This is a genomic window from Flavobacterium rhizosphaerae (genome assembly GCF_046000445.1).
In the GTDB taxonomy this organism is placed as follows: Bacteria; Bacteroidota; Bacteroidia; order Flavobacteriales; family Flavobacteriaceae; genus Flavobacterium; species Flavobacterium rhizosphaerae.
In genome coordinates this window covers 57,672-114,953 of sequence record NZ_JBELPZ010000010.1, presented here as the reverse complement: position 1 = coordinate 114,953, position 57,282 = coordinate 57,672, and the positions used below count along the sequence as shown (strand labels likewise).

56 protein-coding genes (1 of these 56 cut by a window edge) are annotated in these 57,282 nt (G+C 35.7%); 50 read left to right on the top strand and 6 right to left on the bottom strand.

Annotated elements, in window-relative coordinates:
- Nucleotides 1-269: 269 nt before the first annotated feature.
- The 5 genes from ABS766_RS11185 (at nt 270) to ABS766_RS11165 (ending at nt 4,814) form a co-directional block, all read left to right on the top strand.
- Complete coding sequence (locus ABS766_RS11185) at nt 270-1,553, top strand: citrate synthase (RefSeq protein ID WP_408085243.1); 1,284 nt, start codon at nt 270-272, stop codon at nt 1,551-1,553.
- Between the two features lie 103 nt (nt 1,554-1,656).
- A complete protein-coding gene (locus ABS766_RS11180; protein ID WP_408085242.1) occupies nt 1,657-2,571 on the top strand; it encodes a dimethylarginine dimethylaminohydrolase family protein in 915 nt (304 codons plus the stop codon).
- Nucleotides 2,572-2,583: 12 nt separating this feature from the next.
- Nucleotides 2,584-3,522: a citrulline utilization hydrolase CtlX gene (ctlX, locus tag ABS766_RS11175; RefSeq protein ID WP_408085241.1), complete on the top strand. Its 939-nt coding sequence runs from the start codon at nt 2,584-2,586 to the stop codon at nt 3,520-3,522.
- 2 nt (nt 3,523-3,524) lie between these two features.
- Complete coding sequence (locus tag ABS766_RS11170; RefSeq protein ID WP_408085240.1) at nt 3,525-3,938, top strand: RrF2 family transcriptional regulator; 414 nt, start codon at nt 3,525-3,527, stop codon at nt 3,936-3,938.
- Between the two features lie 159 nt (nt 3,939-4,097).
- On the top strand, nt 4,098-4,814 hold the full coding sequence (locus tag ABS766_RS11165; protein ID WP_408085239.1) for a phosphoadenylyl-sulfate reductase: 717 nt from the start codon (nt 4,098-4,100) through the stop codon (nt 4,812-4,814).
- 73 nt (nt 4,815-4,887) lie between these two features.
- Here ABS766_RS11165 and ABS766_RS11160 read toward each other — a convergent pair whose 3' ends face one another.
- On the bottom strand, nt 4,888-5,529 hold the full coding sequence (locus ABS766_RS11160) for a MarC family NAAT transporter (protein WP_408085238.1): 642 nt from the start codon (nt 5,527-5,529) through the stop codon (nt 4,888-4,890).
- Between the two features lie 94 nt (nt 5,530-5,623).
- Nucleotides 5,624-6,382, bottom strand: a complete 759-nt coding sequence (locus ABS766_RS11155; protein WP_408085237.1) for a phosphatase PAP2 family protein — start codon at nt 6,380-6,382, stop codon at nt 5,624-5,626.
- Between the two features lie 123 nt (nt 6,383-6,505).
- On the opposite strand from ABS766_RS11155, the gene ABS766_RS11150 reads away from it, so the two are divergent.
- The 3 genes from ABS766_RS11150 (at nt 6,506) to ABS766_RS11140 (ending at nt 8,552) form a co-directional block, all read left to right on the top strand.
- On the top strand, nt 6,506-6,979 hold the full coding sequence (locus ABS766_RS11150) for a gliding motility lipoprotein GldH family protein (RefSeq protein WP_408085236.1): 474 nt from the start codon (nt 6,506-6,508) through the stop codon (nt 6,977-6,979).
- A gap of 32 nt (nt 6,980-7,011) precedes the next feature.
- Complete coding sequence (locus ABS766_RS11145; protein WP_408085235.1) at nt 7,012-8,112, top strand: carboxypeptidase-like regulatory domain-containing protein; 1,101 nt, start codon at nt 7,012-7,014, stop codon at nt 8,110-8,112.
- Nucleotides 8,113-8,186: 74 nt separating this feature from the next.
- Nucleotides 8,187-8,552 carry a CoA-binding protein gene (locus ABS766_RS11140; RefSeq protein WP_408085234.1) on the top strand — a complete coding sequence of 122 codons (366 nt, stop codon included), beginning with the start codon at nt 8,187-8,189 and terminating at the stop codon, nt 8,550-8,552.
- On the opposite strand, the gene ABS766_RS11135 is transcribed toward ABS766_RS11140, so the two are convergent.
- Nucleotides 8,549-10,051, bottom strand: a complete 1,503-nt coding sequence (locus tag ABS766_RS11135; protein ID WP_408085233.1) for a sodium:solute symporter — start codon at nt 10,049-10,051, stop codon at nt 8,549-8,551. The genes ABS766_RS11140 and ABS766_RS11135 overlap by 4 nt on opposite strands.
- 110 nt (nt 10,052-10,161) lie before the next feature.
- Between ABS766_RS11135 and recR the strand changes: the two genes are divergently transcribed.
- The 39 genes from recR to ABS766_RS10940 all read left to right on the top strand — a co-directional run bounded on the left by recR (nt 10,162) and on the right by ABS766_RS10940 (nt 51,058).
- Entirely contained in the window at nt 10,162-10,782 is a 621-nt protein-coding gene (gene recR, locus ABS766_RS11130) for a recombination mediator RecR (RefSeq protein ID WP_408085232.1), read from the top strand.
- A 183-nt stretch (nt 10,783-10,965) separates the two neighbouring features.
- Nucleotides 10,966-11,964, top strand: a complete 999-nt coding sequence (locus ABS766_RS11125) for an SDR family oxidoreductase (protein ID WP_408085231.1) — start codon at nt 10,966-10,968, stop codon at nt 11,962-11,964.
- Nucleotides 11,965-13,233, top strand: a complete 1,269-nt coding sequence (locus tag ABS766_RS11120; RefSeq protein WP_408085230.1) for a nucleotide sugar dehydrogenase — start codon at nt 11,965-11,967, stop codon at nt 13,231-13,233.
- Between the two features lie 45 nt (nt 13,234-13,278).
- Entirely contained in the window at nt 13,279-14,673 is a 1,395-nt protein-coding gene (locus ABS766_RS11115; protein WP_408085229.1) for a UDP-glucose 6-dehydrogenase, read from the top strand.
- Nucleotides 14,674-14,685: 12 nt separating this feature from the next.
- Nucleotides 14,686-15,744 carry a dTDP-glucose 4,6-dehydratase gene (gene rfbB, locus ABS766_RS11110; protein WP_408085228.1) on the top strand — a complete coding sequence of 353 codons (1,059 nt, stop codon included), beginning with the start codon at nt 14,686-14,688 and terminating at the stop codon, nt 15,742-15,744.
- Nucleotides 15,745-15,753: 9 nt separating this feature from the next.
- Nucleotides 15,754-16,629: a glucose-1-phosphate thymidylyltransferase RfbA gene (gene rfbA / locus ABS766_RS11105; RefSeq protein ID WP_408085227.1), complete on the top strand. Its 876-nt coding sequence runs from the start codon at nt 15,754-15,756 to the stop codon at nt 16,627-16,629.
- Nucleotides 16,630-16,653: 24 nt separating this feature from the next.
- Nucleotides 16,654-17,679, top strand: a complete 1,026-nt coding sequence (locus tag ABS766_RS11100; protein ID WP_408085226.1) for an NAD-dependent epimerase/dehydratase family protein — start codon at nt 16,654-16,656, stop codon at nt 17,677-17,679.
- 23 nt (nt 17,680-17,702) lie between these two features.
- A complete protein-coding gene (locus ABS766_RS11095; RefSeq protein ID WP_408085225.1) occupies nt 17,703-18,701 on the top strand; it encodes a mannose-1-phosphate guanylyltransferase in 999 nt (332 codons plus the stop codon).
- Nucleotides 18,702-18,721: 20 nt separating this feature from the next.
- The gene (locus ABS766_RS11090; protein ID WP_408085224.1) at nt 18,722-20,182 is read left to right on the top strand and encodes a polysaccharide biosynthesis protein; all 1,461 of its coding nucleotides are present in this window, start codon (nt 18,722-18,724) and stop codon (nt 20,180-20,182) included.
- Complete coding sequence (locus tag ABS766_RS11085; protein WP_408085223.1) at nt 20,182-21,495, top strand: hypothetical protein; 1,314 nt, start codon at nt 20,182-20,184, stop codon at nt 21,493-21,495. The genes ABS766_RS11090 and ABS766_RS11085 overlap by 1 nt, the downstream gene beginning before the upstream one ends.
- 193 nt (nt 21,496-21,688) lie before the next feature.
- A complete protein-coding gene (locus ABS766_RS11080) occupies nt 21,689-22,639 on the top strand; it encodes a GDP-L-fucose synthase family protein (RefSeq protein WP_408085222.1) in 951 nt (316 codons plus the stop codon).
- 28 nt (nt 22,640-22,667) lie between these two features.
- Nucleotides 22,668-23,777 carry a GDP-mannose 4,6-dehydratase gene (gene gmd / locus ABS766_RS11075; protein WP_408085221.1) on the top strand — a complete coding sequence of 370 codons (1,110 nt, stop codon included), beginning with the start codon at nt 22,668-22,670 and terminating at the stop codon, nt 23,775-23,777.
- Nucleotides 23,778-23,828: 51 nt separating this feature from the next.
- Nucleotides 23,829-24,635 (top strand): 3'(2'),5'-bisphosphate nucleotidase CysQ, encoded by an 807-nt coding sequence (gene cysQ, locus ABS766_RS11070; protein ID WP_408085220.1) that lies wholly within the window; start codon nt 23,829-23,831, stop codon nt 24,633-24,635.
- A gap of 8 nt (nt 24,636-24,643) precedes the next feature.
- A complete protein-coding gene (locus tag ABS766_RS11065; RefSeq protein ID WP_408085219.1) occupies nt 24,644-25,081 on the top strand; it encodes a DUF2061 domain-containing protein in 438 nt (145 codons plus the stop codon).
- 6 nt (nt 25,082-25,087) lie between these two features.
- On the top strand, nt 25,088-25,687 hold the full coding sequence (gene cysC, locus ABS766_RS11060) for an adenylyl-sulfate kinase (protein ID WP_408085218.1): 600 nt from the start codon (nt 25,088-25,090) through the stop codon (nt 25,685-25,687).
- A complete protein-coding gene (gene cysD, locus ABS766_RS11055; protein ID WP_408085217.1) occupies nt 25,680-26,585 on the top strand; it encodes a sulfate adenylyltransferase subunit CysD in 906 nt (301 codons plus the stop codon). Before cysC ends, cysD begins: the two co-directional genes overlap by 8 nt.
- 26 nt (nt 26,586-26,611) lie before the next feature.
- Nucleotides 26,612-27,868 carry a sulfate adenylyltransferase subunit CysN gene (gene cysN / locus ABS766_RS11050; protein ID WP_408085216.1) on the top strand — a complete coding sequence of 419 codons (1,257 nt, stop codon included), beginning with the start codon at nt 26,612-26,614 and terminating at the stop codon, nt 27,866-27,868.
- Nucleotides 27,869-27,913: 45 nt separating this feature from the next.
- Complete coding sequence (locus ABS766_RS11045; RefSeq protein WP_408085215.1) at nt 27,914-29,182, top strand: MATE family efflux transporter; 1,269 nt, start codon at nt 27,914-27,916, stop codon at nt 29,180-29,182.
- Between the two features lie 25 nt (nt 29,183-29,207).
- Complete coding sequence (locus tag ABS766_RS11040) at nt 29,208-29,708, top strand: acyltransferase (RefSeq protein WP_408085214.1); 501 nt, start codon at nt 29,208-29,210, stop codon at nt 29,706-29,708.
- A gap of 9 nt (nt 29,709-29,717) precedes the next feature.
- On the top strand, nt 29,718-30,536 hold the full coding sequence (locus ABS766_RS11035; protein WP_408085213.1) for a glycosyltransferase family 2 protein: 819 nt from the start codon (nt 29,718-29,720) through the stop codon (nt 30,534-30,536).
- A gap of 48 nt (nt 30,537-30,584) precedes the next feature.
- The gene (locus ABS766_RS11030; protein ID WP_408085212.1) at nt 30,585-31,232 is read left to right on the top strand and encodes a sulfotransferase family 2 domain-containing protein; all 648 of its coding nucleotides are present in this window, start codon (nt 30,585-30,587) and stop codon (nt 31,230-31,232) included.
- A 148-nt stretch (nt 31,233-31,380) separates the two neighbouring features.
- Complete coding sequence (locus ABS766_RS11025) at nt 31,381-31,857, top strand: acyltransferase (protein WP_408085211.1); 477 nt, start codon at nt 31,381-31,383, stop codon at nt 31,855-31,857.
- Nucleotides 31,857-32,993: a glycosyltransferase family protein gene (locus ABS766_RS11020; protein ID WP_408085210.1), complete on the top strand. Its 1,137-nt coding sequence runs from the start codon at nt 31,857-31,859 to the stop codon at nt 32,991-32,993. Before ABS766_RS11025 ends, ABS766_RS11020 begins: the two co-directional genes overlap by 1 nt.
- Before the next feature lies 1 nt (nt 32,994).
- The gene (locus ABS766_RS11015; RefSeq protein WP_408085209.1) at nt 32,995-34,035 is read left to right on the top strand and encodes a glycosyltransferase family 4 protein; all 1,041 of its coding nucleotides are present in this window, start codon (nt 32,995-32,997) and stop codon (nt 34,033-34,035) included.
- Nucleotides 34,036-34,051: 16 nt separating this feature from the next.
- Nucleotides 34,052-35,302, top strand: coding sequence for a glycosyltransferase family 4 protein (locus tag ABS766_RS11010; protein ID WP_408085208.1), 1,251 nt, complete (start codon nt 34,052-34,054; stop codon nt 35,300-35,302).
- 22 nt (nt 35,303-35,324) lie between these two features.
- The gene (locus tag ABS766_RS11005; RefSeq protein ID WP_408085207.1) at nt 35,325-36,605 is read left to right on the top strand and encodes a hypothetical protein; all 1,281 of its coding nucleotides are present in this window, start codon (nt 35,325-35,327) and stop codon (nt 36,603-36,605) included.
- Nucleotides 36,606-36,654: 49 nt separating this feature from the next.
- Entirely contained in the window at nt 36,655-37,758 is a 1,104-nt protein-coding gene (locus tag ABS766_RS11000) for a glycosyltransferase family 4 protein (RefSeq protein WP_408085206.1), read from the top strand.
- The gene (locus tag ABS766_RS10995; protein ID WP_408085205.1) at nt 37,755-38,924 is read left to right on the top strand and encodes a glycosyltransferase; all 1,170 of its coding nucleotides are present in this window, start codon (nt 37,755-37,757) and stop codon (nt 38,922-38,924) included. The genes ABS766_RS11000 and ABS766_RS10995 overlap by 4 nt, the downstream gene beginning before the upstream one ends.
- On the top strand, nt 38,924-39,514 hold the full coding sequence (locus ABS766_RS10990) for a WcaF family extracellular polysaccharide biosynthesis acetyltransferase (RefSeq protein WP_408085204.1): 591 nt from the start codon (nt 38,924-38,926) through the stop codon (nt 39,512-39,514). The genes ABS766_RS10995 and ABS766_RS10990 overlap by 1 nt, the downstream gene beginning before the upstream one ends.
- A 33-nt stretch (nt 39,515-39,547) precedes the next feature.
- Nucleotides 39,548-40,498, top strand: a complete 951-nt coding sequence (locus tag ABS766_RS10985) for a UDP-glucuronic acid decarboxylase family protein (RefSeq protein WP_408085203.1) — start codon at nt 39,548-39,550, stop codon at nt 40,496-40,498.
- An 11-nt stretch (nt 40,499-40,509) separates the two neighbouring features.
- Nucleotides 40,510-41,535 carry a UDP-glucose 4-epimerase GalE gene (gene galE, locus ABS766_RS10980; RefSeq protein WP_408085202.1) on the top strand — a complete coding sequence of 342 codons (1,026 nt, stop codon included), beginning with the start codon at nt 40,510-40,512 and terminating at the stop codon, nt 41,533-41,535.
- A 6-nt stretch (nt 41,536-41,541) separates the two neighbouring features.
- On the top strand, nt 41,542-41,991 hold the full coding sequence (locus tag ABS766_RS10975) for a VanZ family protein (protein WP_408085201.1): 450 nt from the start codon (nt 41,542-41,544) through the stop codon (nt 41,989-41,991).
- 2 nt (nt 41,992-41,993) lie between these two features.
- A complete protein-coding gene (locus ABS766_RS10970) occupies nt 41,994-43,232 on the top strand; it encodes a WcaI family glycosyltransferase (protein WP_408085200.1) in 1,239 nt (412 codons plus the stop codon).
- 237 nt (nt 43,233-43,469) lie between these two features.
- Nucleotides 43,470-44,825 carry an undecaprenyl-phosphate glucose phosphotransferase gene (locus ABS766_RS10965; RefSeq protein ID WP_408085199.1) on the top strand — a complete coding sequence of 452 codons (1,356 nt, stop codon included), beginning with the start codon at nt 43,470-43,472 and terminating at the stop codon, nt 44,823-44,825.
- Between the two features lie 33 nt (nt 44,826-44,858).
- Nucleotides 44,859-45,440, top strand: coding sequence for a sugar transferase (locus ABS766_RS10960; protein ID WP_408085198.1), 582 nt, complete (start codon nt 44,859-44,861; stop codon nt 45,438-45,440).
- A 6-nt stretch (nt 45,441-45,446) separates the two neighbouring features.
- Nucleotides 45,447-46,586 (top strand): DegT/DnrJ/EryC1/StrS family aminotransferase, encoded by a 1,140-nt coding sequence (locus ABS766_RS10955; protein ID WP_408085197.1) that lies wholly within the window; start codon nt 45,447-45,449, stop codon nt 46,584-46,586.
- A gap of 19 nt (nt 46,587-46,605) precedes the next feature.
- Nucleotides 46,606-47,757 (top strand): UDP-N-acetylglucosamine 4,6-dehydratase family protein, encoded by a 1,152-nt coding sequence (locus ABS766_RS10950; protein WP_408085196.1) that lies wholly within the window; start codon nt 46,606-46,608, stop codon nt 47,755-47,757.
- A 115-nt stretch (nt 47,758-47,872) separates the two neighbouring features.
- Nucleotides 47,873-48,664: a polysaccharide biosynthesis/export family protein gene (locus ABS766_RS10945; RefSeq protein WP_408085195.1), complete on the top strand. Its 792-nt coding sequence runs from the start codon at nt 47,873-47,875 to the stop codon at nt 48,662-48,664.
- A 3-nt stretch (nt 48,665-48,667) separates the two neighbouring features.
- Nucleotides 48,668-51,058: a GumC family protein gene (locus ABS766_RS10940; protein WP_408085194.1), complete on the top strand. Its 2,391-nt coding sequence runs from the start codon at nt 48,668-48,670 to the stop codon at nt 51,056-51,058.
- A gap of 12 nt (nt 51,059-51,070) precedes the next feature.
- Here ABS766_RS10940 and ABS766_RS10935 read toward each other — a convergent pair whose 3' ends face one another.
- Genes ABS766_RS10935 through ABS766_RS10925 form a run of 3 tightly spaced genes read right to left on the bottom strand, consistent with a single transcriptional unit; the run spans nt 51,071 to nt 54,110 of the window.
- Nucleotides 51,071-51,817 (bottom strand): tyrosine-protein phosphatase, encoded by a 747-nt coding sequence (locus ABS766_RS10935; RefSeq protein WP_408085193.1) that lies wholly within the window; start codon nt 51,815-51,817, stop codon nt 51,071-51,073.
- A 53-nt stretch (nt 51,818-51,870) separates the two neighbouring features.
- On the bottom strand, nt 51,871-53,025 hold the full coding sequence (locus ABS766_RS10930) for a DUF4105 domain-containing protein (RefSeq protein WP_408085192.1): 1,155 nt from the start codon (nt 53,023-53,025) through the stop codon (nt 51,871-51,873).
- A gap of 11 nt (nt 53,026-53,036) precedes the next feature.
- On the bottom strand, nt 53,037-54,110 hold the full coding sequence (locus tag ABS766_RS10925) for a putative type IX sorting system protein PorV2 (RefSeq protein WP_457809844.1): 1,074 nt from the start codon (nt 54,108-54,110) through the stop codon (nt 53,037-53,039).
- A gap of 101 nt (nt 54,111-54,211) precedes the next feature.
- On the opposite strand from ABS766_RS10925, the gene ABS766_RS10920 reads away from it, so the two are divergent.
- From ABS766_RS10920 to ABS766_RS10910, 3 genes are all read left to right on the top strand, one after another.
- Entirely contained in the window at nt 54,212-54,961 is a 750-nt protein-coding gene (locus ABS766_RS10920) for a CDP-alcohol phosphatidyltransferase family protein (protein WP_408085191.1), read from the top strand.
- 4 nt (nt 54,962-54,965) lie between these two features.
- Entirely contained in the window at nt 54,966-55,850 is an 885-nt protein-coding gene (locus ABS766_RS10915; RefSeq protein ID WP_408085190.1) for a glycoside hydrolase family 25 protein, read from the top strand.
- A gap of 69 nt (nt 55,851-55,919) precedes the next feature.
- Nucleotides 55,920-57,282, top strand: the 5' portion of a protein-coding gene (locus ABS766_RS10910; protein WP_408085189.1) for a hypothetical protein. 89 nt of this gene lie beyond the right edge of the window; only the first 1,363 of its 1,452 coding nucleotides appear in the window; it begins with the start codon at nt 55,920-55,922; its stop codon lies beyond the right edge, outside the window.

Here is a 57,282-nt window from a genome sequence, read left to right as displayed (position 1 = left end):
AATAAAGGGAACCCGCGGGCTCCCTTATTTGTTTAAAAAAAATAGGGCTGACTCACTTTTGAGACAGCCCCTTTTTATTATGCATTGTAAATAAAAGTGAAAAACTACCACTATCTTCAATTTGTGATATGGAGTTAAACAGATATTAAATATGCAGTATTTTCATAAAGTAAACCATTATAGTACATAATTTCCTTCATAAATAATTTGTAATTTATTAAATTCGCAGGGTTATATATTTCAATTCATAATACTTTACATAAAAAATCATGTCAAACACAGCTACAATAGAAATTGATGGCAAAAAATACGAGTTTCCGCTTATTGTGGGTACCGAAAATGAAACAGCCATTGAGATAGATAAATTACGCGGTGCAACAGGCGCTGTAACTTTAGATCCGGGCTTTAAAAATACAGGGGCCTGTAAAAGTGAAATTACTTTTTTGGACGGTGAAAAAGGAATTTTGCGCTACAGGGGCTATACAATAGAAGATCTTGCAGAAAAATCAAGTTTTTTAGAGGTTTCTTACCTGTTGATTTTTGGAGAACTTCCTGCTGCGGCTGTGTTAGAAAAATTTGAAAATGATATAAAAAAATACACCCTCGTAAATGAGGAAATGAAAAATATAATTGACGGTTTCCCTAAAACGGCCCATCCAATGGGAGTACTCGCATCGCTTACTAGTGCCTTAACTGCATTTAATCCGCAGCCGGTAGATGTAAATGATGAAGAAGAACTGTATGATACCGTTTGTAAAACTATGGCCAAATTTTTGGTTATAGCTACCTGGACTTACAGGAAAAAGATGGGCTATCCATTAAATTATTATGATAATACTAAAGGCCATGTAGAAAACTTTTTAAGGCTGATGTTTGAGTTACCTACCGGGCCTTACAAAATAGATCCGGTAATTGTAAATGCTTTAGATAAGTTATTTATACTGCATGCCGATCATGAGCAAAACTGTTCGGCTTCTACAGTACGCATTGTTGGTTCCTCACATGCCGGTTTGTTTGCCTCTATATCTGCAGGGGTATCAGCGCTTTGGGGTCCACTACATGGCGGTGCTAACCAGGCCGTACTGGAAATGCTTGAAGAAATTCAGGCTAACGGTGGCGATGCTGATAAATATCTTGCAAAAGCAAAAGATAAAGAAGATCCGTTCCGCCTTATGGGCTTTGGCCACAGGGTATATAAAAACTTTGACCCACGCGCTAAAATTATTAAGAAAGCGGCAGACGATGTATTAGAAGCACTTGGTGTAAATGACCCAATACTTAATATTGCAAAAAAACTGGAAGAAGCTGCCCTGAAGGATGAATATTTTAAATCCAGGAATCTATACCCAAATGTTGATTTTTATAGTGGTATTATTTACAGGGCTATGGGTATACCAACAGAAATGTTTACAGTATTGTTTGCTATTGGCCGCCTTCCGGGCTGGATAGCCCAATGGAAAGAAATGCGTCTTAATAAAGAACCAATAGGCCGTCCGCGCCAAATATATACAGGTAGCCCGTTAAGGGATTTTGTACCGGTAGATAAAAGGTAGTTTTAAGCACTTATACAAAAAGCCATTCTTATTTAAGGGTGGCTTTTTTATTTTTTGAGCAACAGGCCATCTTAATTTTTTATATTTGCCCAAAATACACGCCATGCTTCAATTACATGTAAAGAACGAAACATCAAAATTAAAAGCAGTTATACTGGGAACCGCTAAAAGTAACGGGCCGGTTCCGGCTGAGCACGAAGCGTATGACCCTAAATCACTGGAACATATAAAAGCAGGCACGTATCCGTCTGAAGAAGATATGATAGTGGAGATGGAAGCCCTGAATACAGTATTTAAAAAATATAATGTTGAGGTATTCCGCCCGGAGCTTATAGAAAATTATAACCAGATTTTTAGCAGGGATATTGGTTTTGTGATAGACGACCTTTTTATTAAAGCCAATATACTGCCTGAACGTGCCCGTGAGCAGGATGCCATACAATATATTATTAATCGTATTGATCCGGCAAAAGTGATTACACCGCCTGAAGAAGCGCATATTGAAGGGGGGGATGTTATACTTTGGGATGATCATATTTTTGTAGGTACTTATAAAGGGAGCGATTATAAAGATTATATAACTGCGCGTACCAATACCCAGGGGGTTGACTTTATTAAAAAGCTTTTTCCACACAAAACAGTAAAAGAGTTTGACCTGATGAAATCGCGTATAGAACCCCGCGATAATGCCCTGCACCTGGATTGCTGCTTTCAGCCGGTAGGTAAGGATAAAGGTGTTATTTATAAAAGCGGGTTTCGCGAAGAGGCAGATTATATGTACCTTGTAAACCTGTTTGGTAGCGAGAACCTTTTTCATATAGAAAGGGAAGAAATGTATCACATGACGTCTAACTTTTTTTCTATAGATACTAATGTTGTAGTTATTGAAAAGAATTTTATACGTTTAAAAAAATGGTTGCTCAAAAACGGCTTTACGGTAGAAGAAGTACCCTATGCCGAAATTGCCAAGCAGGAGGGCCTGCTAAGGTGTAGCACCCTGCCGCTGATACGCGACTAAATTTACCATAAAATGAAGCAGATAACCGATACAATACTAATGATTAGGCCCGTGGCATTCCGTATGAATGAGCAAACGGCCGTTAATAATTATTACCAAAAAGTGGTAGATAACCTGCTGCCCGAAACCGTAAACGCAAAAGCACAACAGGAGTTTGATGCCTTTGTGCAAAAGTTACGGGGCATTGGGGTAGATGTAATTATGGTGGATGATACAGCCACACCGGATACTCCTGATTCAGTTTTTCCTAATAACTGGGTGTCGTTTCATGAAAATGGCGATGTAGCAATATACCCTATGTTTGCAGAAAACCGCCGTGGCGAACGCCGTGAAGATGTGTTTGAAATGCTGGAAGATCATGGCTTTGTTATCGAGAATATTATAGATTATACCAGCGCCGAAGAAGAGGGCGTTTTTCTTGAAGGTACCGGAAGCCTGGTTTTAGACCGTGAAAACCATAAAGCATATTGCGCACTTTCGCCCCGTGCGGATGAAGAACTGATGATAGAGTATTGTGAAGATTTTGAACTTTCGCCTATTATATTTGAGGCTTTTCAAACCGTTGCAGGGGGGGAGCGCAAGCCGATTTATCATACTAATGTTATGATGAGCATTGGCACTACTTTTGCAATTATTTGTGCTGATTGTATAGATGATAAAAAAGAACGTAAGAGCGTATTAAACAGCCTGCGCGAAGATGGGAAAGAACTTATACTGCTAACAGAAAAACAATTGGGTAATTTTGCCGGAAATATGCTGCAGGTACAGGGAAAACAGAAAAATTACCTTGTAATGAGTGAATCTGCACATAGCTTACTAACCAAAGATCAGGTAGCCAGGATAGAGAAACACACTGAAATACTTTCAGTAAACCTTGATACTATAGAGGCTTGTGGTGGCGGTAGTGCCCGTTGTATGATGGCTGAAATATTTTTATTGAAAAAACAGTAACCATGCTTTCTAAAAAAACGAAATACGGATTAAAAGCACTTATTTATATTGCAAGGCAGGATCCCTCTGTGCCGGTGCTTATTTCTGATATTTCGGAGAAAGAACAAATTCCTAAGAAATTTTTGGAGGCCATTTTACTTGACCTTAAAAAATTTGGCATACTGGGGTCGAAAAAAGGCAAAGGCGGAGGGTACTACCTGCTTAAAGACCCTAAAACAGTTTCTGCAGCTACACTGATACGCGTTTTAGACGGACCAATTGCCATGCTACCCTGTGTAAGCCTTAATTTTTATGAGCGTTGTGACGATTGCCCCGATGAAGATACCTGTTCATTAAACCATTTTATGATACAGGTTCGCGATAATACTTTACAACTGCTTCAGGATAAAACGCTATATGATCTTATAGCTGTTTAAATCTCTCATTGCTTTGTACTCTTACTTTTGTTTATTGTTGTGATTTTTAGTTTTTTATAAGGTTATTTTTTGTAACGCTTTAAAAAAATATTAAATTAGTCTACAATATCCATAGACTAATAGTATATTTGTAATTATTACTTATTAGCGTTACAGAAAATGAAGGAGAAACTATCATACCTTAATGCAGAGCTAAAAGGGATGTCATTAGCAGAATCTATTCCGTTTGTGCTGAAAAACTTCGGCGGCAAAAAAGTTTTTTCAACTTCTTTTGGAATAGAAGATCAGGTGCTAACCCATTATTTAGCAGAATATGCCCAATTTATATCGGCCTTTACTTTAGATACAGGACGTCAGTTTCCTGAAACGTATGAGGTGTTTCAGCGCACGCAAACAAAATACCCGCAATTAAATATTGAAACTTTTTTCCCGGATCCCGAGGATATTAAAAAATATGTGTCCAACGCGGGCGTAAACGGTTTTTATAACAGCATAGAGAACCGTAAGGAGTGTTGCCGCATCCGTAAAGTAGTACCATTGCAAAAAGCTATAAAAGGCGCCTCATTATGGATTACCGGGCTACGTGCAGAGCAAAGTGATAACCGCAGCGATATGCAATTTTTAGAGTGGGATGAAGCTAACGGGCTGGTAAAATTTAACCCGCTGCTTAACTATACTCTAAAAGAAACAGAGGCAGTTGTTGAAGCCTTTAATATACCAATTAACAGTTTATACAAGCAAGGTTATTTAAGCATAGGCTGTGCGCCGTGTACCCGTGCCATCTCCAAAGGCGAATCTTTCAGGGCCGGACGTTGGTGGTGGGAAAATGGTAAAAAAGAATGTGGGCTGCACATCCATTCTGATAAAAACTATTAAGCTTTATATTATAGACCAAGAGGCTGCCTGAATTTTCAGGCAGCCTCTTGATTTTTACTATATAGTAAGTGCATTATTTTAAAAATACGGGTAGCGACTCTATTATATTGGCAATAGAACTTATAATATACTGCACCCCTATAGCTATAATTATAAAACCTATAATTCTTGAAATAGCTACAATACCCGATGCACCCAGTATGCGTGAAAGGTAATGGGCACTGCGCATTACCAGAAAAATAACTAATGCAACTAAAGCCATAGCCATAACAGCAATTATCTGTTCAGAAAATTTTTGGTAATCCTGGTACATGGCTATTAATAATGATATGCTGCCGGGGCCTGCCAGCATGGGTATGGCCAGTGGTGTGAGCGCAATATCGTTACGCTTTTGCGCGTCATTTTGTACTTCTTTATTTACACCCCTTGTACGTCCGCCGGGTTTGCGGTTAAGCAATGAAAAACCACTGTTTACAATTATAAAACCACCTGCTATCCTTAAGGCATCTATACTAATGCCGAAAAAATTAAGTACATATTGCCCTATAAAAAAAGATACAATAAGTATAATAAAAACATTAATAGCCGTCCAGAAAGAAATACGTTGCCGCTCTTTTGCACTGTCATCCTGAGTTAACCCAACAAAAACCGGTATAGCCCCCAGCGGGTTAATAACAGAGAACAAAGCAGCAAAAATGTAAATGAATAATTCCATACCTGCAAAATTATGGCGCAAAGTTAGCGGTTTTTAGCTTCGCAGTTTTTATAATTAAGCAATAAAATGAAATAGCTCCCAAATTTACTTTCAGCTAAAAAATAAAGGACGCCGATATACCTACTTGATTGCCGTTATAATAAGGCAAAACCAACCCTGAAGTTTTCTTTTCACTACCGCCAAAAATATATTTTTTCTCATACGGAAAAAGCCAGTAAGCCGCTTTGGTACTTAGTATACCAATACCCGCCCCGGCAACCACATCAGTAAGCCAGTGCCGGTTATTATACATACGGAACATGCCGGTGCCGGTGGCCACAACAAATCCGCTGATGCCATACCAGATGTTTTTATCTTTATATTCCTGAAATAAAAATTCTGCACCGCTAAAGGCGGTAGCCGTATGCCCGGAAGGAAAGGAGTTGAACGAACTGCCATCGGGACGTTCTTCATGTATTATATGTTTTAACCCTGTAACGGTAGAAGCTACAAAAATATACGAGGTAGCCATAATTATTGTGCGGTCTCCCAGGTTGTGTTTACCCCTAATACCCGCAGCATTTAGCGCATATACAGAAAGCATGGGGGTATATTGGCTAAAATCATCTATAGTAAAACGGTCATCAATATGTTCCTGTACTTCTTCACGGATTCCAAGGTTATAATCAATAAGCTGGTCTGATTTAATACCCAATACCCCAAATCCCACCAATGCGCCGGGAATTATAAGCTGCCTGTAGCTAAATTGATGGCTGGACGCATCAGCACGATATAATGAATCTTCTACAACAGGTACATACTGTGCAGAAGCTGTAGTAATAATAAATAGAGTTATAAATACTGTACGGATCATTGTCTGTTTTTTGTTTTAAACGTAATTTCTTGCAAAGAAATTGACAGCCAATAAAGGTTTTAAGGGAATCTTAAGCGTACTGGGATTTTTAGTATTTTAGCAATTATTATAATTATTTACGAGATGAAAAAAATCACAGCATTTATTTTTATAGCCGTTTTATTACTGGTTTCATGTAAGGGGAGCACAAAATACAGTGTTACTACTGAAGATTTCCCCGATAACCGCTGGAATACAGGAGAAGCGAAAGAGTTGGAATTTTCAATTGATAAAGATCAGGAAGCCGATGTATATATTTTGTTTGGATATAAATACGGCACACAGTTTACCGATGTGCCTGTAAAGCTGGAAATAACTGCGCCTGACGGAAGTATTACTTTATTAACGTCGGAATTAAAACTGACAGATGAAGCGGGCAAAAGCCTTGGTGACTGTGCGGGAGATGTTTGTGATTTAGCGGTATTGGCTAAAAAAGGCCTCAAACTTCAAAAAGGAGACTATACATTTAAAGTTATCAATAATTTCACCAAGGCAAGTTACCTGCCTAATGTGCTGTCAGTGGGTATAAAACTCGAGCATATGTTGGGTAAAGAGTAAAATCTTAACGTGAATATTATCAAATATACACCATGATTATAAGACTATGGCTGCTGTTGATTTTGTTTACCGGCTTTTTTGCCCGGGGCCAGGCTCTTTTTGGTTATGTATATGACGAGGCCGAAAACCTGCCGCTCCAGGGAGCAAATGTATATATAGACGGTACCACTATAAATACTTCAACAAACGAAAAGGGATTTTTTAAAATAAACATACCTCAGGGTTACAGATCGCCCGTAATAATAAGCTACATAGGGTTTGAAAGTATTACGTTAGATGATCCCTCACAATATGAGAAGGGGGTTAAAGTGTTATTGCGCGAAAGCACAGTTACCCTTAACGAAGTGGTTATAGATAAAAATCCTCCCTTTACGCGTAAGCAAATGCTAAAAGCCTTCAGGCGGCAGTTTTTGGGAACGTCGCGCAATGGGAATTCCTGTAAAATTGAAAATGAAGAGGTTATACTACTCCGTTATGATAGTAAAACAAATACCCTTCTCGCCAAAGCAACTGAGCCCCTGCATATAACCAACAAAAGGCTGCAATATGACATTAACTTCAATCTGGCATATTTTAATGTAGATTACCAAAGGCAAAGCCTTGAAGATGCTGATGTTATAAAAAGTTTTTATGCAGGCACTACTTTTTTTACCGATGTTTCAAAAAACGGTTCGGCAGATGATAAAAGAAAAGAAAATTATCTGGGTTCTGTGGCTCACTTAATGAAAACAATGGCATCTAATACCTGGGCTGCACAAAAATTCGGGCTGTTTTATAAAAGCTTCCCCGCCAACCCGCAACAATACCTCAAACTAAAAGATACGCTGGACCTTGTTAAGGTGGAGGTAGTTAACCTGCCTGCCCCTAAACAACCGGGAAAAATAATTATTGCAGGAGGTCCGCCGGGTATTGATGGCAATATTACTAAAAAGATGGAATCCAGGCAGCCTCAAAAGGCTTTTGATATATTATATAACGGTAAGGAGCAGTCCAACATAGTTTTTGAATCGGAAGGGCTTTACATTGATAAAAACGGATTATTCTTCCCTATAACCGGTATAAGCTTTGGAGGCTACATGGCTAAGCTTAAAGCAGGTGATTTGCTGCCCATAGATTATATTTATAAGGATTAATATTATAATAATGCTAAATGTAATAATGCTTATATATGTTTTTGTAAATTTATATTCAAATTGAATATTTAATTATGGAGACGAAGAAAACATTAGTTATGGGAGCCTCTACAGAGCCAACACGTTACTCTTATAAAGCAATAAAAATGCTGGAGCGTGCAGGCCACCCTGTAGTTGCCGTTGGTAAAAAAGAAGGTAATCTGGACGGAGTTACAATAGAAAAAGGCAAAGTTCCTTTTGATGGTATAGATACAGTAACATTATATCTTAACCCAATGAACCAGGCACAGTATTATGACTATATTATAGGGTTAAATCCAAAGCGTGTTATTTTTAACCCGGGTACCGAAAATCCGGAGTTTTATGACAGGCTTGAGCAGAATAATATTGAAAAAGAAGTAGGCTGTACTTTAGTAATGCTTTCTATAGGTCAATATTAACCGGTTACTGTAGCCGGGGCTTTTTTGCTGATTAACAGTAGTAGTATAAAAGTTATAAGCCCGTTTAACAGTATTAACTCGTTGTCAAAAACATAATCGCCAAATAAAGCTTTTGAGTTTATACTTAAAAGAAGAGTGATAAAGGGCGAGGTTATACATACAAATGGAACTAACTTGTCGTGTACCGTAAGATTTTTTAAAAGCAGGCCAAAAGCATAAAGCCCCAGTAAAGGCCCATAGGTATAAGAGGCTATGCGAAATATCATGCTTACTACCGAGGCATCATTAATAGCATTAAAAACTATTATAACCAAAAACATTAGTATAGAAAAGGATAAATGTACCGCATACCGGGTGTGTACATTATTGGCTTTGCTAAGGTTTTCGGCTTTATCCATGTCCAGAAAATCAATACAAAAAGAAGTCGTCAGTGCAGTAAGTGCTGAATCGGTTGTGGCAAAGGTGGCGGCAGTTAATCCCAACAAAAATATTACAGCAGGCACCAGTGAAAAGTGGTGAAAAGCAATTTCGGGAAAAAGCAGGTCGGTACGGGGTACCCCGTTTTCTGTAGGTATGCCAATGTTGTGGCTGTTAGCATAAATATATAATAATGCCCCAACGCCTAAAAAAAACAGGTTTATTACCACAAAAATACCGGTAAAGGTAAACATGTTCTTTTGGGCTTCACCAATGTTTTTACAGCTCAGGTTTTTCTGCATCAGGTCCTGGTCAAGCCCCACCATGGCTATGGTTACAAAAAAACCACCTATAACCTGTTTTACAAAATGGTAACGGCTGCTTACAAAATCTTCAAAGAAAAATATTTTGGAATAGTTGCTTTGCTTTACGGTTTCAAATGCTTCGGATATATTTAAATTAAGGCTGCTGCAAATAAAGTAAATGGTAAAAAATACTGATGAAACTAAAAAAAAAGTTTGCAGCGTATCGGTTACAATAATAGTTTTTAGCCCGCTTTTATACGTATAGGCAAAAATAAATGCCAAAGCCAACAGTACGGTTAACCAAAAGGGTATAGAAAACGCATCAAAAACATAGCGTTGCAGCACAATTACTACAAGATAAAGCCGGAAGGCAGAGCCTATAGTACGACTGATGAGAAATATCATGGCCGAAGTTTTATAACTGTATAACCCCAGCCTGCCTTCAATATAACTGTATATAGAAGTAAGGTTAAGCCGGTAATACAGTGGCAGCAGCACTTTGGCAATAACAATAAAGCCAAGGGCATTGCCCAGTATAAACTGAAAATATTTAAACTGTTCGCCATTTGGTGATCCTACCTCTCCCGGTACAGAAATAAAAGTTACCCCGGATAGCGCCGTACCTATCATGCCGAAAGCCACAAGGTACCAGCTTGCATTTTTATTGGCCTTAAAAAAACTATCATTACTGCTGTCTTTTTTACTTATAACCCTGGAAATAAGTATGAGCAAGCCAAAATAAATTATTATAATTGAGAGTATAGTAAACGGGCCCATGCGTGTAGTTTTTATACAAAACAACTAAAAAAATATTGTAAAGCGGCAGCATGGCAATAAATTTATACTTTAACAGCTAAATTATACTGTGTTGGTTACCTTTGCACACTATGGAAATGTCGTCTAAATTACTTGAAAAAGCCGTAGCCGAAATATCCCTGTTGCCCGGTATAGGCAAGCGTACGGCCTTGCGGTTAGCGTTGCATCTTTTAAAACAGCCGTTAGAGCAAACCCAGCATTTATCTAATGCCCTGTTACGCCTTAGGGAGGATATACGTTTTTGCACTATATGCCATAATATATCAGATACAGAAGTTTGCGAAATATGCAGCAATGCTCTTCGCGATGCTTCGGTAATTTGCGTGGTAGAAGATGTGCGAGATGTTATGGCTATCGAAAACACAGGCTTATTTAAAGGGTTGTACCATGTATTGGGGGGTAAAATTTCGCCTATTGACGGTGTTGGACCCAGCCAGCTTACTATTGTACCCTTGGTAGAACGGGTAAAACAGGGTAATGTAAAAGAACTTATTTTTGCCTTAAGCTCTACAATGGAGGGTGATACCACAAATTTTTATATTTATAAGCAAATTAAAGATTACAATATTGTTACCTCTGCAATTGCCCGCGGTATAGGAGTGGGGGATGAACTGGAATTTGCCGATGAGGTTACTTTAGGGCGCAGCATTATGCACAGGGTGCCTTTTGAAACTTCATTGCGCGATATATAAAGAAAACTAAAATACTGCCTTTAAATATTGCCTGAAATTATTAAATATTTAATTTTTAATATACTGGTTTTGATTCTGAAAAAAAGATTAACTAAAGATATAAATAACACTTTGTTAAAAAATTAGTATATATATTTGCATCAGCCCGCAAAAAAATAAAAACAATATCAAGTACGTTTTTGAATGCATCTGCTAAATAGTGAAATAAAAATCCTTATAACCGGTGGCGCCGGATTTATCGGCTCCAACTTATGTGATCATTTTATTTCAAGAGGGTATAAGGTAACCTGCCTTGATAATTTTTCTACCGGGCATAAACACAATATACAACACCTTATCGGGCATCCTTCCTTTACTCTTTTTGAAGGAGATATACGCAATATAGAACACTGTAAAAACGTTGCCAAAGGAGCTAGTTATGTGTTGCACCAGGCAGCTTTGGGTTCAGTGCCACGCTCTGTAAACGATCCCATTACCAGTAATGATGTAAATGTAAACGGTTTTTTAAACATGCTAACCGCAGCGCGGGATGCAGGGATTAAACGGTTTATATATGCGGCAAGCTCTTCAACCTATGGCGATTCAGAAAACTTGCCAAAAGTAGAAAATATTATAGGTAAGCCACTTTCGCCCTATGCTGTAACTAAATATGTAAATGAACTTTATGCCGATGTGTTTAGCAAAACCTATGGTATAGAAACTATTGGCCTGCGCTATTTTAATGTGTTTGGCAGACGACAGGACCCTGATGGGGCGTATGCGGCGGTAATACCAAAATTTGTTTCACAGTTGCTAAGGCATGAAAGTCCGGTTATTAATGGCGATGGCAATTACAGCCGTGATTTTACTTATATAGACAATATAATACATATAAATGAATGTGCTGTAAAAGCGGAAAGTAAAGAAGCACTCAATACCGTGTACAATGCGGCTTTTGGAGACCGTACTACATTAAATGAAATGGTAGGCTGTTTAAAAGAATACCTTTCGGCCTATGACCCCGCAGTAGCTGATGTAGAAATAATGTATGGGCCTGGTAGAACAGGGGATATTCCGCATTCACTGGCTAATATAGATAAAGCAAAAAAATTATTGGGATATAAACCGGCTTACTCTTTACAGCAAGGGCTTAAAGAGGCGGTAGCCTGGTATTATAAAACCCTTAAATCTGCAATAATGTAAATGGAGATAGGGATAATAGGTTTAGGTTATGTAGGGCTGCCTTTGGCAGTTCTCATGTCAAAAAAGTATAAGGTTATTGGTTTTGATATAAAAGAAGAACGTGTACAACAGCTAAATAATGGCATTGATACTACACTTGAAGTTTCAGAAGAAAAACTTAATGAAGCCATAAAAACAGGTAGTGCAGGTAACGGTCTGTTGTGTACTGATAAAGTAGAAAACCTTAAAGAATGTACCTATTATATAGTTACAGTACCTACCCCGGTAGATAAAAATAACCGGCCAGATCTGGGTGCACTATACAGTGCAAGCAAAGTAGTGGGCAGTGTACTTAAAAAAGGCGATATTGTAATATATGAATCTACCGTTTTTCCCGGAGCTACTGAGGAAGAATGTGTGCCTGTTCTGGAACGTGTAAGCGGCTTAAAATTTAATGAAGATTTTTTTGCAGGCTACTCCCCGGAACGTATTAACCCTGGTGATAAAGAGCATACTGTTGAAAAAATTGTAAAAGTTACCTCAGGGTCAACCCCGCAGGCAGCTCAAAAGGTTAATGACCTTTACAAGTCGGTTATAGAAGCCGGTACACACCTGGCACCTTCAATAAAGGTTGCTGAGGCGGCTAAAGTAATAGAGAATTCACAGCGCGATATTAATATAGCCTTTGTTAACGAGCTGGCTAAAATATTTAACCTGCTGGATATAGATACCAATGCAGTATTGGAAGCTGCAGGTACAAAATGGAATTTTTTACCGTTCAGGCCTGGGCTTGTTGGTGGACACTGTATAGGGGTTGACCCCTATTACCTGGCCCAAAAAGCACAGCAGGTAGGCTACCACCCCGAAATAATACTGGCAGGCCGCAGGCTTAACGATAGCATGGGGTATTATGTGGCTTCTCAGGTGGTTAAGCTCATGATTAAAAGAGATATTGTGGTAAACGGTGCCAATTTGCTTATGATGGGTATTACCTTTAAAGAAAATTGTCCGGATGTGCGCAATACTAAAATTGTTGATGTAATAGATGCCCTTAAAGATTATGGTATTTCGGTAGAAATTTATGATCCGTGGGCAGATAGCAGCGAGGTAATGAAAGAATATGGACTTAAAGTGTTAAATTCGCAACCGGATAAAAAGTATGATGCGCTTGTTTTTGGAGTAGCGCATTGGCAATTTGCCCAGACTGATCTTGAAGTTTTGAAAAATGAGCACTGTATAGTGTACGATGTTAAGGGTATTTTAGGAGAAAAGGCAGAAAAAAGGCTTTAATAATTTAGTAGCATAAAATAACTTTCGATAACAAACATTTAAACTATGGGTAAAATTAAAAATATCTGTTGTATAGGAGCAGGTTATGTAGGTGGCCCCACCATGGCTGTTATAGCAGCTAAGTGTCCTGATATTAAAGTAACTATTGTTGACTTAAATGCAGCGCGTATTGCAGCCTGGAACGATGAAAACCTTGAAAACCTTCCGGTTTATGAACCAGGGTTGGATAAAATTGTAGCAGAAGCAAGGGGGCGTAACCTTTTCTTCAGCACAGAGGTTGATAAAGCCATAGATGAAGCCGAAATGATATTTATATCGGTTAATACACCTACAAAAACCTACGGTTTAGGTAAAGGCAAAGCGGCAGACTTAAAGTTTATTGAACTTTGTGCAAGGCAAATTGCCGCCGTATCTAAAACTGATAAAATTGTTGTTGAAAAATCTACACTTCCGGTAAGGACTGCCGAAGCAATACGCGATATTCTTGATAATACCGGTAATGGTGTTAACTACCAAATACTTTCTAACCCCGAATTCCTTGCAGAAGGTACCGCTATAGAAGACCTTCTTGCACCGGATAGGGTACTTATAGGAGGTGAAACTAAAGAAGGTGGTAAAGAAGCTATGGAAGCGCTGGTTGAGGTATATGCTAACTGGATTCCGCGTGAGAGGATACTTACTACCAACGTGTGGTCATCAGAACTTTCTAAACTAACAGCCAATGCATTTCTTGCACAAAGGGTATCGTCTATCAATGCTATATCTGAACTTTGCGAAAAAACTGAAGCTAATGTTAGTGAGGTTGCCCGTGCTATTGGTATGGATAGCCGTATCGGTTCTAAATTCCTTAAAGCATCGGTAGGATTTGGAGGTTCATGCTTCCAGAAAGATATCCTTAACCTCGTATATATTGCAAAAACCTATGGGCTTAATGAAGTTGCAGATTATTGGGAACAGGTAATTATAATGAATGACCATCAAAAAAGACGCTTTGCAAGTAATATTATAAAAACGCTTTATAATACCGTTTCTGGCAAAAAAATTGCATTCCTTGGCTGGGCATTTAAAAAAGATACAAATGATACAAGGGAGTCTGCCGCTATTTATGTAGCTGATGATTTATTGTTTGAGCAGGCCAATATAGCTGTTTTTGATCCTAAAGTGGAAGAAAAACAGATGCATTATGATGTAAATTATCTTAACACAAGGGATAAAGAAGAAAATAAAAAAGGCATTACAGTATTTGCTGATCCTTATGAAGCCTGTAAAGATGCCCACGCGATTGCAATACTTACGGAGTGGGATGAATTTAAAGAGTATGACTGGCAGCGTATTTATGACAATATGAAAAAACCTGCTTTTGTATTTGACGGAAGAAACCTTCTTGATGGAGAAAAACTAACATCTATAGGTTTTGTTTTCCAGGCAATAGGAAGATAAATTTATACAGTAATGAAAAAGATACTTATTACCGGTGGGGCTGGTTTTATTGGTTCGCATGTTGTACGGAGGTTTGTAACAAAATATCCGCAATATGAAATTTATAACCTGGACCTGCTTACTTATGCCGGTAATTTGGAAAATATAGCTGATATAGAACAAAACAGCAATTACCACTTTATTAAAGGCGATATTGCTGATGAGCCGTTTATTTTTGACCTATTTACAACCCATAGGTTTGACAGTGTTATACACCTTGCTGCAGAATCTCACGTTGACAGGTCTATAGAAAATCCGCTTGCATTTGTAAAAACCAATGTAACAGGTACTATAAACCTGTTAAATGCTTTCAGGCATTTATGGCAGGATAATTGGCAAAATAAACGCTTTTACCATATAAGCACCGATGAGGTGTACGGAACACTTGGGGTAGAGGGGCTGTTTACAGAAACAACTCCTTATGATCCAAATTCGCCATATTCGGCCAGTAAAGCGGCGTCAGACCACTTTGTAAGGGCTTATGGTGAAACTTATAAGTTACCGTATGTACTTACAAACTGCTCAAACAATTATGGCCCCAACCATTTTCCTGAAAAACTCATCCCCCTTTTTATAAATAATATTCTCAACAACAAACCGTTACCTGTATATGGTGATGGTAAGTACACGCGCGACTGGCTTTTTGTTAAAGACCATGCTGCGGCTATAGACCTTGTTTTTCATAAAGCGCCCGATTTTGAAACCTATAACATAGGTGGCTTTAACGAATGGCAAAATATAGACCTGGTTAAGTTGTTATGTGATATTATGGATGAAAAGCTTGGCCGGCAACAAGGTGAAAGCCGTGGGTTAATAACCTATGTAAAGGACAGGCCCGGGCATGACCTTAGGTATGCCATAGATGCCTCAAAAATAAATAAAGAACTGGGATGGAAACCATCCGTTACTTTTGAAGAAGGGCTTAATGAAACAGTTGACTGGTTTTTGCAAAACCGTGAATGGCTCAGCAATGTAACCTCGGGGGAGTACCTGGGATATTACGAAAAACAATATATGCATAAGCACAATTAAAACCTGATAATGAAAGGAATAATATTAGCAGGAGGCTCAGGGACAAGGCTACACCCTTTAACACTATCAGTAAGTAAGCAGTTAATGCCTATTTATGATAAGCCCATGATTTATTATCCGCTTTCGGTATTATTAATGGCCGGAATACAGGAGATATTAATAATATCCACACCAAAAGACCTTCCGCTGTTTCGTGATTTACTTGGTGATGGAACAAAGCTTGGATGCCGCTTTGAATATGCTATGCAGGAACACCCAAACGGACTTGCAGAGGCTTTTGTAATTGGCGAAGATTTTATAGGCAACGATAAGGTTGCCCTTATTTTGGGAGATAATATTTTTTATGGCAGTGGTTTGGCAAAATTGCTGCAGATGAATACTAACCCGGATGGGGGTGTAATTTATGCCTATCATGTGCACGACCCTGAACGTTATGGGGTTGTGGAGTTTAATGCAGAAGGTAAGGCTGTTTCTATTGAAGAAAAACCACTCAAGCCAAAATCAAACTATGCAGTGCCGGGTATCTATTTTTATGATAATGAGGTGGTGTCTATAGCAAAAAATATAAAGCCCAGCAACCGCGGAGAACTCGAAATAACCGATATAAATAAGGTGTATCTTAAAAAAGGTAAACTTAATGTAAGTATTTTAGACCGGGGTACCGCCTGGCTGGATACCGGTACATTTCAGTCGCTCATGCAGGCATCACAGTTTGTAGAGGTAATAGAAGAAAGACAAGGTTTAAAGATAGGCGCCATAGAAGGAGTGGCTTATGAAATGGGTTATATTAATGAAGAGCAGTTTAGGCAATTGTGCCAGCCATTAATGAAAAGCGGCTATGGTAAAAACCTCCTTTCGCTTATCAAGCGCGAAAAGACTGCCTAATGTTGATTGAAAATAAATTTAGTATTGGAAAATAAAGTATATAATATATTAATAACAGGTACTGCCGGTTTTATAGGCTTTCACCTTGCTGAATATTTTATTAAGCAGGGACATAATATTGTTGGGATTGATAGTATTAACGAGTATTATGACAGTACCCTTAAATATGCACGACTTTCCCAAAGCGGTATTGATAAAGAAGATGTTGAGTGGAATAAAAAAGTAAAAAGCAGCAAGTATACAAACTACAGGTTTATAAGAATGAACCTTGAAGACAAAGAGGCACTTTTTACTCTTTGCAATGAAGAAAACTTTGATGTTATTGTAAATATGGCTGCTCAGGCGGGTGTACGATATTCCATAGAAAATCCTGATGTGTATGTGCAATCTAATGTTGTAGGTTTTTTAAATATACTTGAGGCTGCCCGGCATTACAATATTAAAAAACTTGTATATGCCAGTTCATCAAGTGTATATGGTAATAACAAAAAAATGCCGTTTACAATACATGATAATGTAGACCATCCTGTATCTTTGTATGCAGCCACCAAAAAAAGCAACGAATTAATGGCGCATACATATAGCCATTTGTTCGGTATAAAAACAGTAGGACTAAGGTTTTTTACAGTTTATGGCCCATGGGGCAGGCCAGATATGGCCATAAGCCTTTTTACAGATGCGGTTTTAAATGAAAGTGAGATAAAGGTGTTTAATAATGGCAACCTAAGCCGTGATTTTACTTATATTGATGATATTGTTAAAGGTGTAGTTTCTGCTGTGCTTACTGATAAGAGTGAGCCGTTATATGAAATTTATAATATAGGTAACAGTAAGCCGGTACAATTAACCGATTTTATTGAAGAGATTGAAAAAGCAACAGGTAAAAAGGCAATAAGGCAAAACCTGCCTATGCAGCCCGGCGATGTAGCGTCTACCTGGGCTGATGTAGAAAATTTTAAAAAAGCCTATAATTATGAGCCGTCTACTGATATAGTAACAGGAATTGCTAAATATGTGGAATGGCATAAGAGTTTTTACAAAAAGCAATAATCCAAATCGTAATACCAAGCAAGATGAGCAAAATTTCACATGTAATCCTTACCGGTGGCGTAGGAAGCCGCTTATGGCCACTTTCAAGAAAAAGCAGGCCAAAACAATACCTGCCTATTTTTGGAGGTAAGTCTCTTTTTGAACTAACTGCAGAGCGTAATAATAGTTTCGCTGGTAATGTTATAGTTGTGGGTAGCCGTGATAACTGCCACCTTAGCAGGGAGATACTGGAAAAAAATAGTATACAATACCTTGATATTGTAGAAGCTGTGCCGCGTAATACTGCAGCTGCAATAGCTTTTGCCGCTTTTGCTTCAGATCCGGATGATGTACTTATAGTTACTCCTTCAGACCATGTTATTGAAGGTGCTGAGGCTTATAAAGATGCTATTGAAGAAGCTATTGAAAAAGCACATCAGGGCTTTATTGTTACCTTTGGTGTACATCCTACTAAACCCGAAACCGGTTATGGGTATATTGAACATAAAGGTGATGAGGTGGTTTCTTTCAGGGAAAAACCAAACCAGGTAACCGCACAGATGTTTATTGATAAAGGCAATTTTTTATGGAATAGTGGTATGTTCTGCTTTAAAGCAAGTGTATTGCTTGATGAACTTAAAGCATACCAGCCCGAAGTATATCAAAAATCGCTTGAAGCCTGGAATAGTAGTGAAGATGGAAGGCTTATAGAAGAAATTTCTATGGAAATACCCTCTATAAGTATTGACTACGCTGTTATGGAGCGCAGTAAAAAAATTAAAGTAGTTCCTGCTATTTTCCGTTGGTCGGACCTTGGTTCTTTTGATTCGGTTTATGACTACCTTAAAAACATGGGGCATAAGGTTGATGAATTTGGTAATATGGTAATAGGTACTGAGCATTACACGGCTTTCCTTGGGTTAGAAAATACTATTTTTGTGCATACACCAAATGCTAACCTTATACTTCATAAAGACCACTCACAGGAAGTAAAAAATATTTACGGACAGTTAGAGAAAATAAATTCAGAACTTTTGTCATAGCACAACAATATATAAACTGATTGCAAAACAGAAAAATAGACTCCGGCTATTTTAATTCGGTTAAATGGGGTACTTACTCAATTGGCATAAGCTTTTTGAGACAATTTCTTCTTGTTCCTGCCTTCATGTTAACCGTTGGTAGCCGGGGGTATGCTTTCTGGATAGCCATTTCGGCCATAGCCGGCATGATTTGCGCGCTAAACCTGGGTCACCTGCATTATGCAAGCAATGTACTTAACCTTGCTTACCATAAAAACCATGATGTGCAGCAGGAGATGAGGCAGGTGCAGGGAGCTAATTACTTTTACCTGATATTACAATCGGTAATAGGTTTGGTAATAAGCCTCCCCCTTTTTTTATCCATGTTTACCAGCTTTCCTGTAAGTTATATTCAGCAAAATAGTTTTAGTACAGGTTTTCTTTTTTTGTTTTTCGGTAAAATAACGTATCAATATTGCAACTCTCTTTTACTTCGCCTTTTTGAGCCTGTAGGCAATATACGTATTACGCTTAAATACAGGGCAATTGGCGAACTGGTCGATTTTTCGGCTACTGCACTAACTATATATTTTACAAGGGATATCTATCTTACCTGTTTAGCAGTTTTTATAGTTAACATTCTTTTTAGTTTAATTAATCTGTACGTTGTAAATACGCATATACCATTTCAGGTTATCGTCTTTAAAGACATAGACATAAAAAAATCCCTGAAATTTGTAAAGCAGTCATTTGTACTCAATATGAGTTTTCTGGTTGAAAAAATACACGAGGTGGGGCTTAATATTATAGTGGTAACTTTTTTTAGGCCCGAAGTGTTACCTATATTCAGCACCAGCCGTACTATGACTAATATTTTTTACCGTTTTGGTAATACAGCTGTTATACCATTATTTCCTGCCATACAAAAACAGTTCACAAAAAATAATCTGGACTATATTTATAGTACCATAAAAAAGTACTGGGAAATATCAACTACCGTAATAATTGCTTGTATTACTATTGGTTTACCCTTTTTACCTTTTATTTACACTTACTGGACTAAAGGGAAGCTTGAGTTTAATGTTGAAATAGTTGCTTTTCTTTTTATGGCTATACTGTTTCAAAATTTCGGAATGATTATCAATGAGTACTTTAAAAAAACAAATTTTTCAAGACAGATATTATTTTATAATATAATAAAATCGGGCATTACGGTGCTGGCAATAGTAATATGTAGTTATATACAATATAAAGATGGTCTTGGTATTGCATTACTGGCAGGTGAGGCAATAGCCACTGTTTATCTTATAATGTTGTTTTTAAGCTTATTTAAAGCTGTTGCAGTAGGTAAAACTATAATTGATTATTTTATTGTTATTACACTCTTTTGTGCTTCCGTGATATTTTATCTGTTTACAAATAATTATATTATTTTTCTAATCATAAATATTTTAATTACGTTGTATTTTGTTGTTAAAAGTAAAATTTTAAACCGCAGCTAATGGTGTGGCTTTGTTTTATATGGTTTTCTATTCTATATGGAGGTACATTTTACTTCTCACGGGCGCATGACTTTTTTTCGCCTTTAAAGTTTGTTTCCCTAAAACTGATTATCATAAACCTGCCGTTTATTTTATATAGCGCCTTTTTTCATGATTCTGTTTTAGAAAGAGTACTTACTGTTTGCAATGTTACTATTGATGAGGCTTTTTGGCAATACACTAAGGTACAAACAGTAGCATACATATCACTTATTGCAGGGGTTTTGCTCTATAATAAAATTTTTAAGGGCAAATCTTATTTACAATACAGGCAACAGGCACCTGTTTATACTTATAAATCAATAAAAATAGCAGCTTATATTTTTATAGCTGCCGGTTTAGCAGGCTATTTTATTTTTTTGTTTAACATTGGTGGGCTGTCAGTTTTATTGTCTAACCTTGCCAACCGTGTTGCCTTGCAGGGAGGCCAGTATATACTTATACTCTTACCATTTTTATCGTTGGGTGGTGTATGCCTGCTTTTAAATATAAAACAAAAAAACAGATTTTGGGATAAGGTTGCCTTTGTTGCTTTTAGTGTATTAATAATTGCGGTATTCACAAGTTTTGGTTCCAGAAAAAGCTCAGTAATATATATTATAATCCTTATTGTGGCTGCATACTATTTTTATGGGGCTAAGTTAAAAAATAAAAATATGTTTATTATGGGTGGCTTAGTTTCTGTTTCTATAGTTATATATATGTTGCTTATCCCGTTATTACGAGGAGATAAATCAGATATAAAAAGTGCCGTTACATTCAGGCAGTTGGTATACCATACTTCATATACTTTTATTGATGTTTTTGCTGCCAACTATTTTAATGAAAATAATATTTGGCAAATGAAGGGTTACTTTACACCCGTTAAAGTATTGGGTACTTCTCAAAGCCGTGATTCGCTACCACAGTTGGACCAAGGTGTTTATTTCAATACAATAGTATATCAAAAAAGATATGTGGCCCCCCCGGTTCCGCGGAGTGAACTTTCAAGAGCCTCATGGCCTACCGAAAATTTTGGGTTTGCATATGCTAACTTCCTAATGCCTGGAATTATTTTTTTCTTTTTTCTATTAGGTATGGTTTATACTTTTGTTTACCGGATTTTATGTAAAGATGTTTTTAATCCGATATTGGTTACATTATATACTATTGTGATTTTTAGTTTTGATTTCAGCAGCTTACGAATAGCTAATATGTTACGCTTATTACCTGTTTTATTTACAGCATATATACTTTTAAAACTTTTAAACAACAGAAAAATAATAGTATCGTGATATAGGATTAATATGTATATTTGAAGTGGATTTAAATTGATTTTATTTAAAATAAATAGGTAAAATTGTAAATCTTGTATGTTTTTTTATATAAATTAACTTATTATTAAAAAATTCAATAGCGCTGGTTTATTGTTAAAATTAGACTATTTTTGTCGAGATTTAATTATTTAAATATAATAGGGGTAAGTTAATGCAAAAGGATAGTAAAATATATATAGCAGGCCATAAGGGTATGGTGGGTAGCGCTATATGGAGGGTGTTATCAAAAAAGGGGTATACAAACCTGATTGGGAAATCAAGCAAAGAGCTTGATTTGAGAAACCAGGCTCAGGTTAATGACTTTATGAGTACTGAAGCTCCTGAAGTGATAATTGATGCTGCTGCCCGTGTAGGAGGAATTTTGGCTAATAATGATTATCCGTATCAGTTTTTAATGGAAAACCTTCAGATACAGAATAATCTTATTGATGCAGCACTTAAAAATGATGTTGAAAAATTCGTTTTTTTGGGTAGTTCATGTATTTATCCAAAATTTGCACCCCAGCCATTAAAAGAAGAATATTTGCTTACTGATACTCTTGAGCCTACAAATGAATGGTATGCTATAGCAAAAATAACAGGTGTTAAGGCCAGTCAGGCAATAAGAAAACAATTTGGTAAAGATTATGTTAGTTTGATGCCTACAAATTTGTATGGTACTTATGATAACTTTGACCTGAATACATCGCATGTATTACCAGCTATGATGCGTAAATTTCATGAAGCAAAAGAAAACGGGAATACTCCGGTAGCTTTATGGGGAAGCGGTACGCCAATGCGGGAGTTTCTGTTTGTAGATGATATGGCGGAGGCGGTTGTTTTTGCTGTAGAAAATAAACTTCCGGATTTTTTATATAATGTTGGTACAGGAGAAGATTTAACCATAAAAGAGCTTGCTGAAACTATCCAGTCAATTGTAGGGCATACAGGAGAAATTGTGTGGGATAGCAGCAAACCTGATGGAACCCCGAGAAAGCTTATGGATGTAAGTAAGATGCATGAATTGGGCTGGAAGCACAGGGTTGGTTTGCAGGAAGGTATTGAAAAAACATATCAATGGTTTAAGGATAATATTGAGAGTGTTAAAAAAGTAACGATATAAGTACAAGAAACAAACCGAGAACTTAAGTATGAAAATAGCTCTAATTACCGGAATCACTGGACAGGACGGATCTTATCTTGCAGAACTTTTACTAGAAAAAGGTTATGAAGTACATGGAATAAAGAGAAGGTCTTCTTCGTTCAATACGCAAAGAGTAGACCATCTGTATATAGATCAGCATGAAAATAATGTTAATTTTAAACTACACTATGGTGATTTAACAGATTCTACTAACCTTATCAGGATAATACAGGAAATAAAACCTGACGAAATTTATAACCTGGGCGCTATGTCCCATGTTAAAGTTTCTTTTGATTTGCCTGAATATGTTGCCAATGTTGATGGCGTAGGAACACTTAGGATTCTGGAGGCTGTTCGTATTTTAGGTCTTGAAAAGAAAACAAGAATTTATCAGGCCTCTACATCTGAATTATATGGTGGCCTTGAAGAAAATAAAAATGAAAAAGGTTTTTATGATGAAAATTCTCCTTTTTATCCACGTTCACCCTATGGAGTAGCAAAAATTTACGGTTTCTGGATTACTAAAAATTATCGGGAAGCATATAATATGTTTGCCTGTAATGGTATTCTTTTCAACCATGAATCTCCCAGAAGAGGGGAGACTTTTGTGACACGCAAAATTACCATGGCTACTGCTGCTATTGCTTTAGGTAAACAGGATTGCCTTTATTTGGGTAACCTTGATGCGCAAAGAGATTGGGGGCATGCTAAAGATTATGTAGAAGCCATGTGGAGGATACTACAGCAGGACGTTGCGGAAGATTATGTGATAGCTATGGGTGAAACTACTTACGTGCGTGATTTTGTGCGACTTTCTTTTGCTGAAGTAGGCGTAGAGCTTGAATTTATAGGTAAAGATGAAAATGAAATTGCTAAGGTAAAATCTTGTAGTAATCCTGATTATCAATTGGAAATAGGCAAAGTTGTTGTAAAAGTTGATCCAGCTTATTATCGTCCTACTGAAGTAGATTTACTTATTGGCGACCCAACAAAATCTAAAACTAAATTAGGCTGGAAGCCAAAATATGATTTAGCCGGATTGGTTAAAGAAATGGTAGCGTCAGATCTTGAAGGCGCAAAAAGGCACATTAATTCTCAATTAGAACACCAGGCTTGATAATTACTTCTATGCTGTTTTTATTATATAAAATCAAAAAAATATATTTTTATGGGGAATGAGTACTTAAATGTGGCTATAAAAGCATCATTAAAAGCCGGTCAGGCTATTTTGAAAATTTATGGACAAGAAGATTTTGGTGTAGATTCTAAAGATGATAATTCACCTCTTACCCTTGCTGATAAAGATTCTAATGAAGTAATAAATTCTTTTTTAACCCAGACTCCTTTTCCTATAATCAGTGAAGAAAACAAACAAGCAGAATATCTTGTAAGGAAAAGTTGGGATATATGTTGGATTGTTGATCCTCTTGACGGCACAAAAGAATTCATTAAACGTAATGGAGAGTTCACTGTCAATATAGCTTTGGTAAAAAATGGCAAGCCTTCTTTAGGAGTTATATATGTTCCTGTTACCGGCGAATTATATTATGCTGATGTTGAAGAGGGAAAAGCCTATAAGGCTACAGTAAATTATGATATATCAGTAGATGCAGTTTTTGGAAAATCTGAAATGCTGGTACTGAATGATGCCGTAAATGACAAAATTATCAGGGTTGTAGGTAGCCGTTCTCATATGACTGATGATACCCTTGAATTTATTGGAAATTTAAAAAGTGAGTATCCTGGTTTGGAAACTGAAATAGTGTCTAAAGGCAGTTCTTTAAAATTTTGCCTTGTTGCAGAAGGTAAAGCCGATGTATATCCGCGTTTTGCACCCACTATGGAATGGGATACGGCTGCAGGCCAGGCTATCTGCGAAGCTGTTGGGTTAAAAGTAATAACCAAGGATACAGGAAAGCCGATGCTGTATAATAAGGAAAATTTATTGAACAGCTATTTTGTTGTTCGGAAATAATAGGTTACATGTCAACATCTAACCATTCGAGGAAACGACATATTGTTAAAGCTATTACCTATAGGATACTTGGTACAATTGATACTATAATACTTTCATGGATAATAACAGGAAACCCTCTAACCGGATTGAAAATAGGGTTTACTGAAGTAGCAACAAAAATGTTCCTATATTATCTCCATGAACGCCTTTGGTTTAAAATAAACCTTGATAAAAATGGTGTCATGAGAGAAAGTAAAAAACGTCACCTTGCCAAGACCGTTACATGGCGTATGGTAGGTACTTTAGATACAATGACATTGAGTTGGATTATAACCGGTAGCCCCCTTACAGGACTTAAAATTGGCGGGGTAGAGGTTATAACAAAAATGGCTTTGTATTATGTGCACGAAAGAATTTGGTACCGCATTAATTTTGGATTGGATGAGCGAAGTAAAAACGTTTAATAATATATGAAGAATATAATTCCGCATAGTTATAAAATAGCCAGAGATAACCGTAACCAGGCCAATAAACATTCTTCGTTTGTATTATGGTTTACAGGCCTTTCAGGCTCAGGAAAAAGCACCATAGCCAATTTAGTAGAACAGGAGTTATTTGAAAAAGGCATAAAAGTTTATGCTCTTGATGGTGATAATATAAGGTCTGGTATCAATAAAGGACTTACCTTTACTGAACAGGACCGTGAAGAAAATTTGCGCAGAATTGCTGAAATAGCAAAACTTTTTGTTGATTCAGGTACTGTTGTTGTGGCTGCTTTTGTTTCTCCACTACATAAAGACCGCGAGTTAATTCGTAATATAGTAGGAGAAAAAGATTTTATAGAAATATTTGTAAATACATCTTTACAAGAATGTGAGCGCCGTGATGTTAAAGGATTGTATAGAAAGGCCAGAGCAGGAGAAATTGAAAATTTTACAGGGATAAGTGCGCATTATGAAGCACCCCAGGCTCCATTTATAGAAATAAAAACAGAAGATGAAACCGTTGAAATGGCCGTATCGAGAGTGTTAAAAGCTATTCAACCTAAATTACACTATAGTTATGAGTAAGTATTATTTAAACTACCTTGACGAATTAGAGTCAGAAGCTATTTATGTTTTGAGGGAAGTATGGGCACAGTTCCAAAACCCTGTAATCCTTTTTTCCGGAGGAAAAGACTCAATTGTAGTAACGCATTTAGCAAGAAAGGCATTTTATCCCAGTAAAATTCCTTTTGCATTAATGCATGTTGATACCGGGCATAACTTTCCTGAAACTATAAAATTTAGGGATGATTTGATAGAAGAATTAGGCGTGCGCTTGCTGGTAGGTTCTGTGCAGGAATCAATAGACCAGGGTCGTGTAGCTGAAGAAAGAGGTAAAAATGCAACTAGAAATGCTTTGCAGATCACTACTTTACTTGATGCTATAGAGTCTCATAAAGTAGATTGTGCTATAGGAGGCGGTAGGAGAGATGAAGAAAAAGCGCGTGCTAAAGAAAGATTCTTTTCCCACAGGGACGATTTTGGACAATGGGATCCTAAAAATCAACGCCCAGAATTGTGGAATCTATTCAATGGCAAATATTTTCAGGGAGAGCATTTTCGAGCATTTCCAATAAGCAACTGGACTGAAATGGACATTTGGAATTATATTGCAAGAGAAAACATAGCCATACCCTCATTATATTTTGCGCATGAACGTGAGGTAGTTTGGCGTAATGGCACATGGATACCGAATTCAGAATTTTTAATTCTGGAACCTTCTGAAGAAGTGCTGGTTAAAAAAATACGTTTCAGAACACTTGGTGATATAACAATAACCGGGGGTATTGAATCTGATGCTGATACATTAGAGAAAATAGCTTTAGAGGTTTCTACTATGCGCCAGACGGAAAGGGGCAACAGGAGTGATGATAAACGTTCTGAAAGCTCTATGGAAGACAGGAAACGCCAAGGGTATTTTTAATCACAAAAAAATAAAGGAATATAGTTATGCAAATAGATAATAACCAATTATTACGTTTTACTACAGCAGGTAGTGTAGATGATGGTAAAAGCACATTGATAGGCCGACTATTATATGATTCAAAATCAATATTTGAAGATCAGTTAGCAGCAATAGAAAATACAAGTAAACAAAAAGGACATATAGGTGTAGATCTTGCCTTGTTTACAGATGGACTTAAGGATGAACGTGAGCAAGGAATTACTATTGATGTAGCGTATAGGTATTTTACTACCCCTAAAAGAAAATTTATTATTGCCGATACTCCTGGGCATATTCAATATACAAGAAATATGGTTACAGGTGCTTCTACTGCTAATGCCGCTATTGTACTGGTAGATGCACGGCATGGAGTTATTGAGCAAACCAAGCGCCATGCCTTTATAGCCTCATTACTACAAATTCCACATGTAATTGTATGTGTTAATAAGATGGATCTTGTTGATTTTAGCCAGGAAGCTTATGATAAAGTTATTAAGCAATTCGAAGAATTCTCTTCAAAATTATTGGTTAAAGATATCCGCTTTATACCCATCAGTGCATTATTAGGTGACAATGTTGTAAACCGCTCTGAAAATATGAACTGGTATCAGGGTGCACCATTACTACATACACTTGAAACTATGCATATAAGCAGTGATGAAAACAAAGTAGATGCGCGCTTTCCAGTGCAAACAGTACTACGTCCACAAAGTAGAGAATTTATTGACTACAGGGGTTATGCGGGCAGGATAGCCGGAGGTGTACTAAGAGTTGGCGATGAAGTTACGGTATTGCCGTCAGGTTTTACGTCTAAAATTAAAAGCATTAATCTATATGATCAGGAACTTGAAGAAGCTTTTGCCCCAATGTCTGTATCTATAACGCTGGAAGATGATATTGATATGAGTAGAGGTGATATGCTGGTGCGTTCAAACAACCAACCCCAACTATCTCAGGATGTAGAAATAATGCTTTGCTGGCTAAATAACAGTCCTTTCAAGCCAAATGCAAAATATATAGTAAGGCATACCAGTAATGAGCAAAAAGCTATGGTAAAGGAAATAGTATATAAGATAAATATTAATACATTAGAGAGAGATACTGAGGATAAAGGACTTGACATGAATGCTATGGCCAAGGTGAGGATACGTACCACTAAGCCATTAATGATAGATTCATACCGAGAAAACCGTACAACCGGTAGTTTAATTTTAATAGATGAAGCTACTAATGAAACTGTAGCTGCCGGGATGGTTGTTTAATAAGTAATCGAATCAAAAAAAGGATTAATGCGGTATTTTAAAAAAGTGACGTCTAAATCTATTACTTCAAATTATTGGGCTTGGGGCAAACTTGTTGGGATTACTGGATTTGCACAAATAGTTGTTCAGGGAATATCTTTTTTAAGTGGGCTTTTGCTAATACGGATACTTGAAGTAGATGAATATGCATTTTATACTATTGCTAATACTCTGTTAGGTACGATGACATTGCTTGCAGATGGTGGTATTTCAAAAGGTGTACTTTCAGAAGGTGGAAAAGTGTGGAAAGATCGTAATAAACTTGGGATTATATTAGCGACAGGCCTTGACTTGCGTAAAAAATTTGCAGTAGTTAGCCTTGTTGTATGTATACCCGTTTTAGTTTATCTATTAATAGATCATGGAGCTGGCATTTTAACAGTTGTATTAGTGAGCTTATGTTTAATACCTGCGTTTTTTTCAGCGCTATCAGACTCGCTTTTAGAAATGGTACTTAAATTGCACCAAGATATTTTGCCCCTACAAAAAAATCAGGTTGCTGTCGCTTTAGGCCGCTTAATTTTATTATTAACATTTATTTTTTTTGTACCATATTCTTTCATAGCAATTTTAGTGGCTGGTATTACTCGTATTGCGGGAAATATAAGGCTTAGAAAAATGGTATTTCCATTTGCTGACTTTCATGTTTATCCAAGTGCAGAAGTCAGAGCGAATATTTTGGAAATGGTAAAAAAATTAATGCCTGGAGCTATTTATTTTAGCATATCTGGGCAAATAACAATATGGTTATTATCTTTTTTTGGTAATACTACCTCAGTAGCTCAAATTGGAGCTCTTAGTAGACTTTCTGTCGTATTATCATTAATAATGGTTTTAATAAATACACTCATAATACCACGATATGCTAGACTTAGAGAAAACAAAAATATTTTAATTAAGAGATCGTTTCAAATGACAGTTATAATTTCATTAATTATTATTGCTTTTTTGTTAATAGTTTTTTTATTTTCAAATGAGATATTATGGCTTTTTGGAAACGATTACAAAGGCTTAAGCTTTGAATTGTTGCTCTGTATGGGAGGAGTTTCTTTAGATCTTATATCTGGCTTATTTTTTTCTTTATCTTCAGCAAGAGGATGGGTCTTTAACCCGGTAATTTCAATATCTATCAGTATTCTCACTATTGTTATAGGGGCTATATTATTTGATATATCAAATTTAATGGGTGTATTATTCTTTAATGTATTTCTTGCTGGTGCGAGAATATTTATACAAGGAGGATATCTTGGATATAAACTTATGACATTAAATTAGTTGTGGAATAAATAATACTATGTTAATGAATATATTTATTAGAATATTGTGGAGGCTTGAAAGAACCTTGGCGAAAAAGAAACTTGATTATTATAAATCGATAATGAAATTTGTTGGTGAGAATGTACGCATAGATTCTGATGTTAATATAATTGTCCCTAAAAATTTTTCTATAGGGTCAAATTCAAGTATTGCATCTTTTACGACAATTTATGCTACTCACGGTATAAAAATAGGCGAAAATTGCTGGATATCCAGTAATTGTGGTATCTCTTCTTATAACCATGTTATTAATTCGGATAATAGGTTTAGAGATAAAAATCAAGATAAATATTATAGTAAACCTGTTATAATAGGGAACAATGTATGGGTGGGCATGAACAGTTGTATATTACCAGGAATTACAATTGGAGATAATTCTGTTATAGGTTCCGGAAGCGTTGTGACAAAGGATGTGCCAAGTAATGAAATCTGGGTTGGCAACCCCGCAAGGATGATAAAAAAAATAGATATTAACTATAAATAGTTCATATATATGATTTCAATAATAATACCAACTTATAAAAGGCTGGAAATGCTTAAATGCTGTTTGGATTGTCTTTCTTATTCCGTACAAGGTTTAGCTAAAGGTATTTATGAAATCATAGTTTCAGATGATAGTCCGGATGATACCACTAAAGTTATGTTAGAAAACTTTTATCCGGAAGTACAATATAATAAAGGCCCCAAAAAGGGACCGGCAGCCAACAGGAATTCAGGAGCTGCTTTTTCGCAAAATGAGTGGATAATGTTTATTGATGATGATTGTATTCCGGATAAAAACTTAGTAAAAAATTATATTAAGGCTATAGAAAAAAATCTTGACGTTAAAGCTTTTGAAGGAGCAATAAAAGCTGATAGGCCGCAACGACATTTTTTAGAAGAATCTCCTATTAACCTAAATGGGGGGCATATGTGGTCCTGTAATATTTTAATACAAAGAGATTTTTTCCTATCCATTAATGGATTTGATGAAGATTTTCCTTTTGCTGCAATGGAAGATGTTGATTTGCATACTCGTATTTTAAAACTTAAAGAAAAAGTTATATTTGTAAAAGATGCAATTGTTATTCACCCTTGGCGTATGCAGCATGATATTGCCAAAATGCTTAAAAAAAGGGCGGTTTCAAGAGAGTTTTTTTATAAGAAACATCCTGAACTTCCTCTCCCAGATACATCAATAAAAGCATATTTATCATTTTATGCCTCTACAATCTTAAAAAATTTTATTGCTTTTAGAGGGAGGGGCGCGTTTAAATTAATAAGAGCAAAACACGTAGCATTAAAACACTTGAGAGAGTCTTTAAAAAATTAGTTTTAACTGTTATAAATTCATAAATAGTTATAAAAACAAAGCAACTATATGATTTACTCATCTTCAAAAAATTTTTTATTTATACATGTTCCAAAAACTGCAGGTACAAGTATCAGATCTGTATTACAACCATACGGAGGGCATCCAGGCGCAATTAATTTTATAGCCAGAAGACTGGAATTTTTCCCTAACTTTTGTAATGTTTTAGGGTTAAATGCTATTAGAACTTATGATTCTCATACAACTTATAAAAAAGTAAGTGAGATTTTATCTGCTAAAGCATTAGATAATGCTTTCAAATTTGCTTTTGTAAGGCATCCGCTTGATAGACTTTATTCTTTTTACCTGCATATTTTAGCACATCCAGATCATCCTTGGTATAAAAAGATTAATGATTATGGTTCTTTTTCAACTATGATTAAAAATCTTGACAAAGTTCAGGAGCCAACGCAACTATCTTATTTGACGGACAAGCAAGGAAACTTCAATGTTGATTTTGTTGGTCGTTTAGAGAATATAAATGAAGATTTTGAATTTATTTGTAGTAAAATAGGAGTACCGTTTGATTTACCAAAAAAAAATGCCAGAAAGCATAAAGACTGGAGAGAAGCTTATACTTCAGATGAAGATATAGAACTTGCAAAAAAGTTTTATCAGGAAGATTTTGATCAATTTGGATATGAAACGGCATTATAGCAACCTTATTTTTATGTATATGTACATTTACTTGTAATATTATTTGATGATGAAATTTTTTCAAACATTTCTCTTTAATTATAATTATAATTATAAATTCAAGCTATTTAATGGCATGAGAAAGTTTTATTATTGTAATTTATTAGGTATGAAGATTGGTAATAATACCAATGTACCTCATAATATTGAAATGACTTGGCCCAATAAGATTAACATAGGAGAAAACTGCTCTCTCGAGAATTCAATTTTCTTTAAGCATTGTGGATCATGGAGTAAAGGCTACAGCATACATATAGGAGATAATACATTTATAGGTAAAGGTTGCGAATTTAATATAAGCCAGAAGATTACAATTGGTAAAGATTGCCTTATAGCTTCAGGATGCAAATTTATAGACCATGACCATGGTATGGAACTATCTGCGCTTATGCGAATACAAAAAACAATTAATGATGAAATTTCTATTGGCAATAATGTATGGATAGGAGTAAACGTAATAGTTTTAAAAGGTGTTACTATCGGTAATGGTGCGGTAATTGCTGCCGGAGCTGTTGTTACAAAATCTATACCCGAAAATGAAATATGGGGTGGTACACCTGCCAGGAAAATTGGACAAAGAACTTAATGATGAATATACTCTTTATATGTGGTTCATTAGAACCTGGAAAAAATGGCGTTGGAGATTATGTGAGGCTATTTGCATCTGAATTGATAAAAAAAAATGTTAATGTCAGTTTGCTTTCTCTTAAAGATAAAAACACAACTCATATATTAGAAGATGAACAGTATATAGATAATGTGTATATAAAAACTTTGAGGATTCCACAAAGAGAAAAATTAAACAAATTAGATAAAGAAAAGATTTTTGCATTTATAAAAAAAACTACTCCTGAGTGGATTAGCTTGCAATTTGTACCCTATGCATATCACACTAAAGGGATACCATTAAATTTAGCAAGAACAATCAAACCATTTATTATTAATTCTAATGTACATATAATGTATCATGAGCTTTGGGTTGAGGATAAAGATATTAAAGGCATATTCTTATCTTGTTTGCAAAAAATATCTATAATAATGCTCAAAATATTATTACGCCCAAAGATTTCCCATACTCATGTACCATTATATATGAAGAGACTTAGAAAAATAGGCATACGTAGTTCATCATTACCGTTATTTTCTAATATTAAAATTAGTAATAAAATGAAAAATGCTCATAAAGTTGGGGATACCAATTTTACAATTGGTTTTTTTAGTCAGGTTACATATCGGAAAGAAATCTTTTCGTTTCTTTCTGATTTAGCTTTAGATTTATCCAGTCATAATATTAAAGCCAATATTTTAATTATTGGAGGCAATGAAGATAAAGTTTTAAATCTTGTTAATGAATTTGAACCTTTCAGAGATCTTTTTAAAGAAATAATATCAACTGGTTATTTAGATGAAAATGATATATCATTGGCATTGCAGCAATGTGATTTGGGTATATCACCAGTTCCTCAGCACCTTTTAGGTAAAAGTGGCAGTGTTGCTGGCTTTTTCGAGCATGGTATACCTGTTGCAGCCCCTTTTATAAAGACTCGATATAGTCATTTAGGAATTGGGTTTTTTGAAAATAATTTAAAGGAAGCTATAGTTATAAAACCATCATTTAAATCGATAAAATTCGCAAAGAAAAAGGCATTACATGCAAGAAATATAATAAATCCGCATGCTATAACTTTACAGTTTTTGGAAGATATAAACAAATATAATTAATATGAAAATACTTTTTTTATCATATAATTTTTATCCTGATATTGGCGGTATAGAAATCAATTCTGAAATTTTAGCTGGATATTTTAATAAATTTGGGGCAGAAATACGGTTAATTACTAATTCTCAAATATCTACGAATGATGATAAAGTATTTCCTTATCCTATAATTAGAAAACCAAATAATTTTGAGTTAGTAAAACAACATTTATGGGCAGATGTAATATTTGAGAATAATCCAAGTCTTAATTTATCGTGGCCAACAATAATTACTAGTAAAAAGAAGGTTATTGCTATAAGAACATGGATTAGCCGTATGGATGGTAGTCTTATATTTCAGGATAAGCTTAAATTATGGGGCTTGAATAAAGCTGATGCTGTAATTGCTGTAAGTAATAAAGTTAAAGAGTTAACATTTAAGAATGCAATTGTTATAGGAAATCCATATAGAGTAGATTTATTTAAAAATTTTGGGGTAGAAAAAAACAAGGATTTTGTATTCTTAGGAAGATTAGTTTCTGATAAAGGTGCTGATATGGCAATCAATCTTTTGAGATTACTAATTGAAAATAACAAGTCGAAAAATTATACATTAACAATAATAGGTGATGGCCCTGAAAAAATGAATTTGCACAAAATTGTTGCAAAATATAATTTAGAAATGTATATATCTTTTACAGGAATTCTAAAAGGTAAAAGTTTAGTGGAAATTTTAAACCAACATAAATATATTCTTGTCCCTTCTCGTTGGAGAGAACCTTTTGGTAATGTGGCTTTAGAGGGGATGGCCTGTGGCTGCTTGCCTATTGTTTCTGATGATGGTGGGTTAATTGATGCTATTGGTGATGCTGGTATTTCTTTTGAAAGAAATAATGAGAAGTCACTATTTGAAAAGGTTAAGTATTTATTAGAAAATCCAGATTTGGAGAGGTTTATTAGAAAAAGATTCAATGATCATTTAATAAATCATCATCCTGAAGTTGTTGCAAAAAAATATTATGATGTTATATTGAGTGTTTACAAAAGCGATTGTATCGATAATTAAAATGTTAGAACAATTTATGACAAAAAAAAAAGTAATTGTTACACACCCATTCGGCAATGAGTTTTTGAGAGGAGTTGTAAGGGGGGTAAAAGATAAAGATATGCTGGCCGCTTTTGTGACTTCAGTAGCTACTTTTCCTGATACTGGTTTGTATAATATATCAGGAAAAGTTAATGCTTTGCATGAATTACATAAAAGAAGCTTTGATGTTGATCTGCAGCCTTATACTTACACATATGGCCTAAAGGAAATTGGTAGACAGTTGGCAGGTAAAGCCGGTTTTCTCAAACTTACAACGCACGAGACCGGTAAATTTAGTGTAGATAAAGTTTGTGAGTATATTGATAGAAAAACAGCAGATCTTATTAAATCAGGTAAATTGAAGAATACGGCTGCCGTATATGCTTATGAAGATGGTGCTTACTACAGCTTTATGGAAAGCAAAAAGAATAATATGATATGTATTTATGATTTACCAATTGGATATTGGAAGGCTGCACGACGTTTAATGAAAGAAGAAATAAATAGATGGCCAGAGTGGGCAAGTACTGTATTAGCATTTAAAGACTCTGATGAAAAATTAATCCGCAAAGATGCTGAAATAGCTGAATCTGACCATATTATTGTAGCGAGTACCTTTACGGCTAGTACATTAAAAGACTATCCCGGAAAACTTCCTAAAATATCTGTAATTCCTTATGCATTTCCAAAAGTTGTTGAAGGTAAAATATATAATAACGCAAATAGGCTCTTAAAAATTTTATTTGTTGGCGGCTTATCTCAGAGAAAAGGAATTGCTAATTTATTTGAAGCAGTAAAATATTTTCCTGGTCAAATAGAATTGACTATAGTAGGTAGAAAAATGGGGGGATATTGCGAGGCCCTGGAAAAAGAATTGATAAAGTATACCTATATCCCTACACTTCCACATAATAAAATACTAGAATTGATGAGGACTCAAGATGTTTTCGTGTTTCCATCATTATTCGAAGGTTTTGGTTTGGTTATTACTGAAGCAATGTCTCAGGGGGTTCCCGTAATAACTACTGATCGTACTGCAGGTCTTGATTTAATTACAGATAATGAAAATGGATGGTTAGTTGAAGCAGGAAATACAGATGCTCTAAAGGCTGCTTTGGAAAAAATATTACTTAACAGGAATCTTATAAAAGAGAACGGATTGGCGGCATTAGAAACAGCTAAACAAAGAGATTGGAAATTATATGGTGAAGAGGTTGCTGAAAAAATAAGTGAAATAATTAATTAGATGCGTAAAGGCTTTAGGAAGAATGCTGAGAGAACTTGAATATAATAAATATATTAAACCTTTAAAAACAGCAATATGGATATATTTTTATTTGTTGATTTTTGAAGGAGCCTTACGCAAGTGGGTTCTCCCTGGGCTTTCAGCACCCCTTTTAATTGTTCGCGATCCGATAGCAATATTTCTAATCTATATGTCCTTAAAAAAGCACATATGGAAACCAAATAATTATGTAATAATAATGTGGATGATTACTACATTGTCTTTTATAATGGCATTACTAGCAGGGCATGGTAATATAGTTGTCGCAATATATGGTTTGAGGATTACTTTTTTTCATTTTCCAATTATATTTATAATAGGTGAAATCTTTGAGAAGAATGATATTATAAAGATGGGAAAAGTTTTATTATGGATTAATATTGGTATGACCTTGCTTGTCGGGGTGCAGTTTTTTAGTCCCCAATCTGCTTGGGTAAATAGAGGTCTTGGTGGTGATGTAGAAGGGAGTGGTTTTCAGGGTACAGGAGAATATTTTAGGGTTCCTGGCACTTTTTCATTTACAGTTGGCTTATCTCTTTTTTATGGGTTGGTAGCAGCATTCATATTATATTTTTGGTCAAATTTAAAAATTGTTTCTAAATATTTGCTAATAGCTTCCACAATTGCCTTAATTTTCGCTATTCCTCTTAGTATAAGTAGGTCAGTTCTTTTTATGGTTATTCTTAGTCTGTTTTTTTACTCAATAGCATATGTAAGAAATATTGGAAAGTTTGTTAGGGGTATTTTTATAGTAATAATTTGTGTTATATTATTAGAGCCTCTTCTAGAGAAGTCTGATATCTTTCAAACTGCCACTTCAGCATTTTCACAGAGATTCACTTCAGCAAGTAAGTTTGAAGGGGGCTTGGAGGGAACCTTTTGGGACAGATTTTTAGGGGGTATGTTTAGAGCTATAACAAATCCTAATTTTTCTATTTGGGGGTCAGGAATAGGTATCGGTAGCAATGTAGCGGCTGCACTAGGTGTTGTACGTACTAGGATTGAAGGTGAATGGGGGAGATTGGTAGAAGAAATGGGAATCTTAGGTTTTTTTACAATATTACTCAGATTTTCACTAGTAATTTCTATGCTTAAAGTAAGTGTTACAAATATCAAGTATAAAAATATCCTGCCTTGGATGATTATGAGCTTTGCTTTTGTAAATATTTTACAAGGACAATGGGCACAACCCACTTCACTTGGTTTTGCAATACTATCAGGGGGCTTGGTTATCGCTGCATTTAATAATAAGAAATCTATTTAAATTGAAAATTATAATTATTTCACATCCACTATTCATCAAATCTAACAGTATGCCAAAGTATGCTCAATGGCTTGCTGAGGGAATGAGAAATAGAGGGCATGATGTGCAAATAATGAGGCCGGAACCAAATGTTTATAAATTACCGGTACCTGTTTCTTTAAAAAAGTGGTTGGGGTATATTGATCAATACATTATTTTTTCAAAAGGGTTAAAAAAAATGGTTAGTAAAATGTCTAATGATACTTTATACGTAGTTACAGACCATGCTTTAGGACCCTATGTTCCTATAATTGAAAAATCAAAACATATAATACATTGCCATGATTTTTTGGCACAGCGTTCCGCACTCGGATTAATTGCGGAAAACCCTACATCATCTACAGGAAAAATATATCAAAAATTCATAAGAAAGGGATATAGTAAAGGCAATAATTTTATCTCCATATCTAAAAAAACTGAGGACGACCTCTTGTTTTTTTTAAAAAATGACAAACCACATTTTTCAGCTGTTGTATATAATAGCCTCAATCAGGATATTCATCCGCTGGATATAAACCAGAGTCGCGAAACGATTACAGAGCAAATTGGTAGAGATGTTTCTGAAGGATATATTTTGCACGTAGGCGGAAATCAGTGGTATAAAAACAGGCCTGGTGTTATTAAAATTTACAATAGCTTAAGGAATAAAAATATAGAACTCCCTTTAGTGATGATAGGGCCGGAGCCTTCTGTGAAAATTATTAATGAAAAAGATAAATCACCCTATAAAAATGATATCCACATACTTAATAATGTGTCGGATAATATTTTGAAAAAAGCCTATTCGGGCGCTTCAATATTTGTGTTTCCTTCCCTTGCAGAAGGTTTTGGTTGGCCTATTATAGAGGCAATGGCCAGTGGTTGCTTTGTGGTTACTACTAACGAAGCCCCAATGAACGAAGTTGCCGGTGAAGCAGCGCTCTTAATTGACAAAATGCCCCAAACTGAGCAAGAGAAATGGGCAGATTTATCTGCTGATAAAATTATAAGCAATTTGGATAAAAAAGAACAGTATATTAAATCTGGTCTGGAAAATGTAAAGCGATTTGACTCTAAAAAAACATTAGACAAAATTGAAGTTATTTATAAAAAGATAGTAGAGGAAACATTATGAATATACTTCGTGTTATAAAATCAATGAATCCTAAAGAGGGTGGTCCCTGCCAAGGGATTAGAAATAGTATACCGGCATTAAAAGCTATGGGTATACACAATGAAGTTGTTTGTTTTGATGACCCTGATAGCGACTATTTAAACGAAGATTTTAAAATTCATGCCTTGGGAGAGCCAAAGGGGCCATATGCATATAACAAAGAATTACAAAGCTGGCTTTCAAAGAATTTTTCAAGGTTTGATGCCGTTATTGTTCACGGTTTATGGTTATATCATAGTTATGGTACATACAAAGCATGGGAAAAATATAAAAAAAATACAGCTACATACCCTAAGCTGTACATAATGCCGCATGGAATGTTAGACCCCTACTTTCAAAAGGCGAAAGAGAGGCGTTTAAAAGCAATTAGAAACTGGGTTTTTTATAAGTTGATTGAAGGAAGGGTAATTAACAATGCCACAGGGGTTTTATTTACTTGTGAAGAGGAGCTTTTGCTTGCCAGGACAACTTTCACTCCATATCATCCAAAAGAAGAACTCAATGTTAGTTATGGAATACAGGAACCGCCTGTATATACCCCTCAAATGAAACAGGATTTTTTAAAATTATGCCCAAAGGTTACAGAGAAGCCTTATATTTTATTTCTTAGTCGTATACATGAAAAAAAGGGGGTAGACCTCTTATTAAATTCTTATATTTCCCTAAAAAATAAATACCCAGAAATGTCGGCACTAGTTGTAGCCGGACCGGGTATGGATACAGATTTTGGTAAAAGGCTCAGTAAGGCTGCAGAAGAAACAAAAGATATATATTTTCCGGGAATGTTAACAGGTAATGCTAAATGGGGGGCTTTTTATGGTTGCGAAGTATTTGTATTACCAAGCCACCAGGAAAATTTTGGCATAGCACTGGTTGAAGCTCTTGCATGTGGTAAACCGGCACTTATAACTAATAAAGTAAACATCTGGAGAGAAATTGTTAATGGCAGGGCTGGTTTTGTAGGAGAAGATACACAGCTTGGAATTGATGCTTTATTAAATGAGTGGCTAAACTTTTATAAAAAAGGCGATAATAATAGTATGGGGCAAAACGCAAATAGTTTGTATAAAAATAACTTTACAGTTAAAGAGGCAGCAAAAAAACTTGTATCATCTTTAAAAGGATAATGGTGGAGAAAACAAGAACTACAGAAAGTGAATTACACAGCCAAAGCAGGGTAAGGCTTGACCAATTTGATTCTTCTATAGGTCTTAAGCGTGGGGCAGGCAAACTAAAAGAGTTAAGCTGGTATCTTATTAAAGTGTTTTTTTTTCTTTCGGCATTGCCTTTTCCATCATCATTTAAAGTTTTTTTACTGAAGTGTTTTGGTGCAAAAGTGGGTAATGGGGTTGTAATAAAACCAAGGGTTAATATACATTTTCCGTGGAAGCTAGTTATTGGAAATTATGTATGGATAGGTGAAGAGGTATTTATCTTAAATTTTGAACCAGTGGTAATAGGGAACAATGCATGTATAAGCCAACGCAGCTTTTTGTGTGGAGGCAATCATAACTTTAAAGTTCCGTCAATGCCTTACCGCAATGGACCTATAACGATAAAAGCAGGAAGCTGGATTGGGGCAGGTTGCTTTGTAGGGCCAAATGTTGTAGTAGGTGTTGATAGTGTTGTTACAGCAGGTTCTGTAGTAACATCTCCAGTAGCTGCTAATGGCATATACAGGGGGAATCCGGCAGTATTTATTAAACACAGATGGTAGATTACCAAAATCAATAACTAAACGACTTAAGTTATGTCAAAAAAAAGAATACTTATTACAGGAGGAGCGGGGTTTTTAGGCTCGCACCTTTCAGAGCGGCTTCTTAACGAAGGCAATGAAATAATTTGTCTTGATAATTACTTTACCGGAGCTAAAGAAAATATTGAACATCTTATGGATAACCCATATTTTGAGGTTGTACGTCATGATGTAACATCACCTTATTTTGCTGAGGTAGATGAAATTTATAATCTGGCGTGTCCGGCAAGCCCTGTACATTATCAATATAACCCTATAAAAACTATAAAAACATCTGTAATGGGAGCCATTAACATGCTCGGCCTTGCCAAACGTGTTAATGCAAAAATTTTTCAGGCAAGTACCAGTGAGGTGTATGGAGATCCGCATGAGCACCCACAAAGGGAAAGCTATTGGGGTAATGTTAATCCTATTGGTATACGCTCTTGCTATGATGAGGGTAAACGTTGTGCCGAAACACTTTTTATGGACTACCACAACCAAAACAAAGTGGATATTAAAATTGTAAGAATATTTAATACTTATGGCCCCAGGATGAACCCTGAAGATGGCCGCGTAGTATCTAATTTTATTGTACAGGCGTTAAGAGGGGAAGATATAACGATTTTTGGTGATGGCCAGCAAACAAGATCTTTCCAGTATGTTGATGATCTGATAGAAGGTTTTGTAAGGCTGATGAATACGCCAAAAGGTTTTACAGGCCCGGTAAACATAGGTAACCCTAACGAATTTACAATGCTTGAACTTGCTGAAAATGTGCTTGATCTTGTGGGTTCATCATCTAAACTAACCTATATGCCTTTGCCTAAAGACGATCCTAAGCAAAGACAGCCGGACATTACACTTGCCCAAAAAGAACTTGGTTGGGAACCTAAAGTACAACTTAGGGAAGGACTGATGAAAACAATAGAATATTTTGATGAATATCTAAAAAGAGCCAAATAAACGTCTTTGTTATGGGTAAAATACTGGTTACCGGAGGAACAGGTTATATAGGTTCGCATACAGTAGTAGAGCTGTTTACGGCTGGATATGATGTAATTATAGTGGATAATTTTTCTAACTCAAGCCCTGGAATTTTAGATCAGATAGAGAAAATATCAGGTAAAAGACCGGAGTTTGAGCAGTTGGATCTTTGTGAATCAGATAAGGTTAAAGATTTTTTAAGCAGGCATAAAGACATAAGTGGAATTATACACTTTGCAGCCTTTAAAGCTGTGGGAGAATCAGTGCAAAAACCCCTGAAGTATTATAAAAACAACCTTTATTCGTTAATAAACATACTCGAAAATATAAATGAAAAAATAAATTTTGTTTTTTCATCTTCCTGTACTGTTTATGGACAACCGGAAGAGCTTCCTGTTACCGAAGATGCCCCGGTTAAGCCGGCTCAGTCACCCTATGGTAATACAAAACAAATAGGTGAAGAAATCCTTTCAGATTTTTGCGATGTTAACAGCACTTTGAATGTTATTTCATTAAGGTATTTTAATCCGGTTGGTGCGCATGATTCAGCTCTTATTGGAGAATTGCCTATTGGTGTGCCTAACTGCCTTGTGCCATTTATTACACAGTCTGCCATAGGCAAACGTGGCCCCATAACAGTTTATGGTGATGATTATAACACACCAGACGGCAGTGCTGTGAGGGATTATATTCATGTAGTAGACCTTGCCAAAGCGCATGTAAGCGCAATAGAGAGAATGGAAAGCGGAGTTTCTGAATCTAATTATGAAGTATTTAACCTGGGTACAGGTAAAGGTACATCAGTATTTGAGGCAGTAAATGCCTTTGAATCGTCTACGGGGGTTAAGCTTAACTATTCTGTTGGCCCAAGAAGGCCGGGCGATGTAGAAAAAGTTTGGGGTGATGTAAATAAATCGGCTGCTGTATTAGGTTGGAAAGCAGGTTTAGGCATTGATGAAATGATGAAATCTGCATGGGAATGGGAAAAATATATTAAAGAAAATCCATTTAAATAGTTGTTTATGGAAAAGCTGCCATATGTTATATGGGCTAAAGTTTTGGCCTATATGTATATGATTGCTTTAGTTTACTTAACAATGTTTTTAAATGAACGGATAGAAGGAAGGTTTTTAGATGTTGATAATGTTAACCTGAATTTGTTTTCAAATAAAATAGCAGAATTTCAAAATTTTAGCCAACAGCATATTTCTCAAAAAAAATTTTTACTTGAGGAATTGATTGGTAACATTTTTTTATTCTTACCTTTTCCATTTGCTTTGTATATTGTTACTAAAAAAAGCTTTGGTACATTAAGGGTTTTTACTGTAATGTTTTGTTGCATATTGTTAATAGAAACATTGCAGTTTTTGCTAAAAATAGGAATATTTGATATTGATGACATGGTTTTAAATTCAACAGGCGGATTAATTGGTTTAGGCCTGTTTAATTATTTGCGTAAGGATAAAAAATAAAAATGAGGATATTAATTTTTGGAATAAACTACAGCCCTGAACTTACGGGAATAGGAAAATATACCGGTGAAATGGGTAGCTGGCTTGCAGGGCGGGGGCATGACATACATGTGGTAACTGCAGTGCCCTATTACCCGGAATGGAAAGTGCATACTGCATATCAGGGTAAAAAATGGCATACCGAAAATATTGATGGTGCAAAAGTACACCGTATACCGCTATATGTTCCGGAGCAGGTTGATTCTAAAAAAAGAATTATACACGAATTTTCGTTTATATTGAATATAGTGCCGGTGTGGCTGAAATTTTTATTTTTTAAGAAGAAATTTGATTTAGTTTTTTGTGTGGCACCACCATTTCACCTTGGTTTTTTACCCCTGCTTTATTCAAAGTACAGAGATGTACCTATGATATCGCACGTTCAGGATCTTCAGGTGGATGCTGCTAAAGAGCTTGAAATGATCAAAAACAAAACGTTTCTTGATATAATGTTTTCGCTAGAGCATTTTATTTTGAGTAAAAGCACCAGGGTAAGTACTATAAGCCTGGGCATGGAGCAAAAAATTGCAGTAAAAGGAATTAAGAAACAAAAACAGATACTTTTTCCTAACTGGGTTGATGAAAATAATATAAAGCCATTACCTGTTGAGCAATCACTACGAAGCGAATTCGGTATATCTTTAACGGATAAAGTGATACTATATTCCGGCAATCTTGGAGAAAAGCAAGGGCTGGAAAGCATTATAGAAGTAGCCGGGCAGTATAAAGACAGGAAAGATGTGTATTTTTTAATTGTAGGTTCGGGTGGTGCAAAAGAAAAGCTGCAACAAATGGTTAACGATAAAAGGCTTACACAGGTAAAGTTTTATCCGCTTCAGCCTTATGAAAAGCTTTCGGCCTTATTGGCTACAGCCGATGTGCACCTTGTCTTACAAAAAAAGTCAGCGGCAGACTTGGTAATGCCGAGTAAACTTACAGGTATACTGGCTGCAGGCGGTTGTGCTATTGTAACAGCAGAACCGGGAACATCATTACACACCGTTATTGATGAATATAATATGGGTATTCTGATTGAGCCTGAATCTGTTGAAGAATTAGGCAGAAGTATTGATATAGCTATAAATAATGATTTATCCCACTACAAAAAAAATGCAAGGGCTTATGCGGAACAGTTTTTAAGTAAGCAAAGCATATTACTAAAATTTGAGGAAGATATTAAGGATATTATAAATAATTCTTGACTATTATAAATTACGTTAATAGGTTAATTAATACATATTAATGTAAATTTGCTACAATAAAAATTTAATCTTTGCCTAAATAAACAGCCAAACTCTATTATGATACAAAACTACACTGATTGCATTTCACTACATAAGAAAAAAATATGATAAAAAGATAAGACTGTAAGGTTAAATAATTCTTTTAAAGTTTAATTCATTGTAATAATGCAACAATACCTTAATAAGATATCTCTGGTGAGATTAATAGCTGACCTATCGGTTGTAGCTTTTACCTATATTTTATGCATTTATATTGTGCGCCCCGATGCGTTTTTAGTTAGCGCCAAAACAAAATTTTTCCTGCTTCTTATACTTTTGTTTGTATGGTTTTTTAGTGGTACATCAAGTAAATTATATAATGACCACAGGATAAGGCCGGGATTTTCTATCCAGATATATAAAACCTTAAAAGGGGTGGCCATGTTATGCCTTACCGTGGTTACAGTTTCCTTTTTCTTTAATACATTTCTTCCTACCAATTTTGTGTTTATTTATGCTGTTTTTTTAAGTGTTTGTTTTGCTACAGAAAAATATATTATAAACCGGTTTGTACTTTATTTAAGAAAGAAGGGGTATAACCTCAGGCATGTAATTATTCTTGGTCACGGTAATACGGCTATGCAGTTTTATCAGCTGGTAAATCATAATCCGCACCTGGGATATGATATACTTGGTTATTTTGAAGACTCTGAGAAAGATTGCGAATTAGGGCCATATTTAGGCAGTATGCCCAGTTTAGGTGATTATTTAAAAAAGCATTCGGTTAATGAAGTTATTATTGCCATACCGGGTATAACCATTAATGAGATAGAAGAAATAACGCATGTAGTTGATAAGGCCGGTATGCGTGTAAGAATTATACCCGATTTTCATTTTCAGTTTTATAACCGCTATGAATTTAAGCAGTTTGGAAATATACCCACAGTTTCATTAAGGAAAGAACCTCTTGAAGAAACCCATAACAAAGTTATTAAGAGAACCTTTGATATGGTGTTTAGCTTATTGGTTTTACTACTAATATGCAGCTGGCTTTTCCCCATAATTGCCATACTTATAAAAATAAATTCTAATGGGCCGGTTTTGTTTAAACAGAAAAGGCTTGGGAGAGACAGGAAAGAGTTTTGGTGCTATAAGTTTAGGAGTATGTATGTAAATCATGATTCTGACAGAAAGATGGCAACCAAAGGTGATAGCCGCATTACACCCGTTGGACGTATTTTGCGTAAAACCAGCCTTGATGAATTTCCGCAATTTTGGAATGTACTTATGGGTAATATGTCAATTGTAGGCCCAAGGCCGCATATGAGCATACAAAATGAGCAATACCAGGAGATAATAAATAATTACCTGGTAAGGCAGCTCATAAAACCGGGTATAACTGGCTGGGCACAGGTAAACGGCTACCGTGGTGAAATTGAAGTAGACCTTGATATTAAAAACCGTGTATCTTATGATATATGGTATCTTGAAAACTGGAGCTTTTTTCTGGATATTAAAATTGTTTACCTTACTGTGTGGAATATAGTTAAAGGCGAAGATAAAGCATATTAGAGGATTACATCCTAAATTATATATTATCCTGCAATGCTTGTAAAACGTGTATTTGATATTGTGTTTGCTTTGTTGGGTTTACTACTTTTGTTTATACCTATACTGCTTTTTTATTTCATCGCAATGATTGATACCGGCAAAAATGGTTTCTTTATACAAAGCAGAATAGGGCGTTATGGCAGACCCTTTAAAATAATTAAGCTCAGGTCTATGAAAGATACTGCACAAGGTAAAAAGGTTACCTGCTTTGGGCGATTTATGCGTAAGTTTAAAATTGATGAATTTCCACAATTATTAAATATACTTGCTGGCAGCATGAGCCTTGTGGGGCCGAGGCCTGATGTGCCGGGCTATTATGATACCCTCACCGAGCCATATTGCGAAATTTTAAAACTAAAACCCGGACTTACAGGCCCTGCGAGTTTGAAATATTCAAATGAAGAAGAGATTTTAGCCAAAGTTCAGGACTCACAGCGTTATAATGATGAAGTTATTTTCCCTGACAAACTTCGTATTAACCTTAATTATTTAAAGTACCGTACGTTTTGGCTGGATATAAAAATATTGTGCTATACCTTTACAGGTATAAAACCAAAAGAGGATTATTTTAAATAATGCTGTATGGCAAAACCGCAAAAAATATGGCTTTCGCCCCCTCATATGGGGGATAATGAGCAGAAATATATACAGCAGGCTTTTGAAGATAACTGGATAGCTCCTGTAGGCCCAAGCATAATAGCTTTTGAAAAAGATTTAGAGTTATACCTTGGTAATAGAGTACACGTGGCAGCATTAAATTCTGGTACGGCAGCGCTTCATTTAGGCCTTATTATGTTGGGAATACAGCCAGGAGATGAGGTGTTTTGCCAGAGTTTTACTTTTTCTGCTTCTGCCAATCCCATTTTGTATGCTGGTGCAATTCCGGTTTTTATAGATAGTGAACCCGAGAGTTGGAGTATGTGCCCAGATTGCCTTGAAACGGCACTTAAAACAAAAGCACAAAAAGGAAAATTACCCAAAGCCATAATTGTAGTACATTTGTATGGCATGCCGTGCAAGATAAAAGATATAATGTATATTGCAGGTAAATATGGTGTGCCAGTGCTTGAAGATAGCGCTGAAGCATTAGGCAGCCGTTATGGTGGTGAATATTGTGGAACTTTTGGCGATATTGGTATACTATCATTTAACGGTAACAAAATTATAACTACATCAGGAGGCGGAGCTTTAATAACAAAGCGTAAAGAATTTAAGGAAAGAGCTGTACACCTAGCTACGCAGGCAAAGAAAGACAAACCTTATTATGAGCATGATGAAATTGGGTATAATTACAGGATGAGCAACATAGCCGCAGCTATAGGGCGAGGACAAATGGAAGTGCTTGATACGTATATTGCTAAACGAAGAAAAAATCATGCAGCGTATGCCGATTTTTTTAGCGCTACTCAACAGATAAGTGTTTTGGAGGAATATAGCCTTGATTGCTATAGTAATTTTTGGCTTACTACTATTACCGTAAATCCAAGTGAGGATAGTATTGTGCCCGAAAATATACGGGTGAAACTTTCATCTGAAAATATAGAATCACGCCCATTATGGAAACCAATGCACCTACAGCCCGTATTTAAAGATGCAGAATATGTAGGTGGTGATGTGGCAGAAAAATTATTTAATACTGGTCTATGCCTTCCTTCAGGATCAGGGTTGACAGATACAGAAAAGGAGAGGATTTTTAGCACACTGCGCGAATTTCTGTTTTAATATACATTGTAATTAATGCATGGAGAATAATAATAAATCATATCAAAAAAAGCCTACGGGTTACGAGCTTGAGGATCTACTTGACCGTGAACCCGTTGTGCTGCATAATGATTTAATTTTATCACAGGTAAAGGATAGGGTGATATTAATAACGGGTGCTGCAGGTTCTATAGGTAGTGAATTGGTAAGGCAGGTTGTGCAGTTTTCTCCAAAAAGTATTATAATGCTTGATCAGGCAGAAACGCCACTCTATTTTTTAAGCCGCGAAATGGAATCCCTGCAGGGGGTTACAGCGTTTCATAACGTATTATGCGATATCACTCATAAAAAGATTTTAAAAGAAATTTTTAAAAAATACCGGCCAGACATAATATATCATGCAGCAGCATATAAGCATGTACCGCTTTTGGAAGAAAATCCGGTTCAGGCAATATTTGTTAACGTTTTAGGGACAAAAATTTTAGCAGACCTGGCCTGTAAATATGCTGCAGATACTTTTGTACTTATAAGTACAGATAAAGCGGTAAATCCAGGTAATGTTATGGGAGCCAGCAAGCTTATTGCAGAAAAATATGTACAGGCGTTATATAATAAAATTTCTAAACAACCTCAAAAGTGTACAAGACTTATAACTACCCGCTTTGGTAATGTTTTAGGTAGTAATGGTTCTGTAGTGCCTGTTTTTGAAAAGCAAATACAAAGTGGTGGCCCCATAACGTTAACACATCCTGATATGGAGCGTTATTTTATGACGATAAAAGAGGCTTGCCAACTTGTTTTAGAAGCTGGTGCTATGGGTCACGGTGCAGAAATATATATATTTAGTATGGGTAAACCTCTAAAAATAGCTGACCTGGCCCATAAGATGGTTGTATTTGCAGGGCTGGTGCCTAATAAAGATATAGAAATTAAACTCTCAGGTTTACGCCCCGGTGAAAAGCTGAATGAAGAGCTTGTAACTAATGATACTAAAATTTTACCTACACATAATGCTTCTATAATGATTGCCGAAGAAAAACCAATGGAGTATGTACATGTGCTAAAAAGTATCAGGAACATGGTGAAGCAGGCTAAAGCTTTTGATATTAATGCTACGGTTAGTGAAATGAAAAAATTTATACCTGATTTTAGAAGTATAAACTCTAAATACAAACATTTTGATGAATACTAGGGAGAGTAATAATAACTATTCAATGACTTTTATATATTAACAAAAATATTATCTTTGCCCGAAGCCTCTTAGCATATTACACTATTAATTACTTTAATATTTTAAACTATTCCTGATGGTAAAAAAAATATTACTTCTGCTTACGATAGTAATTTTTTGCAGTTCATGTGTCCCCCGAAAGAAAATAGCGTACTTTCAAAATATTGCAGACACAAATCTACAAACTGTTGAGTATTCAGCAAAGCTTCAGCCAGATGACAGGTTGCTAATAACTGTAAATGCCCCGTATCCTTATCAGGAACTTGCTTTACCATTTAATGTTGCCGCTACCCAAACAACAGCCACTGCAGATACTGGTGCTGAAATGGGGTCAGCAACAGGCGCAACTGCTCCAGCTGGTGCTTCATATCTTATAGACAAAGAAGGTAATATTGATTTTCCTGTGATAGGTAAAATAAAACTTGGAGGGCTTACACAAGTAGAAGCTTTAAGTTTACTAAATAAAAAAATTGAACCTTATATAACTAAACCGATTGTTGATCTAAGAATAATAAATTTCAAGTTTACTATATTAGGTGAAGTAGGAAGGCCGGGTATTTATTCAACTAATGGGGATAAGACTACACTGCCCCAGGCCCTAGCAATGGCAGGCGACCTTACTATTTTTGGACAACGTGAAAATATACTGGTAATAAGAGAAAAACAAGGTGTTAAAACATATAATTATATTGATATAAGGGATACTGAATTTATGAATTCGGATTATTATTATATTACACAAAATGATTTAATTGTAGTTGAGCCTAATAAATATGCAAGGAATCAATCCGGAGCGGGGCGTAATCTAACTATATTTATTTCTTCCATATCATTATTGTTAACATTCTATACTGTTATAACAAGATAAATTATGCAGGTTAATTCAAATATTAATACTGAAGCTGTAATAGCTAATGAAAATCAATTCAACCTAAAGGATGTTTTCAGGAGATATATCATTCATTGGCCATGGTTTGTATTAAGCGTATTGGTTTGCTTGATAGGCGCTTATTTTTATTTAAGATATACTTCACCTTTATATAGTATATCTTCTACAGTGCTTATTAAAGATGAAAAAAACGGCGGTTTAGCATCAGAATTGAATGCTTTTGCCGATTTGGGTGTTGTTAGAAATTTAAGAAGTAATGTATCTAACGAAGTAGAAATATTAAAATCAAGATCTTTAGCAAAGAAAACAATTTGGGATCTTGGCTTAAACATAAAATACTTTCAAGAAGGCAGGATTTCTAAAATAGAATTGTATAAAAATTCACCTATACGTCTTACTCTTTCTGATGCTTCAGACAGAATTATTAATACTACCGGAATTCCTGCTTTACGAATTGAAGTTAAAGATTCTAATACCTTTGATCTAAAAGATATTGATGAAAACCTCATTGGCCAATATGGTTTTGATCAAAAAATTAAAATGGAAGGATATAATATTAAGGTTTCTAAAACTGATAATCGTAATATCAAAGGAGATTACATTGTTAATGTTTTGGGGCTTGATGGGTTAGCATCATCATATAGAGATAGGCTTGGCGTATCTCAAATAGGGGATGATACTACAATATTAGGTCTTACTATTACTGATCCCGTAAAAGAAAGAGCTATTGATTATTTATACAAGCTTATAGAGAATTATAATTATGAAAATATAAAAGATAAAAATTTAGTAGCTAAAAAAACTGATGATTTTATAAATCAGAGAATAGATTCGATCACAAATGACTTGAACAAAGTAGAAGGTAGGATGGAAAATTTCAAAGAAAATAATGAAATTACAGATCTTGCTGCTAATGCTGAGTTATTTGTTAACAGCACAGCTAGCTATCAAAGTCAAATTATACAATTAAATACACAACTAAGTGTTGTAGATTTAATGCTGGATTTTTTGAAGAAGTCAGGCATTGACGATGTAATACCTCTTAATATTGTTCCTCAAGAATCCAGTTCTATTGAACTTATTAATGAGTATAATAATCTTATTTTCAAAAGGCAGCGTTTTATTGAAGGGGGTAATAACCCTGAACATCCATCAGTTATACTGCTTAACCAGCAAATTGGAGATGCTAAGGTTAGGATTATTGAAAGTTTAAATAATCAAAAGCGATCACTACAGGTACAGAGGCAGGATTTACTAAAACAACAAAGTTTATTTGGCGGCAAGGTTAGCCGTGTGCCTGAGCAGGAGCGCCAGTACAGGTCTATATATAGGCAACAAAATGTTATAGAGCAGCTTTATTTATACCTATTACAAAAAAGGGAAGAAAACGCTATTAATATGGCGGTTACAGCTGCAAATTCTAAAATTATAGATGACCCTTATGGAAGCAATAACCCAGTATCACCTAAAAAGAATATAATTTATCTTGGTGCTTTTTTATTAGGTCTGTTTTTGCCATTTGGAGTGATTTATTTAGGCGAAATGTTTGATACTAAAATACATAGTCAGGCAGACCTTAAAAATATATCTGTTCCGTTTTTAGGGAACGTACCTAAAACAGAATTTAATAATGAACTAATAAGCTTACACAGCCGTTCTGCTACGGCAGAGTCTTTACGTATTATTCGTACAAACCTTGAGTTTATGCTTAGTAATATTGCGGATAACAGAGCGAAATCTATTTTTGTTACTTCAACTATACCAAAAGAAGGTAAAACTTTTATTTCGGTTAATCTTGCTGCAACGCTTGCACTTACAGGGAAAAAAGTATTATTGATAGTGATGGATGTACGTAATCCTAAAATTGATGAATATATAAGTGTTCCATCAAAAGGTTTAACAAATTACCTGTCATCTAAAGATACTGATGTTGATGAATATATCTTTAAACAGGAGGGGTTTGAAAATTTTTATATTTTGCCTCCCGGTATTATTCCGCCTAACCCGGCCGAATTACTTATGGGCAAAAAAGTTGATGATCTCTTTACTAAACTTAAAGGTGAATACGACTATATTGTTGTGGATACGGCTCCGGTTAGCTTGGTAACTGATACACTTATATTGGCTAAATATGCAGATACCTTTGTATATGTTGCCCGTGCGAATCATCTTGAAAAACAAATGCTTACTATTCCTGAAACGCTTTATAATGAAAATAAATTACCTAATATGGCAATTTTGCTCAATGATACAGGTGGTAAAAAAGGCTATGGCTATGGCTATGGGTACGGCTATGGTTATGGTTATGGTTATGGCCCGGATATAAAAAAGCCAAAAACATTTAAAGAAAGAATTTTAGGAAAAAGAAATTAATTATAAAACGCCCTATTTTAATTTAAATAGGGCGTTTTTTTGCAATGCATTTTTAAAAGCTATCATTTCTGTTTCTTTTAATCGTACTGATTGTTTATAAAATTCTATATGCCGCTCATGATGCGTATCAGAACCTGTGAAATCGATTAGGTTTTTATCAAGAAGTTTTTTAGCAATTTCTAATACAGCTTTGCCATAATACCCTGTAACAGAAAGAAGATTTAACTGAAAAAGGCATCCTGCCTTTTTTAATTTTTGATATTCATCAAATGCTTTGTGATAAAACAAATAGCGTTCAGGATGTGCTAAAACAGGCTTATATCCCTGCATCTGAATTTCAAAAATAATTTCTTTAAGTTGTAGCGGTGGATTAATGTATGACATCTCCACTAATACATGGTTGTCCTTTAATGTAAGCAGTGGGTCAGTTGCTAAACGGTCTAAAAATACATTATCCATCAGGTATTCTGCGGCTGCAGAAAAGGGATTTAATACTCCCTGATCTTTGTAGAATGAAGCAATAAGCTTTTCTTTATCTTTTATATCTTCTGTAGTATTATTATATACACCTGGTAAAACATGAGGTGTAGTGATAAACTGCGAAAAACCCAGCTCTCTTAACCTGTTAACTAATAACAGGGAATGATTTTCATCTGTAGCGCCATCATCAATACCGGGTAAAAGATGTGAATGTATATCAACATAATTATCCGGGATTAGTTCAGCTAATGTAATTTTTGGTTTTTTGAAGAAAAGCACAGTACTATTTTTTAAAAAAATAATGAAACACGAGCCAATAGTGGCCATTATTTTTATTTTCTATATAATTCAACAGTTTTGAGCTGTTTAGGCCATATACTTGCAAATATAACAACAATAACCAAGGCTATTAATGGTAAGACCATTAATAAATAAGGTTTTGAAAGCATTATAATTACGTATAAAATTACCAGTAATAAACAGATGCTTCCAACCACTTTGGCATATTTATATTTTTTAAAAAGGCTATAATATAGCAATACTAAAAACAACGGATTGAAAAGCAGAGCATTATAATTTTGTGTTATTTCGGCGTGATAAGAATAATATCCAACAAAACAAAAGAAAAAGCCTATTAACCCTAATATAGCAAGCAGTGTGTTACGCAGAAGCGCATAGCGGCTGCCAACCATAAGTAAAAGGCATGCAATTGCATAAGTATAAAAATTGTTCCACCAGGCAGCTTTTTCCTGGTTTGTGGTGCTTTTATAAATAGTAGTAACAGGCTGTGCAAGGGCTTTGCCATTTGGCATTGTTGTGTTGCTTACACCTTCTAATAACTGCTTTGGTAAAAAGAGTTTATACATAGGTACATCAGTTCTATGGCCGAAGATAAGATTGATTCCCAGGTTTTCATAAAATTTATTATCCAGGTTTTCGTAAATGATAGTACGGTTGGTTTTACCGGAATCGCTGTTTTGTAATGATATTTTTCCATCAATATGTTTATTAATTATATCAGCAACCATAGTAGTACAGTTACGGTCAATAAACTTATAGGTGTATTCACGGTTTTCCGGCAACAGGGAGTTATTAAGTTCTTCTGCTATATATTGTTTTTGTACCGGGCTAAGGTTAAGTACCTGTTCAAAAACATCGCGGTCATAGTATTGATAGGTGTATAAAAAGTCTTGGAATGCGCTAACCGATACAAAGTATTTAAGATCACCTTTTACAAATTTCAGATAAAAATTAGGCGTATCAAAATCAAAGGTTCCGTAATTGAATACTACATCAAAGCCTTGGCTTATGTTTTTTACGCGTATGGCTGTATGTCCGAAAACAGAATAGAGCTCATTACCCGGACCGCAGGTTAGCAGGCTTACTGTAGTAGTATTGTTGCCAGGTTGCCGTGCATCCTGGGCATAAGATTGTAAAACGGTAAGGCAAATAATAAAAGCAGCAAGAAAAAATTTCAGGCGGGCCATATCAGGTTCTTTTATCTGCTAAAGATACCTAAATCTGCTTTAAGAGAAAAAATATTTGAATATAAAGCGGCGCTTTGGTCGCCAATATCAGTAAGGGCATAATCTATCTGTATACCCTTGTACTTAAACCCAACCCCAATGTTTGGCTGAAAGCTAAGGCTCTGGGTGTTGTCTAATTGCTTTTGGTTTTGAAAATTACCCACACCGGCTCTTAAAAACACCATATCTATGTAGCTAAATTCAAATCCGGCGGCGGGGTCAATACTTACAAAATCCAGATTAATAATGTCATTGGTTTTTGCAAACTGCATGTTAAGGTTTACTGCTGCAAGAAGGCTATAATCGTAATGAAACATAAATTTTTTAGCAACTCCCAATTGTGCTTTTGGCAATGTTATCTCAGTAGTTTCAGGAAGCTCCTGATTTTCTCCAGGTATGGCATCGCTAATAGTGGCAAATTGCTCTTCGTCAATGGCCCATACATTATAAGTTGTAGTAATATCACGCAACATTACACCTAATTTCCACTCGTTATCGCTTTCATATTGTATGCCGATATCAAAGCCAAAGCCCCATGAATTTGCAAAATCGCCAATAACACGACGTATAACTTTGGCATTAATGCCATAATTAATACCGTCAAGTGGCAACGCGCGGGCATAAGAAAGTGTAACCCCATAATCGGCAGTAGAAAAAAGGCTGATACGGTTATAGTCAATATTGCCTTCGCTATCAATAAGCTGTGTAGTATTCAAAATGTCATCAACCCCAAAACGTATTACCGAAATACCCAGTGCACTACGGTCATCTATAGCCATAGCATATGCGGCATAGTCATACTGTGCAATATTGGCAAAATAGCTGGCATGCATAAGTGCCAGCTGCCTGTCTTCTACTTTTAAAAGGCCTGCGGGATTCCAGTAGCCCGAGTTTACATCGGCCGTTTGGGCAGTTACCGCATTGCTCATACCCAGTGCCGCTGCATCAACCCCAATACTCATAAATTCGTTGGAATATTTACGCGCCGTTTGGCTGTGTGCCTGCATAAGTAAAAATAAAGCAGAAATTAAAAGTAACTTTTTCAATACTGTTATTTTGTGCAAATATGACATAAAAATCTCAATTACTAAACTCTATTTCTATTAACTTATTGTGTTACCTTTGCATTGCGTATAAATAATAACTTATGTCTGTTAATAAACAAATACCCAATATCGTTACACTACTTAACCTGTCATCAGGACTTATAGCCCTTATTTACGCATTTAATACCCATTGGCAACTTGCTTTTTTTTGGGTATGTATGGGCATTTTTTTTGATTTCTGGGACGGTTTTTTAGCCCGTGTGCTAGATGTTAAAAGTGAAATGGGTTTACAGCTTGATTCTTTGGCCGATATGGTAACCAGTGGCGTGGTGCCAGGATTAATTATGTACCAGATGCTTTCGGGTATTGCAGATAACAGCCCGGAGCGTTATAACCTCTCGTATGATAATTATTATCTTGGCCTCCTGCCATATCTGGGTTTTGTTATTACCCTGGCTTCGGGTTACAGGCTTGCTAAGTTTAATGTTGATACCCGTCAAACCGATTCATTCATTGGCCTGCCTACACCTGCTAATGCCCTTTTTATATTAAGCCTGCCGGTAATACAAAGCCATAGCGATGGTAATGGTTTTGTGTTTGATCTGCTGAGCAATCCTTATATATTGGTTGGTATTTGCTTTTTGAGCGCTTTTATGCTTAATGCCCCGGTACGCCTGTTTTCGCTTAAAATAAAGTACTTTAACTGGGCTACCAATAAAACACAGATTATATTTTTAATTGTTTCTGTAATAGTGCTTTCGTTTTTACAATATACGGCTATACCTTTAATCATCCTTTTTTATGTGTTGCTTTCGGTAATTGCAAATGCCACCTGGGCAAAAACAGCGTGATTTTATGCCGCGTAATGTGCCTAAAAAAAATATTGCGCAAAAAAGGAAGCCAAAACCAAAGGCTGAACAGGCAGGGAACGATACCCTGCTTAAGGTGTTAAAATTTTCGGTTTATCTTTTTATGGTATCCTGCATTATAGCGGCAACCTATAATTACCGGCATGGCATTTTATACTACCTTGGCTTTAAAACCGATAAGAGAGTTGAAAACCTTACCCGTAAAGAGCGTAAAATTGCCGATCTGCGTATTTATGAAATTGTAGAGCGATATAAGGATAAAGTATTTGGTATAGATGTATCGCACTACCAAGGGAGCATTAACTGGGATACAATAGCGCAAAATAAAAACACTTTTCCTATTCATTTTATTTTTATAAGGGCTACAGCCGGCAAAGATGGCCGCGATACAAAATATAACCGTAATTGGAGCGGAGCATCAAAATCCGGTATGATCCGGGGGGCGTACCACTATTATCGGCCTGACGAAAACTCTATAAAACAAGCTGATAATTTTATAAAAACAGTTACCCTTGCCAAAGGTGATTTGCCGCCTGTACTTGATATTGAAAGGATTCCTAACACGCAAAGCCTGGACAGCCTTAAGGCAGGACTAAAGCGTTGGCTGAACAGGGTAGAAGGGCACTATGGCGTTAAACCCATTATTTATAGCGGAGAAAGTTTTTATACCGATTTTTTAAAAGAAGAATTTAAGGGCTATAAGCTATGGATTGCCAATTACAGTTTTTTGGAAGACAAGATACGGGATGAATGGCACTTTTGGCAGTTTACCGATAAGGCTGCCATAAATGGAATTGATGGAAATGTTGATGTGAATATTTATAATGGCACGATGGAGGGGTTGAAAGAATATTTAATTACACGCTTATAGATTTTTTTACATTTAGTGGTTAATTTACGTTTTAATTTTAAATTTGAAAAAATAAACCAATAAATCAAAGTGAAAGCTGTTATAAGTAAACCTTTTCCAGATGTACATAATCTACATGAGCCTGATTCAAAATCTCTGATAGAATTTTTAAATGCCAACAGCAAAAGTTTTGGCTCAATTGAATACCTGGCCGCTTTTGCTGACAACTTTAAGGTTAGCAATGAATCCGGATGCCGCATAGCCAATAAATATCTGGCTATAGAGCGCGAATATTTTGAGGACACAGAAGCTGGTGAAAACTATACACCAAGTGGAGCTAAACAAAGCAAGGGCCTATTTGAATATGCTTATGAATTGCCAGACTCAGTAGAAGGATTAAATAAAACAGCAGATAAGTTTGTTTTACTGGATACTGTTAAATCTCATAGATGTGCAACTAGTGAAAAGTGCTATACATGCAGGGGTAGTGGTGTGTGTAGTAGCTGTCATGGCAGGAGGTCTAAGGTTTGCAGGTCATGTAGTGGAAAGGGTGTGAAACAGGAAACCGTAAATGGTACTACAAAAACCAGCAGTTGTTTTTGGTGTAGTGGAGATGGAAATATTGATTGTTCAAGTTGCTATGGCAGGGGCGGGTGTACCGATTGCGGAGCATCTGGCAAGGTAATTTGCAGTACTTGCGATGGCATTGGTGTATACCAGTCTTTTAAGGGTATTAGTTCACTTAAAAAGTCTTTTGCAAAGGTGTTTCTTTTTTCTGAATATCCAAATTTGGAAGAAGCATTAAAATTTACGGAAAACAGTGCCGTTTATGATGATGATGTTATAGAATGGGAAAATGAAAATACAATACTTTTTGACAACCGGGAAAATGTGAAAGATATTAATAGTTATACCCCGGAGTTAATTAAAGAATTAAAAGAATATAATGACAATACCCGTATAGGCCGCCTGCACTCGCGTATTGAAAATATACCGGTTACAAAAATAAATTTTTCGTTTGAAGGAGAAGATTATGAAATTTTTATAACCGGAGAAAATAATATAGTTTATTATACAACACTCCCGAAAAACCACAGTTACAAACAAGGCTGGTTTACGCGGCTTATGAACTGGTTTTATGCCAAAAACCGAAAGGCTGCATTTATGTATATAGCCGCCTATATGTTAAAATCTGATGATATTTTTGATGATGATGAAAAAGAATTTTTTAAAAATTTTCTGAAAGGTTTACCCCTTAACGAATCGAGAAAAGAAAAAATTAAGCAAAACATCAGTGGGAGTTTGTCATTAGAGGAAATCAAGTCCCGTATAAAGGTGGTTAAAAAAGATCGGAAGGCATTAATATTTGCATGGCATTGTGCTATAAAAAACGGTATACATACAGAGGCAGAAGAAAGTGCGTTTAACAGGCTATGTGATTTTTTTAAGGTAG

Excerpts from the sequence above, each read along its gene's own strand:
- ABS766_RS11185 (WP_408085243.1), top strand. The coding sequence starts at position 270 with ATGTCAAACACAGCTACAATAGAAATTGATGGCAAAAAATACGAGTTT.
- cysC (WP_408085218.1), top strand. The coding sequence starts at position 25,088 with ATGAAGAATATAATTCCGCATAGTTATAAAATAGCCAGAGATAACCGT.
- ABS766_RS10950 (WP_408085196.1), top strand. The coding sequence starts at position 46,606 with ATGGAGAATAATAATAAATCATATCAAAAAAAGCCTACGGGTTACGAG.
- ABS766_RS10920 (WP_408085191.1), top strand. The coding sequence starts at position 54,212 with ATGTCTGTTAATAAACAAATACCCAATATCGTTACACTACTTAACCTG.
- ABS766_RS11025 (WP_408085211.1), top strand. The coding sequence starts at position 31,381 with ATGAAGATTGGTAATAATACCAATGTACCTCATAATATTGAAATGACT.
- ABS766_RS11120 (WP_408085230.1), top strand. The coding sequence starts at position 11,965 with ATGGAGATAGGGATAATAGGTTTAGGTTATGTAGGGCTGCCTTTGGCA.
- ABS766_RS11150 (WP_408085236.1), top strand. The coding sequence starts at position 6,506 with ATGAAAAAAATCACAGCATTTATTTTTATAGCCGTTTTATTACTGGTT.
- rfbB (WP_408085228.1), top strand. The coding sequence starts at position 14,686 with ATGAAAAAGATACTTATTACCGGTGGGGCTGGTTTTATTGGTTCGCAT.
- ABS766_RS11080 (WP_408085222.1), top strand. The coding sequence starts at position 21,689 with ATGCAAAAGGATAGTAAAATATATATAGCAGGCCATAAGGGTATGGTG.
- ABS766_RS10945 (WP_408085195.1), top strand. The coding sequence starts at position 47,873 with ATGGTAAAAAAAATATTACTTCTGCTTACGATAGTAATTTTTTGCAGT.
- recR (WP_408085232.1), top strand. The coding sequence starts at position 10,162 with ATGGAAATGTCGTCTAAATTACTTGAAAAAGCCGTAGCCGAAATATCC.
- ABS766_RS11020 (WP_408085210.1), top strand. The coding sequence starts at position 31,857 with ATGATGAATATACTCTTTATATGTGGTTCATTAGAACCTGGAAAAAAT.
- ABS766_RS11180 (WP_408085242.1), top strand. The coding sequence starts at position 1,657 with ATGCTTCAATTACATGTAAAGAACGAAACATCAAAATTAAAAGCAGTT.
- gmd (WP_408085221.1), top strand. The coding sequence starts at position 22,668 with ATGAAAATAGCTCTAATTACCGGAATCACTGGACAGGACGGATCTTAT.
- ABS766_RS11030 (WP_408085212.1), top strand. The coding sequence starts at position 30,585 with ATGATTTACTCATCTTCAAAAAATTTTTTATTTATACATGTTCCAAAA.
- ABS766_RS11165 (WP_408085239.1), top strand. The coding sequence starts at position 4,098 with ATGAAGGAGAAACTATCATACCTTAATGCAGAGCTAAAAGGGATGTCA.
- ABS766_RS10915 (WP_408085190.1), top strand. The coding sequence starts at position 54,966 with ATGCCGCGTAATGTGCCTAAAAAAAATATTGCGCAAAAAAGGAAGCCA.
- ABS766_RS11095 (WP_408085225.1), top strand. The coding sequence starts at position 17,703 with ATGAGCAAAATTTCACATGTAATCCTTACCGGTGGCGTAGGAAGCCGC.
- ABS766_RS10970 (WP_408085200.1), top strand. The coding sequence starts at position 41,994 with ATGAGGATATTAATTTTTGGAATAAACTACAGCCCTGAACTTACGGGA.
- ABS766_RS11155 (WP_408085237.1), bottom strand. The coding sequence starts at position 6,382 with ATGATCCGTACAGTATTTATAACTCTATTTATTATTACTACAGCTTCT.
- ABS766_RS11065 (WP_408085219.1), top strand. The coding sequence starts at position 24,644 with ATGTCAACATCTAACCATTCGAGGAAACGACATATTGTTAAAGCTATT.
- ABS766_RS11160 (WP_408085238.1), bottom strand. The coding sequence starts at position 5,529 with ATGGAATTATTCATTTACATTTTTGCTGCTTTGTTCTCTGTTATTAAC.
- ABS766_RS11115 (WP_408085229.1), top strand. The coding sequence starts at position 13,279 with ATGGGTAAAATTAAAAATATCTGTTGTATAGGAGCAGGTTATGTAGGT.
- ctlX (WP_408085241.1), top strand. The coding sequence starts at position 2,584 with ATGAAGCAGATAACCGATACAATACTAATGATTAGGCCCGTGGCATTC.
- ABS766_RS10975 (WP_408085201.1), top strand. The coding sequence starts at position 41,542 with ATGGAAAAGCTGCCATATGTTATATGGGCTAAAGTTTTGGCCTATATG.
- ABS766_RS10930 (WP_408085192.1), bottom strand. The coding sequence starts at position 53,025 with ATGGCCCGCCTGAAATTTTTTCTTGCTGCTTTTATTATTTGCCTTACC.
- ABS766_RS10955 (WP_408085197.1), top strand. The coding sequence starts at position 45,447 with ATGGCAAAACCGCAAAAAATATGGCTTTCGCCCCCTCATATGGGGGAT.
- ABS766_RS11140 (WP_408085234.1), top strand. The coding sequence starts at position 8,187 with ATGGAGACGAAGAAAACATTAGTTATGGGAGCCTCTACAGAGCCAACA.
- ABS766_RS11000 (WP_408085206.1), top strand. The coding sequence starts at position 36,655 with ATGCCAAAGTATGCTCAATGGCTTGCTGAGGGAATGAGAAATAGAGGG.
- galE (WP_408085202.1), top strand. The coding sequence starts at position 40,510 with ATGGGTAAAATACTGGTTACCGGAGGAACAGGTTATATAGGTTCGCAT.
- ABS766_RS11015 (WP_408085209.1), top strand. The coding sequence starts at position 32,995 with ATGAAAATACTTTTTTTATCATATAATTTTTATCCTGATATTGGCGGT.
- ABS766_RS11170 (WP_408085240.1), top strand. The coding sequence starts at position 3,525 with ATGCTTTCTAAAAAAACGAAATACGGATTAAAAGCACTTATTTATATT.
- ABS766_RS10995 (WP_408085205.1), top strand. The coding sequence starts at position 37,755 with ATGAATATACTTCGTGTTATAAAATCAATGAATCCTAAAGAGGGTGGT.
- cysD (WP_408085217.1), top strand. The coding sequence starts at position 25,680 with ATGAGTAAGTATTATTTAAACTACCTTGACGAATTAGAGTCAGAAGCT.
- ABS766_RS11135 (WP_408085233.1), bottom strand. The coding sequence starts at position 10,051 with ATGGGCCCGTTTACTATACTCTCAATTATAATAATTTATTTTGGCTTG.
- ABS766_RS11035 (WP_408085213.1), top strand. The coding sequence starts at position 29,718 with ATGATTTCAATAATAATACCAACTTATAAAAGGCTGGAAATGCTTAAA.
- ABS766_RS10940 (WP_408085194.1), top strand. The coding sequence starts at position 48,668 with ATGCAGGTTAATTCAAATATTAATACTGAAGCTGTAATAGCTAATGAA.
- ABS766_RS11040 (WP_408085214.1), top strand. The coding sequence starts at position 29,208 with ATGAATATATTTATTAGAATATTGTGGAGGCTTGAAAGAACCTTGGCG.
- ABS766_RS10960 (WP_408085198.1), top strand. The coding sequence starts at position 44,859 with ATGCTTGTAAAACGTGTATTTGATATTGTGTTTGCTTTGTTGGGTTTA.
- ABS766_RS11005 (WP_408085207.1), top strand. The coding sequence starts at position 35,325 with ATGCTGAGAGAACTTGAATATAATAAATATATTAAACCTTTAAAAACA.
- cysQ (WP_408085220.1), top strand. The coding sequence starts at position 23,829 with ATGGGGAATGAGTACTTAAATGTGGCTATAAAAGCATCATTAAAAGCC.
- ABS766_RS11145 (WP_408085235.1), top strand. The coding sequence starts at position 7,012 with ATGATTATAAGACTATGGCTGCTGTTGATTTTGTTTACCGGCTTTTTT.
- ABS766_RS10985 (WP_408085203.1), top strand. The coding sequence starts at position 39,548 with ATGTCAAAAAAAAGAATACTTATTACAGGAGGAGCGGGGTTTTTAGGC.
- ABS766_RS11125 (WP_408085231.1), top strand. The coding sequence starts at position 10,966 with ATGCATCTGCTAAATAGTGAAATAAAAATCCTTATAACCGGTGGCGCC.
- ABS766_RS11010 (WP_408085208.1), top strand. The coding sequence starts at position 34,052 with ATGACAAAAAAAAAAGTAATTGTTACACACCCATTCGGCAATGAGTTT.
- rfbA (WP_408085227.1), top strand. The coding sequence starts at position 15,754 with ATGAAAGGAATAATATTAGCAGGAGGCTCAGGGACAAGGCTACACCCT.
- cysN (WP_408085216.1), top strand. The coding sequence starts at position 26,612 with ATGCAAATAGATAATAACCAATTATTACGTTTTACTACAGCAGGTAGT.
- ABS766_RS10990 (WP_408085204.1), top strand. The coding sequence starts at position 38,924 with ATGGTGGAGAAAACAAGAACTACAGAAAGTGAATTACACAGCCAAAGC.
- ABS766_RS11085 (WP_408085223.1), top strand. The coding sequence starts at position 20,182 with ATGGTGTGGCTTTGTTTTATATGGTTTTCTATTCTATATGGAGGTACA.